The organism is Amylibacter sp. IMCC11727, from assembly GCF_029854195.1.
GTDB lineage: Bacteria > Pseudomonadota > Alphaproteobacteria > Rhodobacterales > Rhodobacteraceae > Amylibacter.
In genome coordinates, this window is record NZ_CP122960.1 from 1,031,585 (window position 1) to 1,087,062 (window position 55,478).

General features: G+C 53.6%; 61 protein-coding genes (2 of these 61 running past the window's edge). 25 read left to right on the forward strand and 36 right to left on the reverse strand.

Annotated elements, in window-relative coordinates:
- The 4 genes from ftsH to folD all read left to right on the forward strand — a co-directional run.
- Positions 1–1,155 carry the 3' portion of an ATP-dependent zinc metalloprotease FtsH gene (gene ftsH, locus QBD29_RS05330; protein ID WP_280100279.1) on the forward strand. It extends 777 nt beyond the left edge of the window, so 1,155 of the gene's 1,932 nt are visible here — the last part of the coding sequence; its start codon lies beyond the left edge, outside the window; its stop codon occupies positions 1,153–1,155.
- A gap of 120 nt (positions 1,156–1,275) precedes the next feature.
- On the forward strand, positions 1,276–1,866 hold the full coding sequence (locus QBD29_RS05335; RefSeq protein WP_280100280.1) for a sulfurase: 591 nt from the start codon (positions 1,276–1,278) through the stop codon (positions 1,864–1,866).
- A gap of 165 nt (positions 1,867–2,031) precedes the next feature.
- Entirely contained in the window at positions 2,032–3,708 is a 1,677-nt protein-coding gene (locus QBD29_RS05340) for a formate--tetrahydrofolate ligase (RefSeq protein WP_280100281.1), read from the forward strand.
- A gap of 64 nt (positions 3,709–3,772) precedes the next feature.
- On the forward strand, positions 3,773–4,672 hold the full coding sequence (folD, locus tag QBD29_RS05345) for a bifunctional methylenetetrahydrofolate dehydrogenase/methenyltetrahydrofolate cyclohydrolase FolD (protein ID WP_280100282.1): 900 nt from the start codon (positions 3,773–3,775) through the stop codon (positions 4,670–4,672).
- Positions 4,673–4,872: 200 nt separating this feature from the next.
- On the opposite strand, the gene pdeM is transcribed toward folD, so the two are convergent.
- From pdeM to QBD29_RS05365, 4 genes are all read right to left on the reverse strand, one after another.
- Positions 4,873–5,556 (reverse strand): ligase-associated DNA damage response endonuclease PdeM, encoded by a 684-nt coding sequence (pdeM, locus tag QBD29_RS05350; RefSeq protein ID WP_280100283.1) that lies wholly within the window; start codon positions 5,554–5,556, stop codon positions 4,873–4,875.
- 36 nt (positions 5,557–5,592) lie between these two features.
- The gene (locus QBD29_RS05355; RefSeq protein WP_280100284.1) at positions 5,593–7,989 is read right to left on the reverse strand and encodes a ligase-associated DNA damage response DEXH box helicase; all 2,397 of its coding nucleotides are present in this window, start codon (positions 7,987–7,989) and stop codon (positions 5,593–5,595) included.
- A gap of 65 nt (positions 7,990–8,054) precedes the next feature.
- A complete protein-coding gene (locus tag QBD29_RS05360) occupies positions 8,055–8,810 on the reverse strand; it encodes an NAD(P)-binding domain-containing protein (protein WP_280100285.1) in 756 nt (251 codons plus the stop codon).
- 37 nt (positions 8,811–8,847) lie between these two features.
- Positions 8,848–10,104 (reverse strand): ATPase, encoded by a 1,257-nt coding sequence (locus QBD29_RS05365; protein WP_280100286.1) that lies wholly within the window; start codon positions 10,102–10,104, stop codon positions 8,848–8,850.
- A 176-nt stretch (positions 10,105–10,280) separates the two neighbouring features.
- Between QBD29_RS05365 and QBD29_RS05370 the strand changes: the two genes are divergently transcribed.
- Positions 10,281–11,885, forward strand: a complete 1,605-nt coding sequence (locus QBD29_RS05370) for a hypothetical protein (protein ID WP_280100287.1) — start codon at positions 10,281–10,283, stop codon at positions 11,883–11,885.
- On the opposite strand, the gene QBD29_RS05375 is transcribed toward QBD29_RS05370, so the two are convergent.
- From QBD29_RS05375 to QBD29_RS05430, 12 genes are all read right to left on the reverse strand, one after another.
- A complete protein-coding gene (locus QBD29_RS05375; protein WP_280100288.1) occupies positions 11,882–12,385 on the reverse strand; it encodes a prepilin peptidase in 504 nt (167 codons plus the stop codon). The genes QBD29_RS05370 and QBD29_RS05375 overlap by 4 nt on opposite strands.
- Positions 12,386–12,394: 9 nt before the next feature.
- Complete coding sequence (locus tag QBD29_RS05380) at positions 12,395–13,252, reverse strand: tetratricopeptide repeat protein (RefSeq protein WP_280100289.1); 858 nt, start codon at positions 13,250–13,252, stop codon at positions 12,395–12,397.
- Between the two features lie 24 nt (positions 13,253–13,276).
- Positions 13,277–13,900: a tetratricopeptide repeat protein gene (locus QBD29_RS05385; protein WP_280100290.1), complete on the reverse strand. Its 624-nt coding sequence runs from the start codon at positions 13,898–13,900 to the stop codon at positions 13,277–13,279.
- Entirely contained in the window at positions 13,866–14,849 is a 984-nt protein-coding gene (locus QBD29_RS05390) for a type II secretion system F family protein (protein WP_280100291.1), read from the reverse strand. The genes QBD29_RS05385 and QBD29_RS05390 overlap by 35 nt, the downstream gene beginning before the upstream one ends.
- Before the next feature lie 10 nt (positions 14,850–14,859).
- Positions 14,860–15,822, reverse strand: coding sequence for a type II secretion system F family protein (locus QBD29_RS05395; protein WP_280100292.1), 963 nt, complete (start codon positions 15,820–15,822; stop codon positions 14,860–14,862).
- A gap of 12 nt (positions 15,823–15,834) precedes the next feature.
- Entirely contained in the window at positions 15,835–17,295 is a 1,461-nt protein-coding gene (locus tag QBD29_RS05400) for a CpaF family protein (protein WP_280100293.1), read from the reverse strand.
- Between the two features lie 11 nt (positions 17,296–17,306).
- A complete protein-coding gene (locus tag QBD29_RS05405) occupies positions 17,307–18,536 on the reverse strand; it encodes an AAA family ATPase (protein ID WP_280100294.1) in 1,230 nt (409 codons plus the stop codon).
- 151 nt (positions 18,537–18,687) lie between these two features.
- On the reverse strand, positions 18,688–19,332 hold the full coding sequence (locus QBD29_RS05410) for an OmpA family protein (protein ID WP_280100295.1): 645 nt from the start codon (positions 19,330–19,332) through the stop codon (positions 18,688–18,690).
- 5 nt (positions 19,333–19,337) lie between these two features.
- Positions 19,338–20,756: a type II and III secretion system protein family protein gene (locus QBD29_RS05415; protein WP_280100296.1), complete on the reverse strand. Its 1,419-nt coding sequence runs from the start codon at positions 20,754–20,756 to the stop codon at positions 19,338–19,340.
- Between the two features lie 215 nt (positions 20,757–20,971).
- Positions 20,972–21,799, reverse strand: coding sequence for a Flp pilus assembly protein CpaB (gene cpaB / locus QBD29_RS05420; protein ID WP_280100297.1), 828 nt, complete (start codon positions 21,797–21,799; stop codon positions 20,972–20,974).
- Between the two features lie 266 nt (positions 21,800–22,065).
- Positions 22,066–22,239 carry a hypothetical protein gene (locus QBD29_RS05425; RefSeq protein ID WP_280100298.1) on the reverse strand — a complete coding sequence of 58 codons (174 nt, stop codon included), beginning with the start codon at positions 22,237–22,239 and terminating at the stop codon, positions 22,066–22,068.
- 29 nt (positions 22,240–22,268) lie between these two features.
- The gene (locus tag QBD29_RS05430) at positions 22,269–22,442 is read right to left on the reverse strand and encodes a hypothetical protein (RefSeq protein ID WP_280100298.1); all 174 of its coding nucleotides are present in this window, start codon (positions 22,440–22,442) and stop codon (positions 22,269–22,271) included.
- A gap of 355 nt (positions 22,443–22,797) precedes the next feature.
- Here QBD29_RS05430 and QBD29_RS05435 point away from each other — a divergent pair, with 355 nt between their 5' ends.
- Both QBD29_RS05435 and QBD29_RS05440 read left to right on the forward strand, forming a co-directional pair.
- The gene (locus tag QBD29_RS05435) at positions 22,798–23,670 is read left to right on the forward strand and encodes a lytic transglycosylase domain-containing protein (protein ID WP_280100299.1); all 873 of its coding nucleotides are present in this window, start codon (positions 22,798–22,800) and stop codon (positions 23,668–23,670) included.
- Entirely contained in the window at positions 23,667–25,088 is a 1,422-nt protein-coding gene (locus tag QBD29_RS05440) for a UbiA family prenyltransferase (protein WP_280100300.1), read from the forward strand. The genes QBD29_RS05435 and QBD29_RS05440 overlap by 4 nt, the downstream gene beginning before the upstream one ends.
- Before the next feature lie 53 nt (positions 25,089–25,141).
- Here QBD29_RS05440 and QBD29_RS05445 read toward each other — a convergent pair whose 3' ends face one another.
- From QBD29_RS05445 to QBD29_RS05455, 3 genes are read right to left on the reverse strand one after another with little or no spacing between them, the layout of a single operon-like run.
- A complete protein-coding gene (locus tag QBD29_RS05445) occupies positions 25,142–25,879 on the reverse strand; it encodes an SDR family NAD(P)-dependent oxidoreductase (protein WP_280100301.1) in 738 nt (245 codons plus the stop codon).
- Positions 25,876–27,198 carry an FAD-binding oxidoreductase gene (locus QBD29_RS05450; RefSeq protein WP_280100302.1) on the reverse strand — a complete coding sequence of 441 codons (1,323 nt, stop codon included), beginning with the start codon at positions 27,196–27,198 and terminating at the stop codon, positions 25,876–25,878. The genes QBD29_RS05445 and QBD29_RS05450 overlap by 4 nt, the downstream gene beginning before the upstream one ends.
- Positions 27,195–28,145, reverse strand: a complete 951-nt coding sequence (locus tag QBD29_RS05455; RefSeq protein WP_280100303.1) for a lysylphosphatidylglycerol synthase transmembrane domain-containing protein — start codon at positions 28,143–28,145, stop codon at positions 27,195–27,197. The genes QBD29_RS05450 and QBD29_RS05455 overlap by 4 nt, the downstream gene beginning before the upstream one ends.
- Before the next feature lie 192 nt (positions 28,146–28,337).
- Here QBD29_RS05455 and QBD29_RS05460 point away from each other — a divergent pair, with 192 nt between their 5' ends.
- Complete coding sequence (locus QBD29_RS05460; protein ID WP_280100304.1) at positions 28,338–28,580, forward strand: CDGSH iron-sulfur domain-containing protein; 243 nt, start codon at positions 28,338–28,340, stop codon at positions 28,578–28,580.
- A 91-nt stretch (positions 28,581–28,671) separates the two neighbouring features.
- Complete coding sequence (locus QBD29_RS05465) at positions 28,672–29,343, forward strand: hypothetical protein (protein ID WP_280100305.1); 672 nt, start codon at positions 28,672–28,674, stop codon at positions 29,341–29,343.
- A gap of 154 nt (positions 29,344–29,497) precedes the next feature.
- Here QBD29_RS05465 and QBD29_RS05470 read toward each other — a convergent pair whose 3' ends face one another.
- The 4 genes from QBD29_RS05470 to QBD29_RS05485 all read right to left on the reverse strand — a co-directional run bounded on the left by QBD29_RS05470 (position 29,498) and on the right by QBD29_RS05485 (position 32,309).
- Positions 29,498–30,127, reverse strand: coding sequence for a CoA transferase subunit B (locus QBD29_RS05470; protein WP_280100306.1), 630 nt, complete (start codon positions 30,125–30,127; stop codon positions 29,498–29,500).
- Positions 30,127–30,822, reverse strand: a complete 696-nt coding sequence (locus tag QBD29_RS05475) for a CoA transferase subunit A (RefSeq protein WP_280100307.1) — start codon at positions 30,820–30,822, stop codon at positions 30,127–30,129. Before QBD29_RS05475 ends, QBD29_RS05470 begins: the two co-directional genes overlap by 1 nt.
- Positions 30,823–30,886: 64 nt before the next feature.
- Positions 30,887–31,993: a class II histone deacetylase gene (locus QBD29_RS05480; RefSeq protein WP_280100308.1), complete on the reverse strand. Its 1,107-nt coding sequence runs from the start codon at positions 31,991–31,993 to the stop codon at positions 30,887–30,889.
- A gap of 79 nt (positions 31,994–32,072) precedes the next feature.
- Positions 32,073–32,309, reverse strand: coding sequence for a hypothetical protein (locus QBD29_RS05485; protein ID WP_280100309.1), 237 nt, complete (start codon positions 32,307–32,309; stop codon positions 32,073–32,075).
- Between the two features lie 26 nt (positions 32,310–32,335).
- Between QBD29_RS05485 and QBD29_RS05490 the strand changes: the two genes are divergently transcribed.
- Positions 32,336–32,689 (forward strand): YigZ family protein, encoded by a 354-nt coding sequence (locus QBD29_RS05490; RefSeq protein WP_280100310.1) that lies wholly within the window; start codon positions 32,336–32,338, stop codon positions 32,687–32,689.
- Here QBD29_RS05490 and QBD29_RS05495 read toward each other — a convergent pair.
- The 5 genes from QBD29_RS05495 to QBD29_RS05515 all read right to left on the reverse strand — a co-directional run bounded on the left by QBD29_RS05495 (position 32,679) and on the right by QBD29_RS05515 (position 38,035).
- A complete protein-coding gene (locus QBD29_RS05495) occupies positions 32,679–33,305 on the reverse strand; it encodes a hypothetical protein (protein WP_280100311.1) in 627 nt (208 codons plus the stop codon). The two genes, QBD29_RS05490 and QBD29_RS05495, sit on opposite strands and share 11 nt — an antisense overlap.
- Positions 33,306–33,568: 263 nt before the next feature.
- A complete protein-coding gene (locus tag QBD29_RS05500) occupies positions 33,569–34,123 on the reverse strand; it encodes a L,D-transpeptidase (protein WP_280100312.1) in 555 nt (184 codons plus the stop codon).
- Between the two features lie 442 nt (positions 34,124–34,565).
- Positions 34,566–35,954: a hypothetical protein gene (locus tag QBD29_RS05505; RefSeq protein ID WP_280101030.1), complete on the reverse strand. Its 1,389-nt coding sequence runs from the start codon at positions 35,952–35,954 to the stop codon at positions 34,566–34,568.
- The gene (gene rimO, locus QBD29_RS05510; protein WP_280100313.1) at positions 35,933–37,345 is read right to left on the reverse strand and encodes a 30S ribosomal protein S12 methylthiotransferase RimO; all 1,413 of its coding nucleotides are present in this window, start codon (positions 37,343–37,345) and stop codon (positions 35,933–35,935) included. The genes QBD29_RS05505 and rimO overlap by 22 nt, the downstream gene beginning before the upstream one ends.
- A 228-nt stretch (positions 37,346–37,573) precedes the next feature.
- Complete coding sequence (locus tag QBD29_RS05515) at positions 37,574–38,035, reverse strand: MaoC family dehydratase (protein WP_280100314.1); 462 nt, start codon at positions 38,033–38,035, stop codon at positions 37,574–37,576.
- Between the two features lie 142 nt (positions 38,036–38,177).
- Between QBD29_RS05515 and QBD29_RS05520 the strand changes: the two genes are divergently transcribed.
- Genes QBD29_RS05520 through QBD29_RS05535 form a run of 4 tightly spaced genes read left to right on the forward strand, consistent with a single transcriptional unit; the run spans position 38,178 to position 40,766 of the window.
- A complete protein-coding gene (locus tag QBD29_RS05520) occupies positions 38,178–39,335 on the forward strand; it encodes an iron-containing alcohol dehydrogenase (RefSeq protein WP_280100315.1) in 1,158 nt (385 codons plus the stop codon).
- A complete protein-coding gene (locus tag QBD29_RS05525) occupies positions 39,335–39,769 on the forward strand; it encodes a thioesterase family protein (protein ID WP_280100316.1) in 435 nt (144 codons plus the stop codon). Before QBD29_RS05520 ends, QBD29_RS05525 begins: the two co-directional genes overlap by 1 nt.
- Entirely contained in the window at positions 39,766–40,368 is a 603-nt protein-coding gene (locus tag QBD29_RS05530; RefSeq protein ID WP_280100317.1) for a 2-hydroxychromene-2-carboxylate isomerase, read from the forward strand. The genes QBD29_RS05525 and QBD29_RS05530 overlap by 4 nt, the downstream gene beginning before the upstream one ends.
- Positions 40,365–40,766, forward strand: a complete 402-nt coding sequence (locus QBD29_RS05535; RefSeq protein WP_280100318.1) for an ACT domain-containing protein — start codon at positions 40,365–40,367, stop codon at positions 40,764–40,766. The genes QBD29_RS05530 and QBD29_RS05535 overlap by 4 nt, the downstream gene beginning before the upstream one ends.
- On the opposite strand, the gene QBD29_RS05540 is transcribed toward QBD29_RS05535, so the two are convergent.
- From QBD29_RS05540 to QBD29_RS05550, 3 genes are all read right to left on the reverse strand, one after another.
- Positions 40,756–41,055, reverse strand: coding sequence for a YciI family protein (locus tag QBD29_RS05540; RefSeq protein WP_280100319.1), 300 nt, complete (start codon positions 41,053–41,055; stop codon positions 40,756–40,758). The genes QBD29_RS05535 and QBD29_RS05540 overlap by 11 nt on opposite strands.
- Positions 41,056–41,149: 94 nt before the next feature.
- A complete protein-coding gene (locus QBD29_RS05545) occupies positions 41,150–42,391 on the reverse strand; it encodes an FAD-binding oxidoreductase (protein ID WP_280100320.1) in 1,242 nt (413 codons plus the stop codon).
- Between the two features lie 47 nt (positions 42,392–42,438).
- Entirely contained in the window at positions 42,439–43,263 is an 825-nt protein-coding gene (locus tag QBD29_RS05550; RefSeq protein WP_280100321.1) for an SDR family NAD(P)-dependent oxidoreductase, read from the reverse strand.
- A 161-nt stretch (positions 43,264–43,424) separates the two neighbouring features.
- Between QBD29_RS05550 and QBD29_RS05555 the strand changes: the two genes are divergently transcribed.
- From QBD29_RS05555 to QBD29_RS05600, 10 genes are all read left to right on the forward strand, one after another.
- A complete protein-coding gene (locus QBD29_RS05555; RefSeq protein WP_280100322.1) occupies positions 43,425–44,219 on the forward strand; it encodes a TIGR03084 family metal-binding protein in 795 nt (264 codons plus the stop codon).
- 3 nt (positions 44,220–44,222) lie between these two features.
- Entirely contained in the window at positions 44,223–45,389 is a 1,167-nt protein-coding gene (locus QBD29_RS05560) for a YbfB/YjiJ family MFS transporter (protein WP_280100323.1), read from the forward strand.
- Positions 45,390–45,469: 80 nt separating this feature from the next.
- Positions 45,470–46,078 (forward strand): DJ-1/PfpI family protein, encoded by a 609-nt coding sequence (locus QBD29_RS05565; RefSeq protein ID WP_280100324.1) that lies wholly within the window; start codon positions 45,470–45,472, stop codon positions 46,076–46,078.
- 236 nt (positions 46,079–46,314) lie between these two features.
- On the forward strand, positions 46,315–46,626 hold the full coding sequence (locus tag QBD29_RS05570) for an AtpZ/AtpI family protein (protein ID WP_280100325.1): 312 nt from the start codon (positions 46,315–46,317) through the stop codon (positions 46,624–46,626).
- Between the two features lie 44 nt (positions 46,627–46,670).
- Entirely contained in the window at positions 46,671–47,423 is a 753-nt protein-coding gene (locus QBD29_RS05575; protein WP_280100326.1) for a F0F1 ATP synthase subunit A, read from the forward strand.
- Positions 47,424–47,475: 52 nt separating this feature from the next.
- The gene (locus tag QBD29_RS05580; RefSeq protein ID WP_280100928.1) at positions 47,476–47,712 is read left to right on the forward strand and encodes a F0F1 ATP synthase subunit C; all 237 of its coding nucleotides are present in this window, start codon (positions 47,476–47,478) and stop codon (positions 47,710–47,712) included.
- A gap of 70 nt (positions 47,713–47,782) precedes the next feature.
- Entirely contained in the window at positions 47,783–48,331 is a 549-nt protein-coding gene (locus QBD29_RS05585) for a F0F1 ATP synthase subunit B' (protein ID WP_280100327.1), read from the forward strand.
- Positions 48,332–48,336: 5 nt separating this feature from the next.
- Positions 48,337–48,897, forward strand: coding sequence for a F0F1 ATP synthase subunit B (locus tag QBD29_RS05590; RefSeq protein ID WP_280100328.1), 561 nt, complete (start codon positions 48,337–48,339; stop codon positions 48,895–48,897).
- 142 nt (positions 48,898–49,039) lie between these two features.
- Positions 49,040–49,375 carry a metalloregulator ArsR/SmtB family transcription factor gene (locus QBD29_RS05595; protein ID WP_280100329.1) on the forward strand — a complete coding sequence of 112 codons (336 nt, stop codon included), beginning with the start codon at positions 49,040–49,042 and terminating at the stop codon, positions 49,373–49,375.
- The gene (locus QBD29_RS05600) at positions 49,368–49,787 is read left to right on the forward strand and encodes an SRPBCC domain-containing protein (protein ID WP_280100330.1); all 420 of its coding nucleotides are present in this window, start codon (positions 49,368–49,370) and stop codon (positions 49,785–49,787) included. The genes QBD29_RS05595 and QBD29_RS05600 overlap by 8 nt, the downstream gene beginning before the upstream one ends.
- Before the next feature lie 117 nt (positions 49,788–49,904).
- Here the strand turns inward: QBD29_RS05600 and QBD29_RS05605 are convergent, their stop codons facing one another.
- Both QBD29_RS05605 and QBD29_RS05610 read right to left on the reverse strand, forming a co-directional pair.
- A complete protein-coding gene (locus QBD29_RS05605) occupies positions 49,905–51,191 on the reverse strand; it encodes a homoserine dehydrogenase (protein WP_280100331.1) in 1,287 nt (428 codons plus the stop codon).
- 150 nt (positions 51,192–51,341) lie between these two features.
- Complete coding sequence (locus tag QBD29_RS05610; protein ID WP_280100332.1) at positions 51,342–51,608, reverse strand: hypothetical protein; 267 nt, start codon at positions 51,606–51,608, stop codon at positions 51,342–51,344.
- Positions 51,609–51,724: 116 nt separating this feature from the next.
- Here QBD29_RS05610 and QBD29_RS05615 point away from each other — a divergent pair, with 116 nt between their 5' ends.
- Entirely contained in the window at positions 51,725–52,303 is a 579-nt protein-coding gene (locus tag QBD29_RS05615) for a TetR/AcrR family transcriptional regulator (RefSeq protein WP_280100333.1), read from the forward strand.
- Between the two features lie 162 nt (positions 52,304–52,465).
- Here QBD29_RS05615 and QBD29_RS05620 read toward each other — a convergent pair whose 3' ends face one another.
- From QBD29_RS05620 to glyA, 3 genes are all read right to left on the reverse strand, one after another.
- A complete protein-coding gene (locus tag QBD29_RS05620) occupies positions 52,466–53,791 on the reverse strand; it encodes an insulinase family protein (protein WP_280100334.1) in 1,326 nt (441 codons plus the stop codon).
- Between the two features lies 1 nt (position 53,792).
- Positions 53,793–55,076, reverse strand: coding sequence for an insulinase family protein (locus QBD29_RS05625; RefSeq protein ID WP_280100335.1), 1,284 nt, complete (start codon positions 55,074–55,076; stop codon positions 53,793–53,795).
- Positions 55,077–55,232: 156 nt separating this feature from the next.
- Positions 55,233–55,478, reverse strand: the 3' end of a protein-coding gene (glyA, locus tag QBD29_RS05630) for a serine hydroxymethyltransferase (RefSeq protein WP_280100336.1). The gene runs 1,047 nt beyond the window's last position; only the last 246 of its 1,293 coding nucleotides appear in the window; the start codon falls outside the window, past its right edge — the gene reads right to left on this strand; its stop codon occupies positions 55,233–55,235.

A 55,478-nucleotide genomic window follows, 5' to 3' on the forward strand; every position in this document is an offset into this window, starting at 1 on the left:
GACGCTGTGGGCCGCCATCGTGGTGCGGGTTACGGCGGGGGCAACGACGAGCGCGAGCAAACGTTGAACCAGTTGTTGGTTGAGATGGATGGTTTTGAAGCCAATGAAGGCGTGATCATCATCGCGGCGACCAACCGTAAGGATGTTCTGGACCCTGCGCTGTTGCGCCCTGGCCGTTTTGACCGCCAGGTTCAGGTTCCAAATCCAGACATCAAAGGCCGTAAGAAAATTTTGGATGTACACGCGCGCAAAACGCCGTTGGGTCCTGATGTGGATCTGCGCATTATTGCTCGCGGGACTCCTGGGTTTTCGGGTGCGGACCTTGCCAACCTTGTGAACGAGGCCGCATTGCGGGCTGCGCGCACCGGCAAGCGGTTTGTGACGATGGAAGATTTCGAACAGGCCAAAGACAAAGTGATGATGGGCGCAGAGCGTCGCTCCATGGTTTTGACCGATGACCAAAAAGAAAAAACAGCCTATCACGAAGCGGGCCACGCAATTGTGGGGATCACCCTGCCAAATTGCGATCCTGTCTACAAAGCGACGATCATCCCACGCGGTGGTGCGCTGGGTATGGTGATGAGCCTGCCAGAGATGGACAAATTGCAGCTGTTCAAGAACGAAGCCGAAGAACGCATTGCCATGACAATGGCAGGCAAAGCGGCGGAAATTTTGAAGTACGGCGAGGATTCCGTGTCCTCTGGCCCTGTGGGCGATATCATGCAGGCCAGCCATATGGCACGGTCGATGGTAATGCGGTACGGCATGTCTGATCTGGTTGGTAACATTGATTACCAAGAAGCTGCCGAAGGGTATCAAGCCAATGGCGGTGCAGGCGGGTTTTCGGTTTCTGCAGCGACAAAAGAGCTGATCGAAAGCGAAGTGAAGCGGATCATCGACGAAGGCTATGACCGTGCGTTCAAAATCCTGCAAGACAAGAACGAAGAGTTCGAACTGCTTGCGCAGGGTCTGTTGGAGTATGAAACGCTGACAGGTGAAGAGATTGAACGCGTTATCAAAGGTTTGCCGCCCGTGAATCCAGATGACGATTCAACAGGCAGCGATAGTGGCAATGCTCCAAGCGTTGCGGCCATTCCGAAAACCAAAAAGCCTAAGGCGACGCCAAAGGGTGATATGGAACCTGATCCCGCTTAATCGGTGGTCATCACAAGACGTGATGATATGCGACACAAATTGAAACGACCCGTGCATTGCGCGGGTCTTTTCTTTTGTGCGACTGTGGTTCCAAATTGATCAACCTGATTGGACCTTTCTATGCCTGCCCTTTTGCCTACAGAATACACATGCGAAATCGTATACCTTGGGCTTGTCAAAAGCCGAGAAGCTGCGCTGGCATCAGAGCCGTTGCGTGAGGCGTTTGCGAGTTATGCTGGGTTTGCGGGCGAGGATCATGGAGGGCTGACGCGTGCATCCTGTGTGCGGGTAAAGGACCAGTTTCCTGTGGGCACTGAAATCCGTAACGTGCGGCAGTTTTCGATTATCAGCGAAGAAGAAATGGCGTTGGCTGCCGTCGAAGTTGGCGTGGATGTGATACGCCCAGAATGGATGGGGGCGAGTATTATGGTGAAAGGGTTGCCAGATTTCACCCATGTCCCGCCATCCAGCCGATTACAGAATGCAGCGGGTACGACACTGGTGATTGATATGGAAAACCGCCCCTGTATGTATCCGGGAAAAGAGGCGTTGGAACCCCTTCATCCAGGCAAAGGAAAGTTGTTGAAATCGGCCTGTAAAGATCGGCGTGGTGTCACCGCATGGGTGGAACGCGAGGGGCCGTTGGCAGTGGGCGATTCCCTGACTTTGCATGTGCCAGATCAGCGGGCTTGGGCCCCACATCGGGCGTAACTGGCGCAATTTAACCATTTCATGGCGATTTTGATCATTGTGTGATCGAGAGCGGCGATAACGACTGGGAAATTGTCGTTTTTACCCGTGCTTTGGTGGCCTAAATTTGGGCATAGAACGGGCAGAGTATTCCATTGCACACCAAACCAACAGGGGTCTTGCCACATGGCTTATAAAACTGACATCGAAATCGCCCGCGAGGCAAAAAAGCGTCCGATCCAAGAAATCGGCGCGAAATTGAACATCAGCTCTGACGATCTGCTGCCATACGGCCACGACAAAGCTAAGGTCAGCCAAAGCCTGATCAACTCTGTTCAAGACAAAAAAGACGGTAAGCTGATCCTCGTGACAGCGATCAACCCAACACCAGCTGGTGAAGGTAAAACAACAACAACTGTTGGTTTGGGCGATGGCCTGAACGCAATTGGCAAAAACGCCTGTGTTTGTATCCGCGAAGCGTCCCTCGGCCCGAACTTCGGGATGAAGGGTGGCGCGGCAGGTGGCGGTTACGCCCAAGTTGTTCCGATGGAAGATATGAACCTGCACTTTACAGGTGACTTTCACGCGATCACATCTGCACACTCTTTGCTGTCCGCGATGATCGACAACCACATTTATTGGGGTAACGAGCTGGAAATCGACGTACGTCGTGTTCAGTGGAAGCGCGTTGTTGACATGAACGACCGTGCCCTGCGTCAGATCACTGCATCCCTTGGTGGCGTTGCAAACGGTTTCCCACGGGAAGCTGGCTTTGACATCACAGTGGCGTCTGAAGTTATGGCGATCTTGTGCTTGGCAAAAGACCTGAAAGACCTGCAAACACGTCTTGGTGACATGATCGTGGCGTATCGCCGTGACCGTTCCCCAGTGTTCGCACGCGACATCAAAGCCGATGGCGCGATGACTGTTCTGCTGAAAGACGCGATGCAGCCAAACCTTGTGCAGACACTGGAAAACAACCCAGCATTTGTACACGGTGGCCCATTTGCGAACATCGCACACGGCTGTAACTCTGTTATCGCAACAACAACTGCGCTGAAATTGGCGGATTACGTTGTGACAGAAGCTGGCTTTGGTGCTGATCTGGGTGCTGAGAAGTTCCTGAACATCAAGTGTCGCAAAGCAGGCCTGTCCCCTGATTGTGTGGTTCTGGTTGCAACTGTTCGTGCGATGAAAATGAACGGTGGCGTGGCCAAAGCGGATCTCGGCGAAGAAAATGTTGCGGCTGTTCAGGCAGGTTGCCCGAACTTGGGTCGTCACATTTCCAACCTGAAATCATTCGGTGTGCCTGTTGTGGTTGCGATCAACCACTTTGTGACAGACACTGAAGCCGAGGTTCAGGCGGTTAAAGACTACGTTGCGGATCACGGTTCCGAAGCAATCGTATCTCAGCACTGGGAATTCGGGTCCAAAGGCTCTGCTGATTTGGCGAAACGTGTTGCTGAAATCGCAGACAGCGGCCAATCACAGTTCTCTCCGATTTACCCAGATGAAATGGGTCTGTTTGAGAAAGTAGAGACAATCGCGAAACGCATCTACCATGCTGACGAAGTACTGGCGGACAAGAAAATCCGCGATCAGCTGAAGTTGTGGGAAGAGCAAGGTTACGGCCATTTGCCAGTATGTATGGCGAAAACACAGTACTCTTTCTCAACCGATCCAAACCTGCGCGGCGCGCCGACAGGCCATTCTGTTCCAGTGCGTGAAGTTCGCCTTAGCGCGGGTGCTGGGTTTGTTGTGGTTGTCTGTGGTGAAATCATGACCATGCCAGGTCTGCCACGGGTTCCATCCGCAGAAGCGATCCACCTGAACGACGACGGCCAAATCGAAGGTTTGTTCTAAGTCGTTAGACAGAATACGAAGGGGGCAGAGTTTGCCCCCTTTTTGCTATTAAGGAGAGATTTAAATGACAGGCAAAACGATTGACGGCAAAGCGTTTGCTGGCGACGTGCGCGCCCAAGTGGCAGAGCATGTAGAGCGTTTGAAAAAAGATCACGGCATCACACCTGGTTTGGCTGTGGTCTTGGTGGGTGAAGACCCGGCATCCGAAGTATATGTGGCTGCAAAGCACAAACAGACCGTTGAAGTGGGCATGGCATCGTTTGAGCATAAACTGCCCGCGGACGTGTCCGAAGAAGATCTGTTCGCACTGATTGATCAGTTGAACGAAGACCCGACAGTACACGGTATTCTGTGTCAGTTCCCTGTGCCGGATCATCTGAACGAGCGCCGTGTTGTGGCCCGTATTGATCCGAACAAAGACGTGGACGGCCTGAGCGTGGTAAACGCGGGTTTGCTTGCCAGCGGGGAGAAGGGCCTTGTGTCCTGTACGCCGCTTGGATGCTTGATGCTGTTGCGGGATCAGGTTGGCAACATGTCAGGTATGGATGCCGTTGTTGTGGGCCGTTCAAACCTGTTCGGCAAACCGATGGCGCAATTGTTGTTGGGTGAAAACTGCACGGTGACAATCGCGCATTCGCGGACCAAAGACCTCGCGGATGTGTGTCGCAAGGCAGATATCCTTGTGGCGGCTGTTGGTCGCGCAGAGATGGTTAAAGGCGAGTGGGTCAAACCAGGCGCGACGGTTATCGATGTGGGCATTACCCGCATTCCGCATCCAGACAAGCCAGGCAAAACAAAGCTGCTGGGCGATGTGGAATTTGCAACCGCAGCGGAAAATGCGGCGGCGATTACACCTGTTCCAGGTGGTGTGGGCCCGATGACCATTGCGTGCCTGTTGGCGAACACAGTTACAGCGTGCTGTCGGGCGCATGGGCTGGAAGAGCCGACAGGGCTGACAGTGTAAGCTGACCCGCAAACGCTGAAATGAAAACAAGGCGTCAGAGCAGCTCTGACGCCTTGTTTGTACTCGTACTCAATAACTCTTTTACCGTTGGATTGACTGCGCATATTCCTGCGCGAACTACTCGAAACGATCAATCCGTCGGGGCAGCATGTGTCCCGTGACTTTGACGTATGCTGCAAATGCAGCATTTCAAGTGTACACTAACGACTTTGTGAAGTGACCGTGTGAGGCTTTGGTGTTGGTAAGGCTTGTGATCCTGTCAAAACGGCCAAGGCTTGCGCGGAAAACAACGGATCGAAAGCAGGATCAGTTGATTTTAGTCCACCCGTGTAAGAGCCAAACGCTGGCAGGATGACGCGGTTTTCATCCAGCAGGAAACAAGGACGGGACAGGGTGCCTGCCTTTAGCTTTACACTGGATTTGGGGTGATAATGGCCCGAAACCTCGCCTGATGCGCCTGCGATGGCGATGTGGCGAAACCGCAGTGGGCCGGTTTCAAATTCTGCCAGATGGGTGCCACCGATGTTTACAGGACCCGCATCATGGTTGCCTTCGATCCAGATCCAGCGGCGTCCGCTCATCATTGTGGCGAGGGTTTGGTGATCTTCGTCGTTCAGCGCATCAAGAGCTTCGAGGTCGTCAAAACTGTCACCCAAACAAATGACCGTAACAGGGTCGAGCGCATTGACTGCGGTGGCCAATCGGGTGAGCGTATCTTTGTTTTCGTAAGGGGGCAGCAGTGCGCCGCCGCGCCGCGCCATCCGTTCGGATTTGCCAAGATGCAGGTCTGACACACACAGAAGTTTGCGATCTGCCCACCACAAGATACCCACGGAAAGGGCCGTGAGTTGAGCGGATTTCAGTGTGAACGAATAACCGTGCATGGGCGCACAAAACAGGAACATGATGGCGGGTGCAAGTTATAATCCTGCTTCGCGCATCAATTCTGCGGCTTGGATAGCGGCGACCTTTTCAACGGCGGCCCCTTTGATTGGGATTTTCCCAACTTCGAGCAGCATGGGGGCAGATAGGGGCGTTACATGCGGCGCTTTGACGTGATCAATGCGGGTTTGGATGCGGGTGAGCATTTCTTCGATCCGTCCGAAATCCACAAGGCCACGCATGGCCTCTTCGCGGGTGATTTGTAACAGCAGGTGATCAGGATCGTATTTCAAAAGCGTGTCATAGAGGATGTCAGAGGAAAACGTGGCTTGGCGTCCTGTTTTGCGGGTGCCAGGCAAGTTCTTTTCGATCAGACCTGCGATGGTGGCCACATTGCGAAAAGAGCGTTTCATCACGGCGTTTCCTGCGAGCCAACCATCCAGCCCGTCCCGTAAACCATCAGGGGACAAAAGCGTGGCGGGATCGGAGATTTCTTCGAGCCCCCAGATTAGTACGGCGTAATCTGTGGCAACGAAACCGATGGGGTTTAAACCTGCTTCTTCCATCCGGCGGGTGAGCAAAAGGCCGAGTGTTTGCAAGGCATTACGCCCCGCGAATCCATAAAAGCAGGTATAGGCCGTGTCATCGCGCCAGTAGCTTTCCACCAGCATTCGGCCTGGTTTCGGCATGGCAGAGATACGGTTTTGTGTGTCGAGCCAATCACGGGTGTGGGCGGGAAGGGCGGACCAGTCGCCCGTGTTCAGCAGATCAATCACGCGGGTCGATAGCAGCGTGGACGTGGCAAATTTTGTGCCCATGAAGACCGCGATTTTCGGGGCTTTGCGTCCCTTTGTGACCTGCACCGTCATTTCGCGCAGGCCTTCGTATCGGACCACCTGGCCGCCGATCAAAAATGTATCGCCTTGGGTGAGTGTGGCGGCAAAGCTTTCTTCGATTTCGCCAAGTGGGGCACCGCCGCGCCCGCGCCATTTTACCTTGAGCGTTTCGGTGTCCACAATTGTGCCGATATTCATGCGGATGGATCGTGTTGCGCGTGGATCGCGTAATTGCCACAGGCCATCGGGGTTTTGCATCAAACGCTGCCAGCGATCATAGGCGCGTAACGCGTACCCCCCTGTTGCGCAAAATTCGAGGCAGGCGTCAAATTCTGCGCGGCTGAGGGTGTAAAATGGGCCCGATTGGATGATTTCGTGGTACAGATCGGTTGCATCAAAGGGGCCAGCACACGCGCGGATTAAAATGTGTTGGCACAAAACATCGCGCGGGCCTTTGCCCCGTGGCTCACCGTCCAGATCGTTGTCGCGCACGGCTTCGAGCGCGGCTTGTGCTTCGATTACTTCGAACCTGTTTGATGGGACGATGATGGCGCGCGATGGGGCGTTATAGCGGTGATTGGAGCGCCCGATCCGTTGGACCAAACGTTTGATGTTTTTGGGGGCGCCCACTTGGATCACCAAATCCACATCGCCCCAATCAATGCCGAGATCAAGCGTGCCTGTACAGACAACGGCGCGCAGTGTGCCTGCAACCATGGCGGCTTCGACCTTGTCGCGGGCTTCGCGCGATAGGGAGCCGTGGTGCAAGGCGATGGGCATTTGCTCCTCGTTCGCGTCCCAAATGGCGCGGAAATACAATTCGGCTTGGGCGCGGGTGTTGATGAAAATCAGCGTGGTTTTAGCAGTTTTAACAAGGTCCAAAACCGCTCCCACAGAATAGGCGGCACCCGCACCAGACCATGGAGGTGGCTCTTGCGTGTGGAGAATTTTGATATCTGGTTCCGGGCCAGGATCGGCCAGAATAATGTCGCAAGGATCAGGATTGCGGGCGAGGAATTGGGCCAAGGCGGGCGGGTCTTCGACGGTGGCAGAAAGACCAACACGGCGCAGGTTTGGAGCGAGGGTTTGCAATCGCGAGAGGCACAGCATCAATTGATCGCCGCGTTTGCTTTCGGCGAGGGCGTGGATTTCATCCACCACAACCCGTTGTAAAGTCGCGAAAATTTTCGGTGCGTCTTCGTAGGACAACAGAAGGGCCAAGGATTCAGGTGTGGTTAACAGAATATGCGGCGGATCCGCCCGTTGGCGTTTTTTCTGTGTGGCGGTGGTGTCCCCCGTGCGATCCTCCACGCGGATGGGCAGATCTATTTCGTGGATCGGGGTCTGCAAATTTCGTTTGATGTCTGCCGCAAGGGCCTTGAGCGGGGACACATAAAGCGTGTGTAAACCCGCAGGGGGATCATCGGCCAGTTCGGTGAGTGTTGGTAGGAACCCTGCCAGTGTTTTGCCCCCGCCAGTGGGTGCAATCAGCAGGGTTGCGGGGGCCATGCTGCGATCAAGCAAGGTCTGCTGGTGGGGGTGAATGTCCCAGCCGTGCGCGGCAAACCAATCGGCAAATTTGGGGGGCAATTGCGACATGGATCAGAGGTAGCGTGTGGGGTGCGGGTTGGAAAGGGGCGCAGCGCGGGTTTCGTCAAATGCCGCTAAACACGCGGCTTGAGACTCGCAATGGTGCTGGCGATGAGTTCTGGCAAGGCGGTGTTGGCGCCATCAGGAGCGGCATCCAGCGCGCTTTCCACATCTTTTTTCAGAATGCCGATGGTATTGTCGTCGGTATATCCGTCGCGGGCAAATTCAATGGTGTTAAAGCCGCTGGCCAACCAGTTTTGCCCAGATGACGTGTGGATCAGGTTCAACAAAGCGGTTTCGTCAATATTTGCGGCATCTGCCCAATCAAGGATCAGGCGCGTCATGGCGGTATTGGATGCGGCCAAAAGATTGTTCAGCACCTTTGCGGCCATCCCTGACCCCGTATCGCCCATGTGATGGAAATGCTGGCCCATTGCCTGAAACAGCGGCATCAAATGTTCGATGTCTGCAACAGGGCCGCCGAGCATGAAGGAGAGCCGCGCCTGTTGTGCTGCGATTTGAGCGCCTGACATGGGGGCGTCGATCAGGGTGGCAGGCAGGCGGGATTTTAATGTAGTGATGTAGCGTGGCGACAGGGTTGAACAGATCACCACATGGGTCAGGTTTGGCAGATGTGCGATCAGGTTTTGGGTGCCAAATAGCAGGTCTTCGGTTTGAGCAATATCGCGCACAACGGAAATTAAAACGGTGGTGTCTTGCGGAATTTGGTCCACGATATCGGTGATGCCAGCGCCTGCTGGGTAGCTGTTGGGGGGGCGGACATCAAAACCAGTGGCTGTGCAGCCTGCCGTGCGCAGGGCGGCGAGCATGGGTTCCCCCATGCGCCCGCAGCCCGCGACAACAGTGTTAATGTTCGACAACGGATTCCGCGACGAACAAGTTGGCCCATGCGCGTTCTATCAAGTCGATTTCCATCTTATGCGGGCGTCCTTCATAATCGCAAATGGATTTCATTTGCGTCACAAGGAAGGGCGCGTGATAGGCGGCATAGGTGTTGTCCACTTGGGGATAAAGCTTTGAAAACAGGTGTATAAGGACCTGTTCGTCCAGTGGCATTTTCATCGCCTTTGCCACCAGTGCATAGATTTGAATCATTTCATCGCGGCTTGGTCTGTCCACCAGAACCTTGTAATAAATTCGCCGCAACGCCGCGCCGTCAAAGATTTCGGCGGGGTGGAAGTTGGTGGAAAAGATAACCAACGTGTCAAACGGCACGAGGAATTTTTCACCAGATTGCAGGGACAGAATGTCATCGCCGCCTTCCATTGGAACAATCCAACGGTTGATCAAGGCCTGCGGCGGTTCAGCTTGGCGGCCAAGGTCATCGACGATGAACACACCGCCCGTCGCCTTGAGCTGGAGCGGTGCTTGGTAGGTTTTTGAGTTGGCGTTGTAGTTCAGTTCCAACATAGACAACGTCAGTTCCCCGCCCGTGATAACAGAAGGGCGTTTGCACAGCACATAACGGTTATCAAATTGCAAACCTGTGCGGCGCAAAGAGTTGGGATCTGTTGAGCTTTCTTGGCCTTCGCCATGCACAATCGGATCGTAAACCGAGATGATCTGGCCTGAATATTCCAACACTTTGGGAACAAAGATTTTGTCACCGAGCGCATCACGAATGCCGTTTGAAATCGATGACTTCCCGTTGCCGGGAGGACCGTACATCAGAATGGATTTGCCTGAATTCACCGCTGGCCCAAGCTGCGTGAGCAGTCCATCCGGGATGATTAGGTGGCCCATGGATCCTTCGAGTGCGGATTGGGTAATGCCAACATCGGAAACGGATTGAAGTTTAACCTGCTCTTTGTAGTGATCGAGCGGGATTGGCAACGCGCCAAAATATTCGGATTGGCCAAGTGCGTCCAAAGCGCGGGCTTTGCCAGAATCCGTTAATTGATAACGCAATTCGGTGCCTTCGCGGCCCACAACTTCGATCAGGTTTTGGCTGCGGGCAAATTCGATCAGTTCCAGCGCAATTGGGCTTGAGCAACAGAGGTTGCTTTCCACTTCGCTGGGCAAAGATACGTTTTTGCGAAACATCGTTTTGATCAAGATGTCGCGTGCAAATACGGTGTTGAGGCCTGTTGCGGCAACCGTCATTGGGATCGCCGGAAGGTGCGGGGTTCGCGCCTGCATGTTCATGTGTTCACCACTGCTCTTTTTTCTTTGAATATACGCATTTTACGACCCTTCCCCTAACAAAAACTGTATTAGATTTTGCGGATTTGTTCGGTTTGATTTAGCTTGTCGAAAACTAGCAACAGCAGGTGGCGAAAGTGCGGCAAATATTTGGCTTTTGGTATGCGCTTTTCCTTGTGGGACTTTTATTCCTGCTGTCCTTGGCGCGGATGAATGACGGTGCGCTGTTGATCCTGAGCTTTGACGGTGATGCGATCCATATGGCGCAAATTGTTTTGCGTATGGTGGAGGGGCATATCCCACACGAGGATTTCCGCACGCCCCTTGGAGTAATGGCGTTTCTGCCAATGGTTTGGTTGGTGAATGCCGGGGCAGGTGTGGGTGCGGCATTTGCTTATGCCCCCGTATTCATAGGATTTGTCCTGTTGCCTGCAATTTACTGGGTGGGGATTAGTCGTCTTTCTCCAAGTGGGGCCATTGCATTTGGGGCCGTGGTTTTGGTCAGCCTGCTTGGATTGGTGCATGGAGGTACGGACGCGACGGTGGCGGCGTCCATGTATTATAACAATTGGTGCTGGGCTGTGGCGGCGGTGATTGCGGTGATGACCTGTTTGCCAAGCACGCGCGTGGCGCGATTAGCAACGGTGTTTGAGCCGATCATCCTTGGGTGTATGATGGGATTCTTGGTTTTGACCAAGGCCACGTTTGCGGTTTTCCTGCTGCCAGCGGTTGTTGTGGCGTTGTTGGCATCAGGGCAAATGCGGTTGGTGCTGAGCGCCGTTGGCGTAAGTGTGGTGTTCATGGGGGCGATGACCCTGCCGTTTGGGGTGATTGGATATTGGCAAGGATACATTGGTGATTTGCTGTTTGTGTCCCAATCCGCGGCGCGTGCGCAACCAGGTGACGCGATGGCGGTGATGGTGTTGCGACCTGCGCAAATTGTGGGTGTTCTGGGGTTGGTTGCCGGATTTGTTTTGCTGCGCCAAGCCCGCGACAGCATAGGGAGTTTGGTGTTCTTGCTGCTGGGCGTTGGCTGGATTTTGATTAGTCATCAAAATTGGCAAAACGATCCACATTGGTTGATTGTCGCGGGTTTGATTTTAATCGGGTTGGCGCGCGACGTTGTGATTTACAACCGATTTGGCTGGCCTGTTCAAACTGCTTTACGCACGGTGGCGGTCGTGTTTTTTGCAGCGGGTGTGCCATTGTGGGTGACGCAGCTGCAATCGTTGATGGTGCATAACGGGTTGAATGGGGCAGGGTTTTCGGCATCGTTGTCCGATCCGCGCCACGATGATTTGCGGTTTCGCGCTGTTGCTGGTGGGCCCTATTCGGTTGCGACGCCGCATTTGGGGTTGGTGGCAGAGCCGCGATCACCGCGTGTGTTTGAAGGTCTTGCCTTGCCAGACTGCCAGAAATCAAACGGGTTGGTGGCCGAATTGGTGCAAACGGGTGCGGCGCTTGATGGATTTTCGCAAACCCACGGGACGCAGGTTTTGTACGCGGATTGGGTGAATGCGTTGTGGTTGTTTTCAAAGACCGAGCCGCTGCAAGGGGGCGCGCCGTGGTATTACGGGGGCACCACAGGTTTTGAAAATGCGCAGTATTTGATTGTTCCAAAATGCCCGATGGGGCAGGCGGTGCGCGATTTGATCCTAACCGCGATTGAAAACAAGGACGGATTACAGCCCACGTTTGTGGACGAAACGCCGTTGTTTTTTCTGTATGAAATGGGGCGTTAACCTGCGTTTGCAGCCATCGCGAGATAGATCAGCAATGCAGATGACAGGGTGAGACCGTAGGGGAATTTCTTGGACACTTGCCACGATTTCCAACCAACAAGATGGGGCTGAAGTGGGGCGATGGCGCCAATGCCACGGTGCAAGACCACGGTAACTAAGGCCATTGCAGCCAATAACATCAAGAATTTAGTGGCGTCCTGCATGGCGATATAAGGGGCCATCGCGCCGATGAATTTACTGTCACCGCCGCCCATGTAGCCAAAATGGTTGAGCAAAAATCCAATGACCAGCATCAGCGCCCCTTGAGCAATGCGCAATGCGTAAAGTTCCCACGTGAAACCGCCCATGGCGATCATGCCAAGGCCCACAATGACAAAGGCGAAAAACAAACCAAGATTGGTTTTGTTATAGATTTTCATATGCCGCAAATCTGTCAGCGCTGCCCAAATGCAAAAGGGCAGAGCTGTCAGAAAGAGGATTGTGGGTGCGCTGAGGATCATGGGAAATCCTTAGCTTTTGATGGTGCGTTGCAAGGCTTCTAAGCTGCGAACGGCCTCTTCAAAGTGGCGCGGATGTGTGTCGATGGCGTCTTGCAAAAGGCCGCGACCGATGTCCGTGTCACCTTGTTTCACCGCGGATAGGCCCGCAGTGTACATCAGCTGTGCTTTTTCTTCTTCTGTCATTGGGACAACAGGCAAAGAGTAATTTTTCTGTGCGGCACGGGCCAAAACGAGGTTGTTTTTCGCGGTGAACAGCTTGCGATCATAGGTGATGGCTTCGACAAAGAGTTTTTCTGCGCCTTTGTAATCGCCGCGGGCCATTTTCGAATAGCCCCAGTTGTTCATCACATTGGATGGTTTTGTCGTCAGACCAGCAGCGATTTCATAAAAGCTGTCGGCTTTCTTCCACTTTTTCTGGCTGTCCGCGATCATCGCTTCGAGGCGATAGCGCTGGTATGTTTCAACGGTAGGGGGCACTTTGTTCAGCTGTTCGCTGGCCCCTTTCCAATCATTTGTACGGATCATGGCATCAGCCAGATCAATACGATCTTGATCGATGCTGCCCTTCATTTCCACGAGCTTTTCAAAGACAGGAACCGCCTCGGTGGCGCGTTTTGCGCGGACCAATGATTTGCCAAGACCGCGACGGAATTCGATGCGTTTGGGTTCTTTGGTGAGGGAACTGCGGAAATATTCAACGGCCTCGTTCGGGTCCGCAACGGTTAGCATGATGTCGTTAAGGTCGGTCGCATCAACAACATTTGTTGGATCCAGATCCTTTGCTTTGGATGCGTCGCCATTGTCTGCGCATGCGCCAAGTGCCAGCAAGCCAGCCATTGCGATTGCGCCCATAATTGGTTTGCCCATGGGTCTATTCCTGTACTGCTCTCATCATCCGGAGTTTGGTGTCGACAGAAGCAGATACCTGCCGTTGCCGCGCCTCACCAACTCGAATTTGTTGTTTTCATTAGGGTCTTTATACCCTTCTTTCTCTACAATAGCGATTGTTTTGGTCAAATTCTGCTTAATTTCATCAGAATTGCCATTATCCAGCCCATATGCGAGCTGAAAGACACGCTTTGCCTCGTGGTAGTTGCCTTCATTCTGCAAAAGCACGCCTAGATTGTTCCATGCGGGTACAAATTCGGGGTCTTTTTTAACGGCAATTTGCAACAGTTCTTTGGCGTGGGCCAAACGACCGAGCCGCAAGTTGGCGGAGCCAAGTGCGCTCAGCACATCGGCATTTAGGCCCAATTCGGCCGCAGCGCGGGTATACGCCTTGAGCGCCAATTCGTATTCGCCCGCCGCCATGAGGCGGTGGCCAACGATCAATCCGTCGACGGACTCCACACTGGCGTCCAAGCCAACGGGAGCGTCAACGATTGTGGTCGTGTCCGTGTTTGATCGTGTTGTCTGGCCTGCGCGTTCGCCACAGGCTGTGATTGTGCCAAGGAGCAAAACCGCAAGCGCGGTCTTGGTTTTATTTGCCTTGAACCATGTGAATGTAGATATCAAAGACCGCAGGTCCCACCATAATGACTAGAAGAGGAGGCACGGTGAACATCATTGTACACAGTGTCATTTTTGTGGGCAGCTTGTTTGCTTTTTCTTCGGCACGGGTCACGCGTTTGTCGCGCATTTCACCAGCGTAAACGCGCAGCGCTTCGCCAAGGGACGTACCAAAAGTTGCAGACTGGATCATAACCGTAACAAAAGCAGAAATGTCTTGGCAATCACAGCGTTCGGCCATGTCCCGCAGGACTTCTGGCCGATCTTTACCAGCGCGCATCTCGTTGGAGACGATGGTAAATTCTTCGGAGAGTGCAGGGGCACTCGGTTGGATTTCTTTGGCAACGCGTTGCACCGCCTGGTCAAGGGATTGGCCAGCTTCGATACATACGAGCATCAGGTCAAGCGCATCTGGAAAACCGTTGAGGATTTCCTCTTGGCGCGTGCCACGGCGTTTTTCGACCCAATAGATGGGCGTGTAATACCCTGCAAAACCTGGGCCGAGCGTTTGGATGGCCAACCATTTGATGTCGGACGTGCCGCCAGACAAAACAAATGTGTAAAGCGCGCCAATCAAAAGCCCCGCAATCCCAAGCACCAATTGCAACGCGTGGAAGGTACGAACAGCATCTTTGGTGCGATACCCTGCTTGGATCAATTTCATGCGGCGATCAGAGTATTCCTGCTGATCTTGGGGTTCGAGGTAGGCCGCAAATTTATCAAGGTTCGGCCCTTTTTTCTGCTCGCGCAGTTCCATTTTGGGCTGACCAGCGGCACGGGATACAGGCCCTTTTGAGACGGCGGAACCAGCAAGACGATCAAAGGGATCTTCTTTTTTGGCCAAAAAGATTGGCAGGGTCATGACGATAAAGAACACGCCCAAGACACCCATGGCGATCAGCGGGCCAGCAGGGCCCATCAGGTCGGTCAGATATGTGTTGATGTTGCTGATCATTTATCTGCTCCTACACCTTGATGTTAACCATGGCGCGCATGACAAAGAAGTTCACGGCAAGCATGGAGAACACGGCGATGGCGGCTGGCATATAGTATTCTGTTGGCTTAACCGCATCGTAGTAAGTTGGGTTTGTGATCTGCACCATGGCCAGCGCACCAAGGGGGAACGCGGACAGGAACATGCCAGACCATTTTGCCTCGGCCGTGATGGCGCCCACGCGGCGGAACAGTTTGAAACGGGCGCGGATAACTTTGGACAGACCGTCCAAAACTTCGGCCAAGTTACCACCTGCTTTGGCTTGGATCGCCACGGCAACCGTCAGAAAGCGCAAATCAGGGACATCAATGCGTTCTGCCATATTATGCAAGGCAGAGGCCACATCCGCACCATAGGCGGTTTCATCCACGATCATGCCAAATTCAGACCCGATTGGATCAGGCATTTCTTCGGATACGATGTTGATTGCATTGGCAAAAGGGTGACCAACGCGCAAGGACCGCACGATCAGGTCCACGGCGTCTGGCAGTTGTTCTTCGAACAGGGCCATGCGTTTTTTCGCTTTGCCGTTCAGCCAGAAATACACACCACCACCGCCGATGAGAATGGCCAGAATGACGCGCAAAACCAAACCCGTTGTGGTAAAATAGGTCAGGCCGCCAAATGCAATCGCAGCCACAAGGATCATCACGCCAAACAACATGGTTGGGGAAAAGGCGATGTTTGCCTGCTGGGCCTTATGGCTCAGGATCGACATAATCGGCAATTTCAACCCGCTGAGGTGTTGATCGCGTTCTTTGCGCAGAGCTTCGAAGACTTCTTCTTGGGCTTTGCCCTGTTCCATAAGCGCCAAACGGCGGTTTACGCGGCTGTTCAGCTTAATGGATTTGCCGAACATAACCAAATAGATGCCTTCGACGATCAGAACGACGCCGACAAACAAAAGACCGAAGATAATTGCCTGAGTTCCCATGATGATGGTTCCTTACTGCGCTGCTTCGCGTCGTTGAGAGTAAATGCTGGCGGGCAATTCATAGCCCCACTGTGCAAATCGTTCGGAGTAGAGCGAACGAAGACCTGTTGGTTGGAATTCGCCTTTGATTTTGCCGTCTTTGGCGGTGCCTTCGATTTCGTATTTGAAGATTTCCTGCAAAGAAATCACATCGCCTTCCATGCCTGCCACCTCTGTGATGGAGGTCATGCGGCGTGAACCGTCTTGCAAACGTTTGGCCTGCACGATCAAGTTCACCGCGGATGCGATTTGCGAACGCATGGCGCGCAGTGGCATTTCAACCCCTGTCATCGCGATCATGTTTTCCAAACGTGCCACTGCATCGCGGGCTGAGTTGGCGTGAATTGTGGTCATAGAACCATCGTGGCCTGTGTTCATGGCCTGAAGCATGTCGATCACTTCGTCGCCACGGGTTTCCCCCACGATGATGCGGTCAGGGCGCATCCGCAGAGCGTTTTTCAAACAATCGCGGGCATCAACGCCGCCTTTGCCTTCTACGTTTGGCGGGCGTGTTTCCATCCGCGCCAGGTGTTCCTGTTGCAGCTGCAATTCGGCAGTGTCTTCGATGGTGGCAACACGTTCGTCGTTGGCAATGAAAGAGGACAGCGCGTTGAGCGTGGTCGTTTTACCAGACCCTGTACCGCCAGACACGATGATGTTCAGACGACAGGCCACCGCAGCCTGCAAATAGGCGGCCATTTCATCGGTGAAGGCACCGAATTTCACCAAATCATCAATGCCAAGCTTGTCTTTCTTAAATTTCCGAATGGAAACAAGGGCGCCGTCAATGGCGATGGGCGGAACCATGGCGTTGAAACGGGAGCCATCAAGCAAACGCGCATCCACGTAAGGGTTTGATTCATCTACACGACGACCCACGGCGGAAACGATTTTGTCGATCACGCGTAGTAGGTGTTTATCATCACGGAACACAACCTTTGATAGGCTGAGCTTGCCGCCTTTTTCGATGAAGATCTGTTTTGGGCCGTTGATCAAGATATCGGCGATATCTTCGTCTTTCAGAAGCGGTTCAAGCGGGCCAAGACCCGTCACTTCGTCATACATTTCTGCGTTGAGGTTAACGCGTTCTTCTTTGGTGAGGACCATGCCCATTTCTTGCAGGCCATCGGCGCAAATGGCCGCGATTTCGCGGCGCAAATCCTGTTCTGATGCGGTTTCAATGGCGCCAAGGTTCAGGTTTTCAAGCAAACGGGTGTGCATATCCAAGCGGATATCCATCAGTTTTTGCGCCCGACGTTGTTCGCGCGATACTGGCTCTGCCTTAGCTGGAACAACCTTTTGTGGGGCTTTGGCCTCGCGCTTTGGGGCGGCTTTGGGCGCGGCGGATGGTGCGACATCCGCTTGGTTCAATTCCAAAGGTGGCTCTGAAGGAGCGGCCGGTTTGGAAGATGGTTTTTGATAGCGTTTGAACATGATGTACCCCGTTATTCTGCAGTGTCTTGCACAAGGTCGGATATTGTATTGGCGATCTTTAGAATCTCTTTACGCAGTGGATTTTTTGCTGCGAGTTCGGCCAAAGGAACGCCTTCGTCACCTGAATTTGCGACAGGTTTGCCGCCATCTGGCAGCTGATAGCGGAACTCAATCTCGAGGCTTTCGGCCATGCGTTTCACGCGGGTTTTGCCAGACATATCGGTGAATTTGGGCGCCCGATTGAGGGCGAATTGTACCTTTTCGTAAGGCAAGTCTTCGGCCTTGAGCGTGCGAACAAAACGCAAGCAGTTCTGGGCACTGCGCATATCCAATTCGAGGAAGGCAAAGTACAAATGCGCGGCTTCTAATACCACCTCTGACCAGCTGACCAAAGCAGTGGGAACATCAATGATAACAAAGTCATAGCTGGATTTTGCTTGTTCGATGATGTTTTCGATCCCATCGGGTTCAACAAACTCCAGCGGCAAAGCGTCATTGGGGGCTGACAGCACATCCAGACGATCGCGGTAAGACGCCATGGCCTGTTTCAGACCATCCGCATCAGCGGCAGCCGCGTCTGACAATAATTCGAACACCGCTTCGGTGCGTGGAACATCCAGAAAGGTTGAAACAGCGCCATATTGGAAATCAAAATCCAAAATACAAACTTTTTTACCTTCTTTTTCACCAATTTTCTGCAGCTCCCACGCCAGGTTAGCCGCGAATGTGGTTGTACCAACGCCACCCGCAAGGCCGTAGACGGGCAAAACGATCCCGCTGCGGGATGTGTCTGCTTGGGCTGTTGGCGCAGCAGGGGGAGCGGCCACAGGCTCTGGCACTTTGGAAATGCGTTCGATTGCATCGTGAAGTGCGCCCTCGGGAAGTGGGTAAGGGGCAAAGTCATCGGACCCCATGCGCATCAGTTGATGCAGCGCGACGGTGTCGAGTTCGTGCGGGATCAAAACGACTTTGATGTTTTGTTCTTGGGCGGTGCGGATCACGTTCGCAACAGGTGTAAGATCCTGTTCGTCCTGCTTATCAACGGCAACCGTGATGAATTTCAAGCCCGCGCCAATATCAGAGGTCAAGGCAGAGGCGGCGGCATCAAAGGTAAGGGCACCCCAGTTTTCACCAAACTCGGTTTCCATGTCTTCGATTAAAAGGTCAAAAGCTTCGATATCGCGTGCTACGGCGCATGCAATGATTTGGCCTGATTCCTCGTGTTCTGTCTCGGTACTCATACCTATAGTCCACCCAGATGCGGTATTTTCCGCTTTGTTTATTTGTGCCTAAGCACCTGCTCGTTTTCAGGAATGGCTTAGGAATGTGTTATTTTTAGGGTGATTACGGGCAATTTTTTGGATCAATTGCCCGCATCATTGTCACAGATTGTTACTCTTTAGAGTCTTCAATCACGTATGTGGTCGTGATGTATTTGTCGTACACTGTTTTTGCGTACTTCCCGTCGAGATCCGATGCGCGGCCTTTGCGTGCAAAGCCAGAGACTTCGGTCACTGTGCGGCGGTTTTCGCGATTTGGTGCTTCGGTCAGAACCAGAGGACGTGTTTCCCCGAAAGAGGACACGGCCTGAACTTTGCTGCGGCTGACGCCGAGGCTTACCAAATAGTTGACCGCTGCACGGGCGCGGCGCAGGCCGAGCCGTTTGTTCGCAGCATTAGAACCAACTTTGTCAGTGTGACCGTAAACGCGGAAAACGATTTGTGGATGCGCTTTGATCCACTGTGCCTGTTTGCGCAAGATATTGCGAGCCGTGGCATCTAACTCTGCGGAATTAAAAGCAAAATTGATGCGGGCTGGTGCTTCTGACGCAAATTTGCGCGTCAGGTTGGCAACATAGGCGCCGTTCAGTTGTCCTGTTTGCACGGCCACGTTTGTGGCTGTTGCGACACCCAGATCGTCTTCGAGGATTTCATGGCCTGCTTCGGGGCCAATATACGAAAACAGATTATCTGTGCTGGAACATGCTGTCACAGTGAGTGCGGCAACGGCGGCGGAGGTGATTGCAAGGGTTTTCATATCGCTTACTCCATCACATAGCCGTAAGAGCCGGTGAATTCCTGAGAGGAAACCGTTCCAGCGTCTTTGATGGCCTGTTTGTTTTTCCGTTTGCCAGATACATTGCCCAGAAGGAACAATTCGCTTTCGTTCGGGATGCGAACACGATCTGTTGGCAATGTGAGGCTGTCGCCATGCACAGGGGTCACAAGGTGAGGGGTCACGATGATGACCAGCTCGCTTTGCTCGCGCTGATAATTTGCACTGCGGAACAATGCGCCAAGTACTGGCACGTCACCAAGCCAAGGAACCTGTGAGTTTGCATCTGCAAAGTTGTCTTGCAGCAAGCCCGCAATGGCCATGGATTGACCGTCACGCATTTCCACAACTGTTTTTGCTTCTCTGCGAGAGAAAGACGGAATAGTTGTGCCACTGATCACGATGGTTTGTGATGTGTCGAGTGCGGAAACAGCGGTTTCGATGGTCAGGTTAATCAGATCGCCATCAACAACAACAGGCTTGAACACCAGTTCGATGCCGAATGGTTTATAGTCGATCTTAACGCCGTCACCATCCGCAACAGGGACGGGGAATTCGCCACCCGCCAGGAAACCTGCTTCGTTACCAGAGATGGCAACCAAGTTTGGTTCGGCCAATGTGCGCACCAAACCCTTTGTTTCAAGGGCTTCGAGCATCAAGTTGATTGCGAGATCACCCGAGGTGAAACCGATGGAAAACGCGCCTTGCTGTCCAGCGGTTGCAGCGGCCACGCCACCTGTACCACCCGGGTTTTGCAAGCGGCTGCCAACGCCAATTTGGCCAACAGGGTTGCCAGCGGCGCCTGTGATATCAACGCCGATAGAGGCGGACAGGTTTTTCGCCACGGAACGCTGCATTTCTGCGAAGCGCACCTTCAGCATAACTTGCTGAGAACCGCCAACTGTCATCAGATTGGTAACGCGTTCTGGTGCATAGCGCTGGGCCAGATCAAGTGCGCGATCCAGCTTTTGTTTGCCAGACACGCGGCCAGACAAAACGATACCGTCGTTCGCGGTACGCACTTCGATACGTTCGCGCGGAAGAATTTCACGCAGACGCTCTTTGAATTCTGCCAGATCAGGGGAGACCTGAACATCAACGTTTGTGATCAGGCGGCCGTCGGCTGCCAGCAACGTCAATGTTGTGCGTCCAGGTGCTTTGCCCAACACATAGATGGTGCGATCCGAAAGGGTCGCGATGTCTGCGATGCCAGGGTTGGCAACGGAAAGCTCTGCGAAGGGTTCGTCGGACTCCATCACGATTGCGCGGTTTACGGATACTTTGATGCTACTCGTTGTTGCGCCACGCATGATCTTGAGCACGTTCTGTGCTTCGACGGGGGGAGCTGTAAAGCCGATTGAGCATACGCCAATCAGGCCTGCTGTTAACAGGTTTAGTAGTTTCATGTGATCCTGCCTCTCTGAACCACTGCTGCATCGTTCCGGGTCTTTTTTGCCCGATTATTACTCCGAACAATGCGTCAGGTCGGATTTATTATCAAGATTCAATATATTAGAAGGGGGAGTTTATGTGGGTTCTAAGCCACAGTGGATATATGTAGTGGTTCAAGACACAAAAAAGGGCGCCGAAGCGCCCGATTTTGATTTCGTTCATTCTGGGATCAGTTGCTGCAAGGGATTGGAATTTCAATCACTTCAGCGCCTTTTCGCGTCTTAATTGTACAGATCTCTTTCTCTACAACTTTGATCTCTTCGCGGCCCAGCAAATCGTCCTTGGTGATCTCGATTTGCTCTGATGTGCTTTCGTCGTCAATGCCACGCAGGGATAGCAACAGCTTGCCCGTGGATTGCGCCTGAACCAATGCGCCGATGGTTTTTACATCTGCAGCCACGGTTACGGTGCGGGCAATCGTTGTTTGATTGCGTGAGCTGTCCGCCTGCTGATCAATGGCGATCAATTCAAGGCTGTTAAGGATCAGTTTCGTTACAGTGTCGCGGTCCGTGCGGCCTGTCCAATAAACGTCAACCTTGTCACCTGGGCGCAGGAAGCCAGACACACCAGATGCAACGTCCACACGGATGGCAAAGGCGCGCATCCCTTTTTTCAAGCGGGAAGACACGCCAGCGTCTTCGCCAATGCCCGTCACTTTGGAGGCCAAAATTGCTTCGCCTTTTTCCATGGTGCGGATGACTGTGCGGAATTCACCTTCTTCGATGTTGCCGATCAAATCTTCGATTTTGTCGAATGCGTTTTCTGGAACAGCTGCCACTGGAAACTCGACCGCTTTAACGTGCTCTTTGGTCAGAGCTGTGCCGTAGGGGAGTTCTTCGTTCGCGATGAAAACAGTGGCAAGATCAATCTTTTCGACCTTTACCTCTTTGTTTTTCAAGGCTGTTTCGTATTGGTTGAATCGTTCCATAGCAAGATAGACAGCGCCACCCGCGATCGCGATCCCCATGAAAAGTACCAGTGCAAAGATAATACGCATTTTCTTACCCGCTCTTTTGTCGAAGGAAAGCCCTTCGGTGAACCTGGACTAGGTTCGGTTAAACTCGTTGATCACCACAGTGTTGCGCCTCGGCGCTTTTGTTTGTTGCATCCTCTAGGTGGAACGCTTGATCATGGTGTTTTCACCAAAAAAACGCGAAGCGATCATGTGATCGTCGCGGCATGCAAGGGTTTTTTGGATTTGCTGCCGCTTTCGCGCGGTGTGAGCGAAGGGTTCGAAAACCCTTCGCCACTAGCATCATCAGCTTATGATACGGAAGTCGCAGAAAGCTGAGTGTTGATGTCGGAAGCCAAGTCTTCCATGCCGCCGCGGATCGCGGAAACAACTACGCCACCAACCAGAACCAAAGCTGCTGTCAGAACAACCCAGTCAACTGTTACTGCGCCGTCTTCGTCTTTTGTGAATTTAAAAAGTTTCATAGTGTGATCCTCCAAAGATCGCGTATCGATTAAGATACAGATGTTGCTGAAAGTTGTGTGTTGATGTCGGAAGCCAAGTCTTCCATGCCGCCGCGGATCGCGGAAACAACTACACCACCAACCAGAACCAGAGCGGCTGTCAGAACAACCCAATCTACAGTTACGGCGCCATCTTCGTCTTTGGTAAATTTAAACAGTTTCATTTTTGTACCCTCCAAGGTCACATTTGATTTTTCTAAGGCTTCGGCTTGTTTTGATTTGGACCTTCTCGTCAAAGTCCGTATCGCTTCGTCCTATGAGCAATAGTTATACGGGTAAATGTGACCGCATTTTGGCGCACAAACTTGGATTTTCATTCTTTGGTAACTTTTTCGCAGAAAATTTGTAAAACTGTTTTAAAACAAACGTTTGAGTGGTGATCTATTTTTGAAAAAACTTGAATCGACTTGTTTGCAACAGGCTTTTTGACAAAATCGCCACAGTTCAAACACACAATTTTCTAGCTTTACGTCCCAATTTTTGCGATTCCTGCTTTAACAAAAAGAAAAGAGCAGTGACTTGACCCGGTTTTCCACACCTTTTGCGGCCCTGGCCGTTGTTTGCCTTGCGCTTTCTGGTGGTTTTGCGCCTGAAATTGCGTCTGCCGAGATCGTATTCAAAAAAGCAAAGCCGAAAAAGAGCGGGGGATCGCGGATTAACATCCAGATTACGCCCGAGGAAGACTACTATAAGAACGAACACAAAAAGAAATTGGAGAAGAAAGCAGCTGGAGATGGGGATACTGCAGAACCTGCGGCCGATGTTGCAGGGGCCGATCAGGCGATAAAACCTGCTGATTTACAGGATTGGTTTTGGACCGCAAATTCGCCCTCTATTAAAGAAGCCAGTTCAGGGCGGTTGGATACGGCGATGAAAGCGCTGTCATCAAACCCATCCAAAGCTGCGAAATTTTCGGCCAATATCGGACAAATGCAAAAGCTGGCGGATGCCCATGGCGGCGATATTCTTTTGGCCACTTTGGGAAAAGACGTATCACCTGCGTTTGTGTTGGCTGTGATCGGGGTTGAATCGGGCGGACGTGCCGAGGCGGTGAGCAGTGCAGGGGCCGTTGGTTTGATGCAGTTGATCCCAGAAACCGCCACACGGTTTGGCGTAACAGACAGTACAGACCCGAGCCAGAACATCAAAGGGGGCACGGCCTATCTTGATTGGTTGCTTAAAGAATTCAAACGAGACCCGTTGCTGGCATTGGCTGGATACAATGCGGGTGAAGGGGCCGTGCGCAAACACAATGGGGTGCCGCCTTATGCGGAGACACGGGCCTATGTGCCCAAAGTTGTTGCGGCATGGCAAGTTGCACGCACCTTATGTATGACACCCCCAAAATACGTTACAGACGGATGCGTCTTTAGATCGAGCAAGAAAAAATGACTGAAAAACGCCCTCTCGCCGTGGATATCGACGGCACATTCCTCAAAACGGACATGCTGTTCGAAGGATTTTGGCTCGCACTGGGCAAACAGCCGATGAATACGCTGAAAACCGTGGCCCGCCATTGGACGGATCGTGCCCGATTGAAGCGGGAAATCACAGAACTGGCTGATGTGAACGTGGAACTGTTGCCTGTGAACCCTGACATTCAGGCCTATATGGAGCAGGCGCGCGAAGATGGTCGTGAAGTGATTTTCGCTTCGGCCAGTGATGAAAGCCTTGTTCAACGGTTGGCGGATCACCACGGGGTTGAAGGACAGCACATTGGATCGAATGGGGATGTGAACCTGAAGGGATCGGCCAAAGCGGTTGCGTTGAACGCGCGATTTGGCGAGGGCAACTATGCCTATGCGGGGGATCAACGGTTGGATTTGGCCGTTTGGAAATGCGCGGGTGAGGCAATTGTTGTTGGCCACCATCCAGGTGTGACGAAGCAATTGGAAGATGAAGGTGTTGAAGTTGTCCAACTGAAAAAGTCGTGGTCGCGACGGTCTTTGGCCAAAGGGTTGCGCCCGCATCAGTGGGTTAAGAACATTCTATTGTTGTTGCCTTTGATTGCGGCACATTCGCTCGATCCGATGGCGCTGTTGCGTGTTGTTCTGGCGATTGCTGCGTTTTCGGCAGCGGCGTCATCCATTTATGTGGTGAATGATCTGTTGGATTTAGAAGCGGATCGGCTGCACCCAAAAAAACGCTTCCGCCCATTGGCGGCGGGATCGGCGCGCATACCTGATGCGATGTTGACCTCTGTGGCGCTGGGTATTTTTGCGCTGGGGGTTGGATATATCATATCTTGGCCGCTATTTTGGGTGATCGCGCTCTATATGGCGTTGTCTTTGTCTTATTCTTTGAAACTGAAAAAGATGCGTTGGGTGGATATTGCAACGCTTGCGGGGCTTTATACGCTGCGCGTGATTGCGGGGGCGTTGGCGGCGCAGGTTGTGGCGTCCGGCTGGATGGTTGCGTTTATCTTTCCAACGTTTTTGGCGCTGGGCTGTGTGAAACGTCTTACCGAACTGACGCTGGCGAAATCAGATGGCAAAGTGCCAGGACGTGGATATCGCCGATCTGACCGTGAGGATTTGTTGAATGTGGCCGGGCTTGGCGTGTTCTTTTCGCTGGTAATTTTTCTGCTTTACACGTTTAGCGCCACGGCCGTGTCTTTGTACGACGACCTTTGGCTGCTGCGTTTGGCGATTATTCCGCTGGCGTTGTGGCAGATTCGGATGGTGATCTTGGGGTGGCAGGGCAAACAGGATTACGATCCGATTGTATTTGCCATGCGCGATAAGACAGGGATCATGATTATCACGGTGACCGTGCTGATCTTGTTCTATGCGTCAGGGTCAATTGTGTAAGCAATTTTTGGGGCGCTGCCCCAAACCCCGAGATATTTCTGCTCACAAGAAGATCACACCGACAGCTTTTTAAAGATCGGTTCGGGGATCGATTTGATGATTGCCATGATATAGCGCCAGAACCACGGCGTGTAGAGTGTGTTCTTTTTCTTTTCATGTGCAGTCCACAGATCATCTGCGATTTGATCAGGGGAGGCGACGAGGAACATGCCCTCAATCCCCCAGGTCATGGCGGTGTCTACAAAGCCCGGTTTCACGGTGACCACATGGCCGCCGGAGCGGTTAAGGCGGTTGCGCAAGCCTGATAGGTAGGTGTGAAAACCAGCCTTAGCTGACCCATAGGTGTAATTGCCAATGCGGCCGCGATCCCCCGCAACCGAACCGATACCCAGAACCGTGCCGCCTTTGCGCTCTTCCATGATCGGCGCGAGGCCGTGAAGGAAATTGGCAGGACCTGTGAAATTGTCTTGGATTGTGAAGTCACCGATGCTTGGGTCGGCGTCCACGTCATCCTGTGGGGCCATGGAACCGACGAATACGGCGGCATTGATGAGGCCTTCGTTCTTTTTCGCGGCCTTGTAGATGGCTGTGAAGGATTTTGGATCACGGGCGTCAAACACCACGGGCGTGGCAGATGCAGCACCCCGCGCGGTGCAATCAGATGCGGTGCGGGCCAAATCGTCTTTGTCACGGGCGGCCAAAACGACATGCGCGCCCATTGTGGCAGCCTTGCGAGCGAATGCGCGGCCCATGGAAGAGCTTGCGCCAAGGATGATCCATGTCTGTGTCATTTGCTGTCCCGAAGTTTAAGGCGACGCACGAGATCCGTTTTGAAACGGCCTTTTGGGTCTGCGGTTTTGACGGTTTTTTGCCAAGCGGCGAGTTCTGGGTACATGTGTTTGGCCTGTGCCGCTGTCGCAAGGCTGTCTTTGGCGAAATAGATGCGGCCACCAGCCTCGGCTGTCATGTCATTCAGCTTTTCCACCAACGCGACGGATTTTTTGGAGTTAGGGAAATCCAATGCGAGGGTGAAGCCTTCCATTGTGAAAGAGAGCGGGCCAGCGCGACCTGGTCCTGTGCGTTTGAGCACGGCAAGGGGGGAGGCGAGACCTGCATCTGCGATCAGACGGAGCATTTCGCGAAGCGTGCGTTCGGCGGTGTCGTCGGGCAGCACGCATTGGAATTGGTGAAAACCGCGTTTGCCGTAAAGCTTGTTCCAGTCGTGGATTTTGTCGAGCGGGAAGAAGAAATCCTCAAGGCTGCGCAACACGCCGCGGCCGGTTGCAGGGACACGGTTAAAATACATGCGGTTAAAGGCGCGTACTGTTGGTGGGGAGAGCGCGAAGCTCGGCGCGTTGAACGGCACTTTGCGCGATTTGCGCAATTTTGGGGCCATGTTGGATTTGGTGAGTTCTGCTTCTTCCAAGATGCCACGGCCAAGGGATTGGCCATTGGCGGTGCCGTCGATCCAGCCGACGCAATAGGTGGCTGTGGAGTCTTTGAGCATCTGCATGAATTCTGAAAGGTTGTTGGCGCGGCGTTCGTCCACTTGGATCAGGCGCGAAGAACATTCGGTGAGTTGCAGTTTGGCGGAAACGATAATGCCTGTTTGGCCAAGGCCGCCGAGGGTGGCTTCGAACAGTGCTTTGTTTTTCTTGGGTGATACAATTTTGGTTTTGCCGTCTGTGCCGATGAGTTCGATCGACAAAACGTGCTGGCCAAATGTGCCCACACCGTGGTGGTTTTTGCCGTGAACGTCATTGGCAATGCAGCCGCCGATGGTGGCGAACCCTGTGCCAGGCATAACCGCTGGCATCCAGCCCTGAGGGGCGAAGGTTTCGAGCATTTGGGTAATGGATACGCCTGCTTCGGCCTCTAGCACGCCTGTTTGGGCGTCAAAGCTGATAAAACGGTCGAGGCGGTTCATATCGACGGCTTTGCCATCTGTATTGATCGCGGCGTCACCATAGGAGCGTTGTGCGCCAATGGCAGGGGCGGGGGTATCGCCCGTAACATGCGCGATGCTGCTGGGTTTTTCTGGGCGGGCGATTTGGGCGGTTCCTGAGAGAACGCGGCCCCAGCCTGTGAGTGTGTCAGTTTTCCAGCTCATGTGCGGCCTCGTGCGGATGCGGCCTCGGCCACAGGGAAGAATAGAACGCCAAGGCCGATTGCAAACCACAGGGTGGTGATGCGAATGATGGCGGTGGCGGGTAGGGCGATTTCCAAGGGGATGCCTTGGATCGAGAGAAGGGCGAGCATGGCAGCTTCGGCACCACCAACGCCGCCCGGAAGGCCCGTAGCGCCGCCTGTCATCATAGAGAAGACAAAGATGCCGACGCAGGCCCAGACAGAGATTTCAGCCCCCATCCATGTGAGCAAGAGATAAAACGCGTAACCTTCGGCGAACCAGCCAATAAAGCCTAAGGCAAAGGCAGGCAGTGCGATTTTGGGGTTTGAGAAGGGTTTGAGTGACTGCGCGGCGCGGCGGGCGCGGGCGAAGAAGCGCGGCTTGCGGCCGATGAGTTTGTAAAGACGCGTGACGCACCAACGAAACAGGCTCGGGCGGGTGGCGACAATGGCGGCCAGAACGGCGATGATGGCCACGGGAATACCACCAGAAATGCCCCCTGCCATGACCAGCATAGCAGCGGCGAGCAGGAGGCCAGAGGAGGCGAGGTCGGCTGCACGATCAACGATCACGAGGGGGGCGGTGCGTTCCACGCTCGCCCCTGTTTCGCGGTTGATCCAGCGCACGCGCACCAGTTCCCCCAAGCGACCGGGTGTCATGGTCAAGGCGAAGCCGCCGAGGTAGTGGCGCAGTACTTGCCAGAGGCCAAGGTCCAGTCCGAGCGCGCGGCCATAGAGAAACCAGCGCACGGCGCGAAAGGTGTAGTTCACGAGGGACAGGGCCAGAAGGATGCCGATTTGGGTGGCCGTCAAGAGCGTGATCTGATGCCAGATGTCTTCGCCGGATGCGGTGAAGAACGCGAGCAGACCACAGGCGACAAAGATCGCGAGAACGATCAAGGTCGATCGGTAAGGGGACGCCGTTTGCATTGCGGATATCATTACTGTTGCCTCTGATGCGGTCTGTGCGCCGCGTTAGCACAGGGTTTAGGGGCAGAATTGGGCCAGAGTAAGGCAAGGCTGATGGCCCTTGTGTTGCATTTAGAACAACGGATTTACTTTGAAGGGGCGTGGTTCTGGGTTAGGTTTTTAGAAACACAGTCAGAGAAAAGGAAGCCAGCCATGTCAGATGCCCCGAAGATTGCCCAGAAAGCCCCTTATCCTGTGGAGGTAGAGGCAGGGAAGAACTACTTTTGGTGTTCTTGTGGGCAATCCGCCAATCAGCCGTTTTGCGATGGGTCGCATAAGGGTTCGGATTTCGCGCCAGTAAAGTTTGAAGCGACCGAGGATAAGCGCGTGTTCTTCTGTGGGTGCAAGAACGGCGGGAACGGTGTGCTGTGCGATGGGTCGCACAAGGCGCTTTGAAATTGAGCCAATATTGAAATTCCTGTCGTCTAGATAAGTTAATTTACTGAGGATTTGGATCGCAGATGATAGGTTGAAAAGAGTTTTGACTATGAGTGAGTATGTTTGGTGGATTAGCGCGCTTAGAGATTCAATAGACCCAAGAGATCACTTTGCTGACTGGGGCCCAGAATTAACTGAAAGTGAACACGTTGCTAAAGCCGCTCGCTTAGTGAAAGAGTTTTGGGAGCCACTTGATCGAGGTGAAATTCCCAAACGGGACCTCTTGGTTACGAAAAAGAGATGGATTGGTAGAGATTATCATCTTGAGGAAGCACTTGCGAAAGCAAAGACGGACGAGGGGCGCAGACTTCCAGCGGCTTTTTCGATGCAGTTAGCGAATCTTGGGTTGGCATTTTTCCAAAACTTGAATTTGCCCGATGCTCAATATTGGCCTATTGAGTTTTACGACGAAAATGAAACGCTGATAGCCGAACCGGCTGCTCTTTATGTGCCGGGAACAGTAAAGGATACTGTGAATTTTGAGGCTTCTGATTTTGTCAAAAGTATGCCTTATTTTCCGGGTAAAAAGGGAGCTGTTCTCAACCGTCTGAGGCACACCGAAGACCGGGTTACTCTTGACCGTTCAGCATTGAGCGGCGCCGAGGTCTGGGTAGAACCCCGCCTGCGCGGAGGGGTGTTTGTGTCGGCAAATATCCGAGACCGTATTCTGGCGGCTGGGTTAGGCGATGATTTCCGACTTATCCGCGCAAAGGTAATTTAAATTAGAGTTTTTCGGGAAGGGTTGATCCGTTTACTGCCCCTTCGATGAATAGCAGGTCGTTCAGATTTTTCGCGAAAGGCCTGAGACTACGCAATCTGACATTAAGATCAAAAAGGGGGCATTTGCCCCCAAATTGAATTGATATCTGACAGGATTAGTTGACCAGCTTGGCCTCGGTCACGGCGTCCACGTCGGCACGAGTGACGCCGTCTGCCAGTTCCACCAGTTCTAGGCCGCCATCTACCACGTCGAACACGCCCAAGTTGGTGATGATACGGTCCACGACGCCCTTGCCTGTGAGTGGCAGTGTGCATTCCTTGAGCAGCTTGCTTTCGCCGCGTTTGTTGGCGTGGTCCATGATGACCACAACGCGGCCAACGCCAGCGACCAAATCCATCGCGCCGCCCATACCTTTGACCAGTTTGCCTGGAATCATCCAGTTTGCCAGATCGCCGTTTTCGGCTACTTCCATCGCACCCAAGATCGCCATAGCAATTTTACCGCCACGGATCATGCCAAAGGACTGTGCGCTGTCGAAATAGGCGGTTTGGGGCAGTTCGGTGATGGTCTGCTTACCCGCGTTGATCAGGTCGGCATCGATGTTTTCCTCTGTCGGGAAAGGGCCCATGCCGAGCATACCGTTTTCGGATTGAAGGGTCACTTCGACGCCCTCGGGGATGTAGTTGGACACCAGCGTCGGAATACCGATGCCAAGGTTCACATACCAACCGTCTTGCAGTTCTTGTGCGGCCCGTTCGGCCATTTGATTACGATCCCAAGGCATTATGCGGCCCTCACTGTGCGTTGTTCGATGCGTTTTTCGTGTTCGCCTTGGATCAGGCGATGGACGTAGATCCCCGGCAGGTGAATTGTGTCTGGGTCGAGCGAGCCTGTTGGCACGATTTCTTCGACTTCGACAACACAGACCTTGCCGCACATGGCCGCAGGTGGGTTAAAGTTGCGGGCGGTCTTGCGGAACACAAGGTTGCCGGTTTCATCCGCTTTCCATGCTTTGACGATGGACAGGTCGGCAAAGATGCCTTCTTCCAAGATGTAGTCTTCGCCGTTGAACTGTTTCACTTCTTTGCCTTCGGCGATCACCGTGCCGACACCTGTTTTGGTGTAGAACCCAGGGATGCCACAGCCAGCGGAGCGCATGCGTTCGGCGAGCGTGCCTTGGGGGTTAAACTCCAGCTCCAGTTCGCCAGAGAGGTATTGGCGCATGAATTCGTCGTTTTCACCCACGTAGGAAGAAATCATCTTTTTGACCTGTCGGGTTTGCAAAAGCACACCCAAGCCAAAGTCGTCGACGCCCGCGTTGTTGGACGCGACTGTGAGGTCTTTGGTGCCTGCGTCTTTGATCGCAGAAATCAGGTTTTCGGGGATACCGCAGAGGCCGAAACCGCCTGCTGCGATGAGCATTCCGTCAAACAGCAAGCCATCCAAGGCTTCGGCTGCGGAGGTGTAGATTTTTCCCATTTGGGTCTCCTCGTTGCATTTGCAATGATGTTTACGCCGCGGCGCAGCAAAATTCAAGTTCGTGTTATTCGAAGCCGAAAGATGCGGCCATTTCCCCGATCAAAGTGGAGTGGAATGCCTGCATGCGCAGGTTGGGTTGGCGCACTTCTAGGGTGTCTGCCAATGGATCGGCGGCGGTGATGTTGCTGCCCGCCAGTTGCGAGATGATGGCATGGCCGCAGAAGGGGACGTAAGCCTCTGAATAGCCGCCTTCGTGGACCATGACGAGTTTGCCTTCGCAGAGGTCTGCCGCGGTTTCCATCAGCATGTCCGTCATCTGTGCAAAGCCGCGTGCGGACACCAACATATGGGCCAACGGATCAAATGGCCCCGCATCGAGACCGCAGGCAACGATGATGATGTCTGGTGCGAAATCGGTGAGGGCGGGGATCACGATCCGTTCCAGAGTTTCCACGTAGGCGGCATAGCCACATCCAGGGGGAAGAGGTACATTGATATTGTAGCCTTCGCCCACGCCAGAGCCGCGATCAGACACATCGCCTGTGTCGATGGGGTAGTTGTGTTCTTGGTGAATTGAAATGGTTAGAACATCGTCGCGGTCGTAGTAGATCGCCTCGGTTCCATTGCCGTGATGCACATCCCAATCAAGAATCGCGACCCGTTCTGCGCCGTGGTTCGCAAGGATTTCTTCGGTTCCGATTGCAATGTTGTTGAACAGGCAAAAGCCGTTTGGGAAATCGGGCAAACAGTGGTGACCAGGCGGACGGGACAAGGAATAGGCGTTGTCGTATGTGCCCGTCATTACGTCCACGATAGCCTGTGTCGCCATGCCCGCAGACAGGGCCGCGATTTCATAGCCGCCTTGGGCAAACGGCGTGCGCAGGCCGAGTTCGCCGCCGCCGTTATCTGACATTTCCTTAAACTGTTTAAGGTAGCTTTCGGGGTGGATACGGGTGAGTTGTTCGGTGGTGGCAGGGGCAGCGGATTGGACGTGCAACTGGTCCAGCAATCCTGTCACATCCATGAGGTTTTTCAGCCGACGTTTGGTTTCTGGATTTTCGGGCAGACCGTTTGGCGTGGGTTGCACCACATCGCTCACTTGCATGGTGAGCGCGTAGTTGCCCCCTGAATGCCAAAAGCATTTTTCGTCCCAGTAAAACCCTGTGCGCATGTTCGCCCTCGTTCGTTAAGAATCGCGGTTCAGTGTGGCAGGGGTGGCGGGTTAATCAATGGCAAAACCCGAAAGTCGGTTACGATTTATGCGCGAATGTATAGCTGCCCTCGGGTAGATTGAGCGCCGCCTGCAAGTCGCGTAACTGCGCCATAGACAGGCGCACGGTGTTGGTTTTATCCGTGCGTGGATCGTATTGTTCGACCGTTATGACGCTGGCGAACGCGGCAATGGTGACATCGTCTTGCAAAGGGGCTGCGCCGTCATCAATAAGGGTCACAATGGTGGCGTCAAAATCGTGTTCAATGGTAAACATGGTTTCAGCGTAGCGGGGGAGTTGCAGTGATACAAATTGAAAATGTGCTGACGGATCGCGGATCAAAATACGCGGTATCTGGCGGTGCGGTGGCGACCCGAAAAGAGGCCGAAGAGTTTGTTAAGGCGCTGAAGCGAAAAAAGAAGTTTGCGAAAGCGACCCATAACACGTGGGCCGTTGTTTTGCCTGATGGCACGCAGGTGAAGAACGATGATGGGGAAAGCGGTGCAGGCATGGTGATCCTGCGCATGTTGGAACGGGACGGGATTGAAGGAGAGGTTGTCGTGGTTACTCGCTGGTACGGGGGCGTACATCTGGGCGGGGATCGGTTCCGCCATGTGCAAACCTGTGTGCGGGCGTATCTGGATGCTAGACCCTGATCGGACGTATCAGTTTTGACACGCCCCAAGCGATCATGATGAACACGAAATTGGCCAGAGTTGAGGCCACATAAAACATCATGCGTCCGCCCAATTCCATATTGTTGAGAAACGGATAGGGCAGGCCTGCCGTAACGGTTCCGATTGGTTCATCGTTGAGTGGATGCAATACCAGCTCGGCCCAGGCGGGATATGCAATGCCAAGAAGAATGGCAGCGTAGAAGACTGGTTTCAAACGGGAAAACACGCCAAGGATCAAGAACGCATCGATCCACATCAGCACGGGGCCAAGGGCGTGGAGATAGTATTCTTTCCACCAAATCGTGCCCTCGGCCGGCGATACGTTCAACGGGTCCATGAGATACAGCCGCCAATATTGAATGACGACGGTCATGTTCATCACCACGACAAAGGAAACAAAGGCCTCCCAGCGCTGCGTGGTTTTGCCGTAGCTGAGGCGGAGCATTTGGCCCGCGACGATCATGTTAGCCGTGAGGGTCCAGATTGTGAGATAGCGAAATTGCCAGCCGAAAAATTCGGGGTCAAGGCCGCGGAATTGTTCCAGAAAATAGAACACGGTGAGCAAGAAAACGACGATGCGGAAGGTTTTGATCATGGGGCATCGTACCGAGGCTTTGAGGGCGGTGCAACGGGCGGTCGCCAAGGATGTTAAGGGAAGGTGAACCCAGACGCGTTGAGCACGACGCGTGTTGTAAGACGCGTCTTATATGACGCGTCATGATTCAGAATTTGTTAAGGTTTGCGCGTTTTGTCCATGGACTTGGCGGCGGTCCTGTGGGTGGCGCGCGCCTCAATCACGCTGTTGATTTCGATCCGTTGGGGTGGTGTTGCCAAGTGCTCAACGCCTGAACGGCTTTATCACAGGACGCGAACTTGCGTGCCCACGGGTGTGATTTCAAACAGCTCTTCCACCATGAAATTGAACAGCCCAATACAGCCAGAGGACGACCGTCGCCCGATTTTGCGTGTATCATGTGTGCCGTGGATCAAATAGGCAGGCCAATCCAGATACATGGCGCGCGTGCCAAGCGGATTGCCCACTGCGCCGCCTTCCATATGAACGGGCAAGGAAGGGTCCCGTTCGCGCATAGATGCGGTCGGGGTCCAGCTGGGATTGTGTTTCTTTCGCACGATCTTGGTCAGGCCGCGTTTTGTCAGCTCGTCCGTTTGTGGGACAGAGGTGGGATAAATGCGGTAATCGCCGTTTTCAGGGTTCCAATAATGCAACGCACGGGCATTGGTGTCACACAGAATGGTGACGCGATCAAAAGTGTCAAAATGATCCTGCCACTTCTGTGCCATGAAGCCAGAGGCATTGCGCTGCACCGTGTTGAGTTCGGCGCGCAACAGCGTTGGTGTGGCGAGCGTGGCGGCCGTGGCCGCAATGAATGTGCGTCGTGTTGTTTTGGTCATGATCCAATCCCCGAAACTGCTGCGCACCGCATATCAGAGCCGCGCGTGTGTTTGAAGAGATGGGGGCATAACAGTTGCGTTACAAGGGGTTTGCATGGGAACAGCCCGTTGGCGGGGTATTGGCACAAAGTCTGAGAAACGAAGGGGGGTTGTGGGGATGTTTGTTTGATCCGCGCGGCATAGGGGGGCTTGGGGCGGAGGACGGTGCGCAATGAATGCGCACCCTACGGATGGGGCTGCGTCGTTGCGGTGTTTTGGAACAAAACACGGGAAGCTGACCCATCGATGTGGCATGGGTTTGGGAACAAAACCTGAGAGCAATCCCCCATGGGAGGGTGCTTTGATGGAGGTGTGCTTGGTGCTGGGGAGTGGGACGCGCCCTCCTGGGGACAGGCGCGGGCCTTTTGTTAGCGCTATTGGTATTTTTTAATTGCTTTTACAATCAAGGTTCGAGGCAATCCCACATAGACATAAGGTCGTCGCTTGCCGGAATTTGACTTTGTGAGTGAAGAACGCGCTGTAGATTTTCAACTGAAATCACCGCTTGCTTATCGTCTAGAACTCGACAGATGTCATCGAATGTTTTTTTGTCAATTTCTTTGAAATTAAATAGCGATTTTGCAACTTCTTTTAGATCTTTAGGTAATGTTCCTTTGGAAGAAATATGACTTTTTCCTAGATAGCCTTTAGCAGCCAATTCTAACAGCAATCTCATCATAACCGCGATAGAGATTTTGTGTTTTTTAAAGTTCAAATGGTATTGTAACTGCTCCCATGACAATTTTAGTTTGCTTTGTCCTGAATGCCAATGAAAATGGTAGTTGATTTTTCTTGGTATCAACGTGTCTCTGGACTTTGGTGCTTTCCCACTGCCAGTGCTACTGTCATCATCATTCTCGTTTTCAGAGGCTTCGCTTTCACTATTTTCGGATGCGCCACTCTCCTCGCTTGATGTGCCAGTATCGTCACTGTTCTGATCATTTGACGAGTTGTCATCACTTTCAGGCAGTTCACTAGTTTCATTTGGGAGGTATCCTTGAGAAGCCAAAACATCCAAATAGTTATTTTTGTCTTCCGAGGTTAACAAGTCTTTCAATGTCAAATCACCAGACAGCATATCGTCGACTAATTTTAGTAAAAACCGAAGTGTATTCTCTTTAGTATTTTCAGACTTTAAGCGACCATCTTCGTATTCTGACAAGCCAACACGCTTTCTTCGGGCTTTAGTGTCTAGAATTTTGTCCAAGGTTGAGCGTTTGATCGAACTAGCTTGTTTGGGATACCCTTCGGAAACAAGGAAGTTTTCTACTTTTTGTGCCCAAGAATAATCGGATTTGACCTTGATTCTATTTGCATGGTTGGCTTTTTCACGGGTTCCCCAGTTGACTTGGCCTGCGCCGTTTTGAGTCCCGTTGTGTCTCAGACCGATTATTTCGTCGGCGACTTCTTCATCTTGTTCAATCTGACAAACTAAATTCAGCGACAACTCTTCAGAGCATTGGCTATTCAAAACTTCAAAAAAAGTTCTGAACTTTTCAGGAGCTTTGCTTGGTTGATGAATCAGTTTGACACAAGTTGTTCGCCGATTGCCGTCTTTTACGATGAACTTGTTGCCGTGTTTCAATACAAGAGGGCTGTCAAATACCCGCTTAGATTTTGCTATTCGTTTTGCAAGGTTCCTCATTTCTGTCGCTTTATTGGCAAATAGCCAATCAATAGCGCTCTCCTCGGAAAGGGTCGGCCCATGGCGATCGTTGTTGGGATTAATAATTAAGTCATTTATTGAAATACTTTTAAACTGCAAACGAACTATTCCTTGATAAGTAAACACTTTCCCCACAAATCATACTCGCTTGCTTCATCAACTTCAACGCTAACCAAATCGCCAGCGTTCAACCCTTCAAACCCTTCATCAATAAATAGGTTCCCGTCGATCTCGGGCGCATCGCTCATCGTGCGGCAGGTGGCTCCGTCGTGTTCTACGCTGTCTACGATGACTTGCATCGTGGTGCCGACTTTGGCTTCCAGTTTCGCCTCGGATATCGCTTGTGATTTTTCCATGAAGCGGTTCCAGCGGTCTTGTTTGACTTCGGCGTCCACGTGATCTGGCAGGGCGTTGCTGCGCGCGCCGTCTACGTTTTCGTATTGGAAGCAGCCGACGCGGTCTAACTGGGCTTCGTCTAGCCAATCAAGCAGGTGTTGGAACTCAGCCTCGGTCTCTCCTGGGTAGCCGACGATAAAGGTGGAGCGGAGCGTAATGTCGGGGCAAATCTCGCGCCATGCGGCGATTTCATCAAGGGTTTTGGCGCTCGCGGCGGGGCGGGCCATGCGTTTCAGCACGTCTGGATGCGAGTGCTGAAACGGGATGTCGAGGTAAGGCAGCAGGCCGTTTGACGGGTCCGCCATGATCGGGATCAGGTCGCGCACGAACGGGTAGGGGTAGACGTAGTGGAGGCGGACCCACAATTCATTTTGGGCGCCGAGCGTGCCAAGTTCGCGGGCCAGATCGGTGATGTGGGAGCGGACTTCGCCGTCTTTCCAAGGGTTCATATCGTGGCGGCGGTCGAGCCCGTAGGCGGAGGTGTCTTGGGAGATCACGAGGAGTTCTTTGACGCCTGCGTCCACCAGCTTTTCCGCTTCGCGCAGGATGGCGTGGGCAGGGCGAGAGGCGAGCCGTCCGCGCATATCTGGGATGATGCAGAATTTGCACTTGTGGTTACAGCCCTCGGAGATTTTCAGATAGCTGTAATGGCGCGGGGTCAACGAGACGTTTTGCGCGGGCAGCAGATCAACGAAAGGATCGGGGTTGGGCGGCACGGCAGTGTGAACGGCGTCCAGCACCTGTTCGTATTGATGCGGGCCCGTGACGGCAAGGATTTGCGGGTGATGTTCACGGATGTAATCGGGTTCCGCACCAAGGCAGCCTGTGACGATGACGCGACCATTGGCCGTGAGCGCTTCGCCGATGGCATCCAAGGATTCCGCTTTGGCGCTGTCGAGAAAGCCACAGGTGTTGACGATCACCGCTTCTGCACCGTCGTAGTCGGGACTGATGGCGTAGCCTTCGGCGCGCAATCGGGTGAGGATGCGCTCACTGTCCACCAGCGCCTTGGGGCAGCCGAGAGAGACCATGCCGATTTTTGGCTGATTTGGGCGGGCAGGCTCCGATATCTTGGCTTTCGGGGCGAGGTCAGGGCGGAGGTTTGGTGGATTTGTGCTCATGCCAGCGGGGTATAGGGGGTTTGGGCGCGGTTGGGAATTGGATATTTTTGGACAAAAGAAGACAACAACTCCGCTTTGAGAGCGATTGCTGAACAGGTGGATGTGATTGAGCCCGTGGAGGAGGCGGTTTGGCGCGCGACCACTGCGCTGCGCGCCCTGCCTGTTGGGGGTGTGTAAGTGACTTTAGCGGGCTGGAGATCGCCCTACCTGATATTAGCTATCAGTTTGTCACTCAAAAACCGCCATGCCAAGCCATTGGCAGATGAGGGCGGGGGTGTCTTTGCCTTCGATTTCGATGGTGAGGCCGTGTTCTTGCAGCAATTGAGTTTCAGATTTTTGCAGCACGGAGTTGAGCTTAAAGCGCCCACGGATGCGGTCCCCTGCGCAGACAGGTGACAGAAAGCGGACTTTGTTAAAGCCGTAGTTGATGCCCATGGTCTGGCCTTCGAATTTGTCGAAGGTTTCGATGGCGAATTTGGAGGCCATGGAGAGGGTCAAGAAGCCATGTGCGACGGTGCCGCCAAAGGGGGTTTCGGCGGCGGCGCGGACGGGATCAGTGTGAATCCATTGTGGATCATCGGTGATTTCGGCAAAAACATCGATGCGGTTTTGATCAATAGTCACCCATTCAGACAGGCCTGTTTCGGTGCCAATGCGAGCGGTTTGGGCGGCGAGCGCGGTTGCAATCATGTCAAATTCCCCGTTTCTGTTTTGATGGATTAGAGGCCAAGGCGGGCCGCGTGTCCACTTCGACGTGGCGTTTTTTGATGCAGCAGGCTTGAAGTTGGAGAGGCGAGCGGCAAGGATGGCGCCAAGACGTGGGGAGAGTTTCATGACGCCGTTTGTTTTTAACACCGCTGCGAGCATTCAATTTGGCGCGGGTAAGATTGCTGAATTGGGCCAAATGGCGCGTGCCACCATGGGCAGGCGTGTGATGCTGGTGAGTGATCCTGGCCTTGTGGAATTGGGAATGGTGGCCCAAGCGGTGGAAATATTGGAAAGCGCTGGGCTTGACGTGGTGGTGTTTCCTGATGTGCAAGCGGACCCGCCTGAGGCGATTATTCATTCTGCTGTGGAAATGGCACGGTTGGGTAAGGTTGAGGGGATCATCGGGCTTGGTGGCGGGTCATCGCTTGACGTGGCGAAATTGGTTGCGGTTTTGGCGTTGGGGAAGGAAACGCTGGCCGAAATTTATGGTGTGGGGAATGTGAAGGGGCCGCGTTTGCCGCTGATCCTTGTGCCCACGACAAGCGGAACAGGGTCCGAAGTGACGATGGTGTCGATTGTGACCACAGGCGCGAGCGAGAAAATGGGGGTGGTGTCCCCTGTGATCCTGCCAGATGTAGCAGTGCTTGATCCTGAGCTGACCTATGGTTTGCCCCCGCACATTACGGCAGCAACGGGAATTGATGCGATGGTGCATGCAATTGAGGCCTATGCCAGCGTGAGCCCGAACAACAATCCGATTTCGCGCAATCTGGCGTGCGAGGCATTGCGTTTGATGGGTGGGGCGTTGGAACGTGCAGTTCAGGATGGGGATGATCGGGATGCGCGGGCCGATATTTTATTGGGGTCAATGATTGCGGGGCAGGCGTTTGCCAATAGTCCGGTGGCTGCGGTTCATGCGCTCGCCTATCCGATTGGGGGGCACTACAAAGTGCCCCATGGGTTGTCCAATGCGTTGGTTCTGCCCCATGTTCTGCGTTTCAATGCGGTGACAGCGCCGACACCGTATGCGGAAATAGCCCCTTTTGTATTTCCCGAGATGGCGGGCATGGGCACGCAGGCAGCAGCGGCGGCGTTTGCCGAAGAAATGCAAGACTTGTCCAAGCGGTGCGGTTTGCAACAAGGCCTGCGCGAAGTGGGGATTGAGCGCGACGCGCTGCCGATGCTGGCGCGCGATGCGATGAACCAAACGCGGCTGTTGGTGAACAATCCGCGCGAAGTGGATGAAGCGGCGGCGTTGCAAATATACGAGGCGGCATACTGATGACACGGAAACCCCCAAGCACGCGCGATATGTACCCGTTGTTTCGATCCGTGCCGACACGTTGGCATGACAATGACATTTACGGGCATATGAACAACGGCATTCATTACCAGTTGTTTGATACGGTGATTAACGGCTGGATGATGGAAATGGGCGTGCTGAAGTTTAAGGCTGAGCATGCGTTCATCGTGGCGGAGACGGGATGTCGGTATCATGGGGATATCATGTATCCCGACGTGGTGAATGCTGGGATGCGGGTGTCAAAGCTGGGCGGTTCTTCGATTATCTGGGAAATCGGGTTGTTTCGTGGTGATGCCGAAGTGGCGGCGGCCGATGGCACATTTGTGCATGTGCATGTGATCCGCGAAGGGCATAAGCCGACGCCGATGCCTGAGGCAACGCGGGCGGTGTTTGAACCGTTGGTGGTTGCATGAAAAAGCTGACGTTCTGGTTTGAGTTTGCCTCGACTTATTCTTATTTGTCTGCTTTGCGGATTGAAGATGTGGCGGGCGCGGCAGGGGTTGCGGTGGAGTGGAAACCATTTTTGCTGGGGCCGATATTTGCAGCGCAAGGACTCACGGACTCGCCGTTCAATGTTTATCCCGTGAAGGGTGAATACATGTGGCGTGATATGGCGCGGGAGTGTGTGAAATATGGGCTGCCCGTGGCCAAACAACCAGATGTGTTTCCTGGGAATGGGTTGCTTGCAGCACGAGTGGCGACGCTGGGCGCTGGGCAGGACTGGCAGGCGGATTTTGTGCGCGGCGTTTATTTGGCGCAGTTTGTGGAGGGTAAGGCGCTGGCGGATGCGAGAACGTCTGTGGATGTGCTGGAGACGTTGGGCATTGATGGGGCCGCGGCTGTGGAACGCGCTATGACGGATCAGACCGTGAAGGATGCTTTAAAAGCCAACACAGCCGCGGCGCAGGATGCGGGTATCTTTGGCGCGCCGAGTTTCACCACGTCAGACGGAGAGGTGTTTTGGGGCAATGATCGGATGGATGATGCTATAGCATGGGCGGGGCAGCGATGAGCGGTGAACTGGATCTGGGCGCGTTGATGCGCGGTTTGAAAGGTACGTTAATTGACGGCGTTTTTGTCTTTGCGACGGTCAAACGCGTGCCAGAAGGATTGGCCACGCGAATGGTGTTTGAGGAAGCCGAAGGCACAACCGTGATTTGCCTGCGCGAAGAGGCAGAGGCCCATGGGATAGAGTTTGAATTTCCAAGCCGCATGATCACGCTGGACGTGCATTCGTCGCTAGAGGCCGTGGGATTTATGGCGGTGATCGCAACGGAACTGGCCAAAGAGGGTATGGGCGTGAACCCTGTGGCGGGGTTTTATCACGATCATATTTTTGTACCTGATGGGCGCGAAGTGGATGCGATGCGGGTGTTGGAACGGATCGCTGAAGAAGCGGTTAAAGCGTAGCGGTTTGGTCTTCGAGCAGTTTACCCCACGTGAAAATCTCAAAGCTTCTGTGAGCGGGAACGTAAAAGGGATCTTTTTGGATGAGGGTTTCGACGTCTGCTTTGGTATCCGCCTCAACAATCCATAAGGCGCCACAGAAAGCTTGGTTTGTGTCAGGTTTTAAACCGCCGCCGATCAAAAGTTCAGGGTGTGCTTTGGCAAAGGCCACATGCGCGTCGCGCAGGTCTTTGCGGGCTCTGATCGAGAGCATTTCTGCAGTGTCTTTGAAGATGACGGCCCAACGTGTCATGGGGAGGCTCCTGTTTTGGTTTAAAGGAGCTTAGGTGGCGAAGGTCGGCAGGGAATAGGGCCACGCCGCGCGGCGACGTAAGGCCAGATGAAGGTTAGCGCAGATACCGTGCTGGGGCGTAGGGTGTTAAGTCGATGTTTGGGGCATCGCCTGTGATCATTTGGGCGAGGATACGGCCTGTTTTGGGGCCAGCGGTGAGGCCAACGTGTTGGTGACCGAAGCCAGTAAAAATTCCCGTGTCCCCGATTTCACCAATCAGCGGGGTGCTGTTTGGAGTTGAAGGGCGGAAGCCCATCCATTCTTCGGTTTCCGAATATTCTAGGGCTGGGAACACTTCGGCGGCGTAACGTTTTAGGAGCTTGATGGGTTGCTTTGATGGGCCAGCATGGTGATCCCCAAGTTCAACCGTGCCCGCACAGCGTAGCCCCATATCCATCGGATTAACCGCGAATTTGCCCTTTGCGATCATCATTGGATCGTCGGGCATTTGTGACGGGTTTTTATAGATCACGTGATAGCCACGTTCGGTTTCAAGGGGGATGCTGAGACCGAGTTTGCGCATGAGGTCTTTGGACCAGATGCCAGCGGTGATGACGGCGTGGGTGCATTCAATGGGGCCTATGGCGGTTTCGATCTGTGTGATGCGACCGTTTGATTTGGTAAAATCTTGGACTTCGGCTTCAAGAAATTCGCCGCCTTGTGCGGTGAAATGGGCGACGACTTCGGTGATGTATTGCGCGGGGTTTGTTATGTGGCCTTGGCCTTCGAGCACTGCGAGGCAGCCTGTGGCAGGGCCAAGAATGGGTTCGGCATCTTGGACGTCTTTGCCCGTCAGCACAGTGGGCGTGAACCCCGCGTGGCGTTTCATGTCCCAGCTGTAGGCATCGTGTTTAAAATCCGCATGGGTTGGGTAGGCATAGGAGAATTTGGAATTGGTAATCCAGTGTTCCAGCGGGGTGTCACGTACCAGCGATTTGTGCTGATCCACCGCATCGGTGAGGATGGGAATTAAATTGTCGACCATGCGCTGAGCGTCCGCCGCGTTGGCATTGCTCATAAATTTCGCGATCCATGGCAGCATTTTGGGCAGGTGGGTCCATTTCAGGAACAATGGGCTGTTTGGGTTAATTAGGTATTTTGGCGTGTCTTTCCAAAGGCTTGGCGTGTTGACAGGGACCACGGCCCATTGCGCGATCAGGCCTGCGTTGCCGTAGGATGCACCCATACCAGGTTTGCCACGATCCATCAGGATCACGCGCTGGCCCGCCCGTTGCAGCCAGATGGCGGTGGAAACGCCCACCATTCCTGCACCGATGACGACGATTGGTTTTTGCATTTTTTCTGTCCCTGTTTGTGGGGACTATATCTGCGAAATTCGGTTTGTCAGCCCGTTGGTTTGGCAAAACGCGGATCAGCGGCGGCTGCGGTGGCGTCTGCGTCGAGCAGGGCTTTGCGCTGATCGAGAAACGTGTGGAAATGCGGGTGGGTGAAAATATAAAGGCGGCGGGCCATCATACAATCATAGGTCCAATCTGCGACCACATCTGCGTTGATGCCATTGGCGACAGCTTCGACCGCCATATGTTGTGCGGTGTCATCTGCATCAAAGCCAGAAGGGCGGTTTTTATAGGCATCTGCAATTCCTGTTTTTACCCAAGCGGGGCAAAGTATGGAAACGCCGATTTTTTCGCGTGCCAGTTCTTGGGCTAAAGTTTCGGAGTAGCCTACCACGGCGAATTTGGAGGCGTTGTAGGGCCCCATGCCTTCTGCTGCCAAGTGACCTGCCATCGAGGCGGTGTTGATGAAATATCCGCCTGTTCCCTGATCACGCAAGATGGGGAGGAAGGTTTCAACACCATGCACCACGCCCATAAGATTGATATCCATGACCCAGCGCCAATCTGATAGTGGCACGTTGCCAGGTTTGCCTGCGGTGGAGACACCTGCGTTATTGACGATGATATGAACCGCGCCAAAAGCTGCAAGCGTGGCGTCGGCAGCTGATTTGACCGAGGTTGGGTCGGCCACGTCGCAAACTACGGTGGCCGTAGTCCCGATGACTGTCTTTTGAGCGGCGGCCAACGCATCCGCATTGATATCGGCCATCATGACATTTGCACCTGCTGCGGTGAAGCGTTTGGCGAGTGCAAGGCCAATTCCCGAAGCGGCCCCTGTGATGAATGCGGTTTTGCCAGTGATGTCTGTCATGGGCTGCGTCCTTTGTTTGTGAAACCCTACGGCAAATCGGAGGTGAACGAGAAGCGTGCCGTTGCGTTCCCTGTCGCCAGTGTGCCTAATGATCTTTGACGAACGAAAGTAGCTTTGGGGTATTGGCCCCGGTCCCAAGGGCTGCGCGAGGAGGGTATCACATGCAACAAGCAGAGGATTTTCGGCGCGAAAGCCGCGTGTTGGCGGAGGTGTTGGAGCCGTTGGCAGAGGCGGATTTCTTTACGCCGACGCAGTTCAAAGGATGGACCATTGATGATGTGTTGGGGCATTTGCATATCTTTAACCATGCAGCCGCGCTCGCGCTGGACAGTGATGAGGCGTTTCACAGCTTTTTCGCGGATATGACCAAGGTGATGCAGGCGGGTGGATCAATGATTGATGCGCAGCGGCCGTGGATCGGCGACTTAAAGGGGCGAGCTTTGTTTGAGGCGTGGCGTGCCTTATCCGAAGACGTGGCGGATGGGTTTGCGAAGGCAGACCCGAAGGCGCGGTTGGCCTGGGCAGGGCCGAGCATGTCGGCGCGATCAAGCATCACAGCACGGCAGATGGAAACCTGGGCCCATGGGCATGAAGTGTTTGATGTGCTGGGCGTTACGCGTGTTGAGACGGATCGGATTAAAAATATCGTCGTGCTGGGGGTGAATACCTTTGGCTGGGCTTATGCTGTGCGCGGATTGGATGTGCCAAATGCGATGCCGTTTTTGGAACTGACCGCACCGAGCGGGGCGATTTGGAGGTTTGGGGAAGAAAGCGATGATCGTGTGGTGGGGTCTGCTGTTGGGTTTGCCCAAGCGGTGACGCAAACGCGGCATTGGACGGATACGAATTTGCAGTGCTTGGGTCACGGCGCGCGGGCCTGGATGGACATCGCACAGTGTTTTGCAGGTGGGGTTTCACCACCGCCGCTGGCGGGCACGCGGTTTGTGCAGGGGTAGACCATGAGCGATCAAAGCAAACGATTGCTAGTCCTGCTCGGCCTCGCTTTTGGGGCTTGTATCAGCAGTGGATTTGGGCGGTTTGCTTATGGATTGATCCTACCGTCGATGCAGACGGATTTGGCGTGGAGCTATAGTCAGGCTGGGTGGTTGAGTACGGTAAATGCCATTGGGTATTTGGCGGGGGCAGTGGCAACCGTGTGGCTGGTGGCGCGGTTTGCGCAAGAGCGGCTGTATGCGTGGGGGATTGTGCTGACCACAGTGACGTTGATCGCCAGTGGTCTGACGCGGGATTTTTGGTGGATGTCGTTGTGGCGGTTCGGCAGTGGGGCTTTTGCCGCCCCTGTGTTTATCGCGGTTGGGGCGTTGGCGAGCAATCTTTACGGCGCGGATCAAAAGAAAAACGCTATGGCCATTGCTTTGGCTTTTGGCGGGGGTGGGCTCGGCATGGTGATGAGCGCCTTGGCGTTTCCGCATTTCTTTGCCAGCCAAGGGGCCAGCGCGTGGCCCACCGCGTGGTTGGCGATGGGGGCTGTAAGCGTTTTGATGTTGCCCATCGGATTGTGGGCAGCGAGGCAGTTGAAAACCCCTGTGCGACAGGCCGAAGATGCACCGCCTGAACGGCTGTTGCCGATGGGATTTTCTATGGTGGCCTATTTCAGTTTTGCCGTGGGCTATATCGTGTATTTGACGTTCCTGAGCGCGTTTTTGAAAACGCTTGGGGCGAGCCCGTGGACGGTGAGTTTGGTCTGGTCCATCGTCGGCGTTGGAACCATTGCATCGAGTTTTGTGTGGCGCGGTGTGATCGGGCGGTATCGCAGTGGGCTGCCCATGGCTGTGACGTTGGGGTGTGTGGCCGTTGGCAGCGTGTTGCCTGTTGTGTTTCCAACGATGATTGGGTTGGTGGCTTCGTCCATTTTGTTCGGGCTGTCGGTGTTTATGCCGCCCACATCCATCACCAGTTTTATCCGCCAGAACAATCCACCTGACACGTGGGGGCGGTTGATGGGGATTTACACAGTGATTTTTGCGGTGGGGCAGTGCATTGGGCCGATTGCTGCGGGTGTGATCGGCGATGCGTTTGGCAATATCGGATATGGTTTGCTGGCCGCAGGGGCGATTTTGATGTTGGGCGCCGTGGTGGCTGGGTTTCAACGGGCGTTGGGATAGCGGCGGTCCCTTGCCATTTTAACGATTTGGGCCAATTGGTCGGCGTGGGGTTTGCCCATATATTTGAGGATGATTTACAGATGAGAACAGTTGGCGCGTTGGTTTTTCCAGGTTTTGAAACCTTGGATTATTTTGGGCCCATTGAAATGCTGGGTGGCATGGGGGAGCAGGTAAAAGTGGTGACGGTGGCAGAACGCCCCGAACCGGTTGCCAGCGTGCATGGGCAACGGATTGTAGTGGATGCAACGATTGCGCAAAGCGATGCGTATGATGTGTTGTTGATTCCTGGCGGTGATTCTGCGTTGGAGGAATGCATATCGGATGAGATGCTGAAGTGGATCAAAGATGTTTCGGCCAAGGCGGAGCGGGTTTTGGCCGTGTGTACGGGAACGATTATTCTGGGCATGTCGGGTGTTTTGGACGGGCGACGTGCGACGACGAATAAGATGGATTTCACGGCAACGGTCCACCACGCACCCAAGGTGGATTGGGTTAAAGAGGCACGGTGGGTGCGCGATGGTAAGTTTTACACGTCATCTGGGGTGTCGGCGGGCATGGATATGACACTGGCCGTTTTGGCGGACCTATATGGTATGGAAGTGGCCGAAATCATGGCCATCAGTTGTGAATATGAATGGCACAAAGATGCCAATCGCGATCCTTTCGCCAAATTAGCGGGTCTGGTTTAGACGGTTCTGCGCAGAGAATGTTGCACCAAGTTCTGTTTATTCAACCAAATCGTTGAATAAACTGATTGTCTCTGGAATCTGATAATTTTGAGGTTGTCAGTGTGTCGCAGTTTGAAATATGGCATTAAAACAGTAACTTAGCGTGCCTATAACTCGTTGACTCTGATCTAACCCCTGCTATTTTCCGCGCAACTGTCCAAAGCGGCGTTTTTGCGGCTGGAAAAGGAGGCCGACAGATGACTGATGGCCCTGACCCAGATCGATTGAACGCTCTTGAGGCGAAGCTTGCAGAGAAGCGACGGGCGAATGAGCCTGGACCTGTCGAAGAGCATCACCTGAGCCAAGCGCAAGCAGGTTGGCGGATGGTTACGGAGCTGGTGGCAGGATTGCTGTTGGGTTTCGGGTTGGGATACGGATTGGACGTCGCATTTGGGACCATGCCAGTTTTCCTGATCATTTTTACATTGCTGGGGTTTGCTGGCGGGGTTCGTGCGATGATGCGATCTGCCGAGGAAATCGCCAAAAAGAACGCGGAAACGCACGACTGATTAATTCGGAGCAAATGCTCCGCCCGAGATGAAGGACACGTATCGTGGCGACAGAAGAAGGTGGCTCAGGCCTCAACATTCACCCGATGGACCAATTCCTGATCAAGCCGCTGTTTGGTGACAGTGGTCTGGTTGGAACATTTACAATCACAAACGTGACGCTTTGGATGGCGTTGTCTGTGGTTTGTATTATCGTTCTGATGGTTTTGGGCACACGGGGCCGCGCGATTGTTCCATCCCGCAGTCAGTCCATTGCGGAAGTTCTGTACGGTTTCATCCACAAGATGATTGAAGATACAACAGGCAAAGACGGTTTGGCGTACTTCCCTTACATCTTTACCCTGTTCATCTTTATTCTTGTGGCGAACATCATTGGTCTGTTGCCAATGTCATTCACATCCACATCTCACATTGCGGTTACTGCAACTTTGGCGATGGCGGTGTTCTTGGCGGTGACTGCGATCGGCTTTGCCAAGAACGGTTTGGGGTTCTTGGGGATGTTCTGGGTATCCTCTGCGCCATTGGCTTTGCGTCCAATCCTCGCGCTGATCGAAATTATCTCTTACTTCGTGCGCCCTGTGAGCCACTCCATTCGTTTGGCAGGCAACATGATGGCGGGTCACGCAGTTATCAAAGTATTCGCGGGTTTCGCGGTTGTTACATGGATTGCGCCAGCATCCATTCTGGCGATCACAGCGATCTACGCGCTCGAAATGCTCGTTGTCTGTATTCAGGCATACGTGTTCACCATTCTGACTTGTGTGTATTTGAAAGATGCGCTGCATCCTTCCCACTAAGTCCGAGTAATCAATCTACGTCATTAAAATCTTAAGGAGAAGCACAATGGCAATCGAAGGTAACATCACAGAAATGGGTCAACTGATGGGCGCAGGCCTTGCATGTATCGGCATGGGCGGTGCGGCAATCGGTGTGGGCAACGTGGTAGGCAACTACTTGGCAGGCGCTCTGCGCAACCCATCTGCGGCTGCTGGCCAAACTGCGACGATGTTCATCGGTATCGCGTTTGCTGAAGCTTTGGGGATCTTCTCGTTCCTCGTTGCTTTGCTGCTGATGTTTGCTGTTTAAGACAAGCTGAATTGAGTGAGAGTGGGCCTGTGGCCTGCTCTCGGTTCTCTTGAATTAAACGGAGGTTGCTATGGCAACTGGAAACGAATTTGTGAGCGCATGTGTCCATCCCGAAACGGGTGGTGCCTTGGGTATGCCGCAGTTGTGTTTTGATTGGTATTCCAATCAAATCTTCTGGTTGGTTGTCACTATGGTTGTGGTCTTCTTGATCATGAGCCGTATCGCTCTGCCACGGATTGCTTCGGTTTTAGCCGAGCGTCATGGCGCGATTCAAAGCGATCTGGACAAAGCTGAGGCGATGAAAGCCCAAGCTGTTGAAGCAGAAAACGCCTACAATCAAGCGTTGGTCGATGCGCGTGCCCAAGCGGCCGAGATCGTTGCCGAAGCGCGTGCTGACATTCAGAAAGATCTGGATGCCGCCATCGCGAAAGCAGACGCAGAGATTGCAGCGAAGTCTGCCGAATCCGAAGTGGCGATCAAAGAGATCCGCGACAACGCAATGTCAGCCGTCAAAGATGTGGCGAACGACACAGCGGCAGAAATCGTAAAAGCGATTATGCCAGGTGCGGCGGATGCCAAAACAGTCAAAGCGGCAGTTGCTGCACGTTTGAAAGGATAAGGGCGATGAAAGTTCAATACATTCTTCCTGCGTTTGTTCTTGGTGCGACACCTGCTTTTGCGGCAAGCGGCCCATTCTTCAGCCTTGGCAACACAGACTTTGTTGTTGCCATTGCGTTTGTTCTGTTCATCGGTGTTTTGATTTATTTCAAAGTGCCTGGCATGATTGTTGGCTTGCTCGACAAGCGCGCTGAGGGGATCCAGTCCGAGTTGGACGAAGCCCGTGCATTGCGCGAAGAAGCACAGTCCATCTTGGCCACGTATGAGCGCAAGCAAAAAGAAGTGGCTGCGCAAGCAGAACAGATCGTGGCAAATGCCAAATCCGAAGCGCAAGCGGCAGCGGAACAAGCAAAAGAGGACATCAAAACCTCTATTGCGCGTCGTCTGCAAGCCGCTGAGGATCAGATCACATCTGCCCAAGCATCTGCGGTGAAAGAAGTACGCGATACGGCTGCATCCGTGGCTGTTGCTGCTGCGAGCGATGTGATCGCCAAAGGCATGACTGCGAAAGACGCAGGTAGCCTGATCGACGCCGCAATCGCGGACGTAGGCGATAAACTGCACTGAAACGGCAATGGTGCGCACTGACTGCGCTCCCTACATGAATTAAACCCCGTGGCCTAAATGGCTGCGGGGTTTTTCTTTGTCTTGACATGACACTTTTAGGTGTTATTAATTACGACACCTTTAGGTTTCATATGAGGAAAAAATGACAGCCCAAATAACAGACGCAACCGCCACGTTCAAAGCTTTGGGCGATCCGACGCGACAACAAATTTTATCCCTGTTGTGCGAACGGGAGATGACCATTGCAGAGGTTGCCGATCAGTTTGAGATGTCCCGCACAGGTGTAAAAAAGCATCTGACCCTGCTGGAGAAAGGCAGGTTGATCAAGGTGCGCGAACAGGGCCGCGAAAAGGTGAATGCGTTGAACCGGGAGGGATTTTCACAATTGGAAAGCTGGCTGAAATTCTTTGATCGGTTCTGGGACAACAAACTGGCCGCTTTGAAAGCCGCCGCAGAAAAGGACTTTAACGATGAATGAGACAGCAATTGAAAAGACAGTTTTCTTGGGTGTGCCGATTGAGGCCGCATGGGGATTTCTGACAGAAGCGAAAAAGCTGGAGCAGTGGTTTTTCAAAACGGATGCGGATTTTGAGGAAGGGGCGGAGTATACGCTTTACAGTCGTGAAGAAGAGGGCGCAAAGCGGTGCTGGGGCGAGGTGCTGGAAATGTCCGCGCCCAACCGTTTGCGCCAGTCGTTCACCATCGCGCCCCTTGGTGGTGTGATGACCGAGTTGCTGTGGGAGTTGAATGCGGTTGAAGGTGGGACGCGAATTAAGCTGACCCACACAGGCATCGAGGCAGCGGGTGAGGCGGCCTTTGGCTTAATGTCTGCGCTGGATGATGGGTGGGACAAGCACTTTGCCCATATGCGCGAGGCTGTGGCTGGATAAGGGCAGCGAAGATAAAGGCGGGCTGAAGCCCGCCCTACGGATGGATTGCCCCTGCAGCGCGCGTTGCGGGGTTTTTTCTTTGGATGTTTAGGCCAAGAAGAGTGGTTGGGATCGCACTTAAACCTCGACAATCTTCAGGGCGATTGGGGCGCTGGTGGTATCGCTGTTTTGGGCGATTGCGGCCAAAGCTTTGTCGACGTTGGACGGTTCGGTGGGGTGTGTGACGATCAAAACCGGAGCGCTGTCGCCTGTGTGGTTTTGTTGGCGCAGGCGGTCTATTGAAATGCCCGCATCACCCAGTGCTTTGGCGATGTTTGCAAGCACACCAGGTGCATCGCGCAGGCTCATGCGGATGTAATAGGCAGAGGGAGTAGTGGACTGCGCGGCGGGGGCGTTTGTGAGTTGTGCCGCTGGGATGCCAAAGGTTGGGATTGTGATGCCGCGCGCAATGTCCATCACATCGCCCATAACAGCGGAGGCAGTTGGCCCTTCGCCAGCACCTGCACCGCGTAAAACGATCTGGCCCACATTGTCGCCTTCGACCACGACCATGTTTGTGCCGCCTTCGAGCTGACCCAGAGGGGAGTTGTATGGGACGAGGCAAGGCTGCATGGTTTGCTCCAAACCCTTGTCTGTCATTTGCGATAGGCCGAGCAGCTTGATGCGGTATCCCATGTCTTTGGCTGCGGTAATGTCGTCGATGGAAATCTCGCCAATGCCTTGCAGTTGTGCAGAGGCGAAGTCCACTTGGGTGCCATAGGCAATGGAGGACAGCAGCACCAGTTTGTGCGCGGCGTCAATTCCACCCACATCGAGATTTGGGTCTGCTTCGAGATAGCCAAGCTGGTTGGCTTCTTCGAAGATATCAGCGTAGGGCAGGCCGGAATGTTCCATGCGCGTTAGGATATAGTTGCAGGTGCCGTTCATAACGCCCATAATCCGTTCGATCTTGTTCCCCGCGAGCCCTTCGGTGAGGGCTTTGATGATGGGGATGCCCCCTGCAACGGCTGCTTCGTAGCGCAAAGAGATGCCCGCAGTTTCGGCAGCAGAAGCCAGTGCGTGACCGTGATGCGCAAGAAGCGCCTTGTTGGCGGTTACCACATGTTTGCCTGCGGCGATGGCCGCTTCGACAGAGGCTTTGGCAGGGCCGTCTTCGCCGCCCATGAGTTCCACATACACATCCACATCGTCGCGTTTGGCCAGCGCAACGGGGTCGTCTTCCCATGCGTATGTGGACAGGTCGACACCACGGTCTTTGCTGCGCGACTGAGCGCAGACGGCGGTCACTTCGATTGATGTGCCAGAGCGTGCTGTGAGCAGCGCCGCATTTTGTTGTACGATCTTAATGACACCCGCGCCAACGGTTCCAAGGCCAGCAATGCCGAGACGAAGTGATTTGGTCATGGAAAGGCCCTTTTTAATGCAGCTTGGTTTGGCCGATGTGTTAAAGGAACAGCGCGGGGCGTGCAATGTGATTGGCGCTTTAACACGCGACTTTTAACCAGAGATAAATCGCTCGGGCGGTTAGCTTCACCGCTCACAAAAAGGGATGGGTTAATTTCCGACCTGTTGACGCAAGCGTGCCGCCCGTGCGCGCAACGCAACGGCCCGCGCAGCCAAACGATCTGCGTCTGTTTGGTTTTCTGTGGCTTCATCCGAAACAGATTGGCCCGCAGATTCGAGTTCGGCAGTAATGGCCAAATCTGGCCATTTAGCGCCAGAGACATCAGAAGCAGCTGGGTATTCGTAATCGCTGCGGTTGTCTTGGATTGAACACGCGCTCAAGGCAAACAGGGTTATGCTGGCAAAGATCAGGCGCATTTGGCGGCTCCGCAGGGGTGTATCCCGTTAATATGGGATTGCGCGGTGTCGGGCAATGGGGTTGTAATTAAACAGGTGTTCATTTCATTTGGGACTTAGCAGCAAAGGGACGCCGCATGGCACGCAAATCTGGTTCAAGTTCGCAAAAAACACGGCCCCTGGTGCGGGCGGCAGCGTTGCGCTTGTTTGCCCGCGATGGCTATGCTGCCGTCTCTATGCGCCAGATCGCGGCAGAGGTGGGTGTGCAGGCGGGGGCGCTGTATCGATATACCCCTGACAAACAAAGCCTGTTGTTCGAATTGATGCAGGTTCACATGGAAGAGTTGTTGGCGGCTTGGTCAGACGTGGCGGGTGATGGCAGTGGGCTTGAGCAGCTTGATAAGTTTGTGCGGTTTCACATCCACCATCATTTGGATCGCGTGGACGCAGTGTTCATTTCCTATATGGAACTGCGCAATCTGACCCCAGAGAATTTCGCCGTGATCGAAGGGTTGCGTGCGGACTATGAGCGGATATTAGAGCGCATCTTGCAAGATTGCGGTGTGACGCAGGATGACGGCAAGATGACCACACTCGCGGTTCTGGCGATGCTGACGGGAGTAAACACATGGTATCGCGACGGCGGGCGATTGGATCGTGCCGCCATCGCAGAAACCTATGTTGGAATGGTGCGCCGATTGATTAGGGCCAGTTAACACAGGGCCGGGCAAAATCCGCCGCACCCCTAAGGGTTTCGCGAATTTTCGCCAGACCTGTGTTATCTGCCCTTGAAATAGACCCCTATTCCTGCGGTCAGATGCCTTGTTCTGGCGAAAATTCGACTGAAACTGGAGAGATTTCGATAGTGTTAACAGGCCCTAGCGCAACTGGGTAAGACAATGGCGCAGTGGTTTGGACAACGGCTGTTCACAATATCCATCCGCTTTCATTGCTTCGGGCGGAAGATTAGAGCCACCGATCAGGATCAAAAGGTAGTCGTCTAACGGGGGTAGATGATCCTTTGCGTTGTCGCGAATTTTTTCGACGTCGGCGTTTACGACAGCGGTGAATACAGGAAAGCGGATTTGTCCTGAAGCCGCATCGGTGTATTCATCCATGTATTTGCTGGCGCCCCAACGGGCGTTGGTGGAAAAGTGGTAATCAAGTCCATTCAGGGCGCGGCGTTTGACGTTTCGCATTCCTTGGTCTGTTGCATCGCTGTCGCGCACACGGTTGTAGATGGCTTTCATCTCTTCAAGGATCATTGGCCATTCACTGGATTGCACCGTCGCCGAGAGGGACATCAAAGCGCGGTTTTTGCCAAGCTGTTCAAAATCTGCGGTTGGATTATAGGCTGCGCGGAGTTCTTGGCGGATGACGCGGAACATTTCTGATCCTTGATAAGCCCCCATGTAATCCATCAGCATATTGGCCCCGACGAAATCTTCTGCACCGTCAAATGTTTCGGATTTCACCAAAAACATCAGAGTTTCGCGGCTGGACGCGTCTGGGGCGAAAATCACGCCTTTGGGGAGGTCGGTAATTTTTGCTTTGGGTTGGTCCATGTCGGAGTTCTGGCGGGGCAGTTTGCGCAAGAAGGCAGTCACATCGCCCTGTACATCGCCCTCGTGGCGCACAACGATTTGGCTTGGCATACCAAACTGAAAGCTCAGGTTTGCGATGTCGGTTCCATCATCTTCTTCAGGGAATAGGATAAAGTCGCTTAGAACCCCTGTCACATTATCTGGACGACGGGTTTTTGTGGCGAGCAGCGGGCGTTGTTGCACGATCTGGCGGGCGTACCACTGCCGCGAAAAATTGGGACTGGTCATGAGGTCGGACATGTGTCCGATTGCCTCTGCAAAGCCATCAGACGGGGCCGAGAGGGTCAGCATGATATGATTGGGCAAAAGGGTAATGCCAAGATCGATGCCGTTGATTTCGCGATAGGTGTCTGCCTCAAACTCTGACATTTCGGACGTGGGGCCGCGGACAATTGTGGCGAGACCCGCATGGGTGGCTTCGATCCGATTTTCAGCCAAACTGTTGAGCGGCCACATCAGTGAAATTGCCGATAGCCCATTGGTTAACGGACGCAGGCTTGCGTATTTGGGAGAAATCTTGCTGGCCACCAATTCGGTTTGCGCGGCGAGTGGCGTTGCAAACAAGGCAAATGCGGCGAGGATCATGTGAATGCGTTTCATTTTAATCTTCCTTCGCTGCAAAGAGGATCGAAGTCGCGGAGGGTTCGATCAGTTTTTCAATGAAGCGCAGGACTTCGGCGTCTGTCGTGTCTTCGATCAGTTTCGCATATGTGCCTGGAGATATGGGCGGTAGCCCGTCAGAGGCCACGTTTTCCAAAAAGCGCAAGAAATCCTGTGAGCCACGGGCGGCTCCTTTGGCGTGGGCGGCATTACGTTTGCGGGCTGTGTCGATTTCTTCGGCCGTGACTGGTTTGTCCAACAAAGCATTGAAGGTGTTTTCAAATGTAGCCAAGGCCGTTTCAAAATCCACGCCAGGCATCGGTTCGATAAAGGTGTTCATTTCCGTATCGCCGTTTTTGGCCATAAAGAAATCTGTGCCGACGGATTGAAAATCAAAACGGTTGAACATTAAGGCTTCGCGGATACGGGATTGGAAAATCGAGACGCCGATAAAAAATTCGCCCTGCAAATCAATAGAGGTGTCCACCCAATCCAAATCAATGAATTTGGAATAAATGATGATGTTGTCCTGTAGGCGATCAGAGGACAGGCTTTCTTTGTGGCGCAGGTTTGGATCGGGCTTTTCGTTGAGCCACCATTTTTCGGGTGCGGTGGACTGTTCGGTGTCGCCAAAATACTCTTTCACCTTGGCAGCTGCTTGTTCGGGCGAAATTTTCCCCGATATCAAAACCATGACATTGGCTGGCGCATAGTGTTTTTTGTGAAATTCCAGCGCCGTTTGCAAGTTAAGGCGCGGCAGGTCCTCGATCATATTGTTGGCACGTCCGCGTTTTGACCCATAAAGGTTTTGCAGATTGATCCGGCGTAGCCAGCGAGTGGGGTATTGGCGTTCACGCAAAAGGGTTTCGCGTTCGACAATTTTGATTTCGCTTTCAAGGAAATCTTTGGGCAGAACAGGATCGTTCAATACGGCGCGGGACAGTTTCATCAGGCGGTCAATGTCGTTTGGTGCGCCAGAGTTGGTGTAGATGGTGGCGACCGAACTTGTCTTGGCAAACAGGTCTCGTGCGCGGGGCTCGCGCAGAACGTAAGTGTCTGCCGAAAACGCCGCGAGATGTTCAAGAAAGTGGGCCGTGCCGGAAACTTCGTCGTCATCATAAGATCCCGACAGCACAATGAGCTGCACATCAACGCGATTGAATGTGTCACGCGGCACAACATAAGCCGAGTGCAAACCACCGATATCTTTGAGCGGTATCACCTCTTGAGCGTGGGTGCTGATGGTCGTTGCAATAAGGATGAGGGCGGAGAGTATTCTGATCACGCGAAAGCCTGTTCTATGAGATTGATCCAATGCGGACCTGCAATAATATGGAGTAGAACGGTTTTGCGTCAAAGATGCAATTGGCAGCCTTGGGAGGGCGCCAAAAAGAAAGCCGCACCAGATGGCGCGGCTTTGCAGAAGTTTTGGGTGAAGGGCTTACATGCCTTCGTAGATTGGGAAGCGCCCGCAAAGATCGGCCACTTTGGCTTTGACAGCGGCTTCGACTGCGCCGTTGTTGTCTGGGCCGTTTGCGGCCAAGCCGTCCACCACTTCGACGATCAGATCACCGATTTCACGGAACTCTGCTTCGCCAAAGCCGCGGGTTGTGCCCGCCGGTGTGCCAAGGCGGATGCCTGAGGTCACGGTTGGTTTTTCTGGGTCAAACGGGATGCCGTTTTTGTT

What these genes read in the sequence shown, in the direction of transcription:
- QBD29_RS05550 (WP_280100321.1), bottom strand. Translation starts at nt 43,263, where the DNA reads ATGACAGACATCACTGGCAAAACCGCATTCATCACAGGGGCCGCTTCG.
- QBD29_RS05620 (WP_280100334.1), bottom strand. Translation starts at nt 53,791, where the DNA reads ATGAAACGCATTCACATGATCCTCGCCGCATTTGCCTTGTTTGCAACG.
- QBD29_RS05480 (WP_280100308.1), bottom strand. Translation starts at nt 31,993, where the DNA reads ATGCGCACAGGGTTTTACTGGGACGAAAAATGCTTTTGGCATTCAGGG.
- QBD29_RS05375 (WP_280100288.1), bottom strand. Translation starts at nt 12,385, where the DNA reads ATGATCCTCAGCGCACCCACAATCCTCTTTCTGACAGCTCTGCCCTTT.
- QBD29_RS05545 (WP_280100320.1), bottom strand. Translation starts at nt 42,391, where the DNA reads ATGCAAAAACCAATCGTCGTCATCGGTGCAGGAATGGTGGGCGTTTCC.
- QBD29_RS05380 (WP_280100289.1), bottom strand. Translation starts at nt 13,252, where the DNA reads ATGGGCAAACCAATTATGGGCGCAATCGCAATGGCTGGCTTGCTGGCA.
- QBD29_RS05395 (WP_280100292.1), bottom strand. Translation starts at nt 15,822, where the DNA reads ATGGGAACTCAGGCAATTATCTTCGGTCTTTTGTTTGTCGGCGTCGTT.
- QBD29_RS05470 (WP_280100306.1), bottom strand. Translation starts at nt 30,127, where the DNA reads ATGCCTTGGGATCGTAATCAAATGGCCGAACGGGCCGCACAAGAACTG.
- cpaB (WP_280100297.1), bottom strand. Translation starts at nt 21,799, where the DNA reads ATGCGTATTATCTTTGCACTGGTACTTTTCATGGGGATCGCGATCGCG.
- QBD29_RS05400 (WP_280100293.1), bottom strand. Translation starts at nt 17,295, where the DNA reads ATGTTCAAACGCTATCAAAAACCATCTTCCAAACCGGCCGCTCCTTCA.
- QBD29_RS05425 (WP_280100298.1), bottom strand. Translation starts at nt 22,239, where the DNA reads ATGAAACTTTTTAAATTCACAAAAGACGAAGACGGCGCAGTAACAGTT.
- QBD29_RS05455 (WP_280100303.1), bottom strand. Translation starts at nt 28,145, where the DNA reads ATGCAAACGGCGTCCCCTTACCGATCGACCTTGATCGTTCTCGCGATC.
- QBD29_RS05355 (WP_280100284.1), bottom strand. Translation starts at nt 7,989, where the DNA reads ATGTCGCAATTGCCCCCCAAATTTGCCGATTGGTTTGCCGCGCACGGC.
- QBD29_RS05605 (WP_280100331.1), bottom strand. Translation starts at nt 51,191, where the DNA reads ATGACCAAATCACTTCGTCTCGGCATTGCTGGCCTTGGAACCGTTGGC.
- QBD29_RS05405 (WP_280100294.1), bottom strand. Translation starts at nt 18,536, where the DNA reads ATGAGTACCGAGACAGAACACGAGGAATCAGGCCAAATCATTGCATGC.
- QBD29_RS05530 (WP_280100317.1), top strand. Translation starts at nt 39,766, where the DNA reads ATGAAAAAGCTGACGTTCTGGTTTGAGTTTGCCTCGACTTATTCTTAT.
- QBD29_RS05410 (WP_280100295.1), bottom strand. Translation starts at nt 19,332, where the DNA reads ATGAAAACCCTTGCAATCACCTCCGCCGCCGTTGCCGCACTCACTGTG.
- QBD29_RS05430 (WP_280100298.1), bottom strand. Translation starts at nt 22,442, where the DNA reads ATGAAACTGTTTAAATTTACCAAAGACGAAGATGGCGCCGTAACTGTA.
- QBD29_RS05340 (WP_280100281.1), top strand. Translation starts at nt 2,032, where the DNA reads ATGGCTTATAAAACTGACATCGAAATCGCCCGCGAGGCAAAAAAGCGT.
- QBD29_RS05445 (WP_280100301.1), bottom strand. Translation starts at nt 25,879, where the DNA reads ATGACACAGACATGGATCATCCTTGGCGCAAGCTCTTCCATGGGCCGC.
- QBD29_RS05465 (WP_280100305.1), top strand. Translation starts at nt 28,672, where the DNA reads ATGAGTGAGTATGTTTGGTGGATTAGCGCGCTTAGAGATTCAATAGAC.
- QBD29_RS05600 (WP_280100330.1), top strand. Translation starts at nt 49,368, where the DNA reads ATGAATGAGACAGCAATTGAAAAGACAGTTTTCTTGGGTGTGCCGATT.
- QBD29_RS05485 (WP_280100309.1), bottom strand. Translation starts at nt 32,309, where the DNA reads ATGTTTACCATTGAACACGATTTTGACGCCACCATTGTGACCCTTATT.
- QBD29_RS05570 (WP_280100325.1), top strand. Translation starts at nt 46,315, where the DNA reads ATGACTGATGGCCCTGACCCAGATCGATTGAACGCTCTTGAGGCGAAG.
- QBD29_RS05535 (WP_280100318.1), top strand. Translation starts at nt 40,365, where the DNA reads ATGAGCGGTGAACTGGATCTGGGCGCGTTGATGCGCGGTTTGAAAGGT.
- QBD29_RS05610 (WP_280100332.1), bottom strand. Translation starts at nt 51,608, where the DNA reads ATGCGCCTGATCTTTGCCAGCATAACCCTGTTTGCCTTGAGCGCGTGT.
- QBD29_RS05475 (WP_280100307.1), bottom strand. Translation starts at nt 30,822, where the DNA reads ATGGGAAAAATCTACACCTCCGCAGCCGAAGCCTTGGATGGCTTGCTG.
- QBD29_RS05615 (WP_280100333.1), top strand. Translation starts at nt 51,725, where the DNA reads ATGGCACGCAAATCTGGTTCAAGTTCGCAAAAAACACGGCCCCTGGTG.
- QBD29_RS05565 (WP_280100324.1), top strand. Translation starts at nt 45,470, where the DNA reads ATGAGAACAGTTGGCGCGTTGGTTTTTCCAGGTTTTGAAACCTTGGAT.
- QBD29_RS05590 (WP_280100328.1), top strand. Translation starts at nt 48,337, where the DNA reads ATGAAAGTTCAATACATTCTTCCTGCGTTTGTTCTTGGTGCGACACCT.
- QBD29_RS05515 (WP_280100314.1), bottom strand. Translation starts at nt 38,035, where the DNA reads ATGATTGCAACCGCGCTCGCCGCCCAAACCGCTCGCATTGGCACCGAA.
- QBD29_RS05595 (WP_280100329.1), top strand. Translation starts at nt 49,040, where the DNA reads ATGACAGCCCAAATAACAGACGCAACCGCCACGTTCAAAGCTTTGGGC.
- QBD29_RS05560 (WP_280100323.1), top strand. Translation starts at nt 44,223, where the DNA reads ATGAGCGATCAAAGCAAACGATTGCTAGTCCTGCTCGGCCTCGCTTTT.
- QBD29_RS05585 (WP_280100327.1), top strand. Translation starts at nt 47,783, where the DNA reads ATGGCAACTGGAAACGAATTTGTGAGCGCATGTGTCCATCCCGAAACG.
- pdeM (WP_280100283.1), bottom strand. Translation starts at nt 5,556, where the DNA reads ATGCACGGTTATTCGTTCACACTGAAATCCGCTCAACTCACGGCCCTT.
- rimO (WP_280100313.1), bottom strand. Translation starts at nt 37,345, where the DNA reads ATGAGCACAAATCCACCAAACCTCCGCCCTGACCTCGCCCCGAAAGCC.
- QBD29_RS05450 (WP_280100302.1), bottom strand. Translation starts at nt 27,198, where the DNA reads ATGAGCTGGAAAACTGACACACTCACAGGCTGGGGCCGCGTTCTCTCA.
- QBD29_RS05460 (WP_280100304.1), top strand. Translation starts at nt 28,338, where the DNA reads ATGTCAGATGCCCCGAAGATTGCCCAGAAAGCCCCTTATCCTGTGGAG.
- QBD29_RS05540 (WP_280100319.1), bottom strand. Translation starts at nt 41,055, where the DNA reads ATGACACGTTGGGCCGTCATCTTCAAAGACACTGCAGAAATGCTCTCG.
- folD (WP_280100282.1), top strand. Translation starts at nt 3,773, where the DNA reads ATGACAGGCAAAACGATTGACGGCAAAGCGTTTGCTGGCGACGTGCGC.
- QBD29_RS05415 (WP_280100296.1), bottom strand. Translation starts at nt 20,756, where the DNA reads ATGAAACTACTAAACCTGTTAACAGCAGGCCTGATTGGCGTATGCTCA.
- QBD29_RS05520 (WP_280100315.1), top strand. Translation starts at nt 38,178, where the DNA reads ATGACGCCGTTTGTTTTTAACACCGCTGCGAGCATTCAATTTGGCGCG.
- QBD29_RS05555 (WP_280100322.1), top strand. Translation starts at nt 43,425, where the DNA reads ATGCAACAAGCAGAGGATTTTCGGCGCGAAAGCCGCGTGTTGGCGGAG.
- QBD29_RS05365 (WP_280100286.1), bottom strand. Translation starts at nt 10,104, where the DNA reads ATGACGGTTGCCGCAACAGGCCTCAACACCGTATTTGCACGCGACATC.
- QBD29_RS05525 (WP_280100316.1), top strand. Translation starts at nt 39,335, where the DNA reads ATGACACGGAAACCCCCAAGCACGCGCGATATGTACCCGTTGTTTCGA.
- QBD29_RS05495 (WP_280100311.1), bottom strand. Translation starts at nt 33,305, where the DNA reads ATGATCAAAACCTTCCGCATCGTCGTTTTCTTGCTCACCGTGTTCTAT.
- QBD29_RS05500 (WP_280100312.1), bottom strand. Translation starts at nt 34,123, where the DNA reads ATGACCAAAACAACACGACGCACATTCATTGCGGCCACGGCCGCCACG.
- QBD29_RS05360 (WP_280100285.1), bottom strand. Translation starts at nt 8,810, where the DNA reads ATGCTCGCCGCCCTGCGCACGGCAGGCTGCACAGCCACTGGTTTTGAT.
- QBD29_RS05440 (WP_280100300.1), top strand. Translation starts at nt 23,667, where the DNA reads ATGACTGAAAAACGCCCTCTCGCCGTGGATATCGACGGCACATTCCTC.
- QBD29_RS05390 (WP_280100291.1), bottom strand. Translation starts at nt 14,849, where the DNA reads ATGATCAGCAACATCAACACATATCTGACCGACCTGATGGGCCCTGCT.
- QBD29_RS05335 (WP_280100280.1), top strand. Translation starts at nt 1,276, where the DNA reads ATGCCTGCCCTTTTGCCTACAGAATACACATGCGAAATCGTATACCTT.